General features: G+C 42.0%; 53 protein-coding genes and 1 tRNA gene. 14 read left to right on the top strand and 40 right to left on the bottom strand.

What is annotated here, in order from left to right; translation table 11 throughout:
• From IKN49_07025 to IKN49_07010, 4 genes are all read left to right on the top strand, one after another.
• Positions 1–188, top strand: a 188-nt coding sequence (locus IKN49_07025) for a hypothetical protein (protein MBR3632789.1), incomplete at its 5' end; no start/stop codon positions are given.
• A gap of 362 nt (positions 189–550) precedes the next feature.
• A complete protein-coding gene (locus IKN49_07020) occupies positions 551–745 on the top strand; it encodes a 30S ribosomal protein S21 (GenBank protein ID MBR3632788.1) in 195 nt (64 codons plus the stop codon).
• 113 nt (positions 746–858) lie between these two features.
• The gene (locus IKN49_07015; GenBank protein MBR3632787.1) at positions 859–2619 is read left to right on the top strand and encodes a DNA primase; all 1761 of its coding nucleotides are present in this window, start codon (positions 859–861) and stop codon (positions 2617–2619) included.
• 21 nt (positions 2620–2640) lie between these two features.
• Positions 2641–4356: a sigma-70 family RNA polymerase sigma factor gene (locus IKN49_07010; GenBank protein MBR3632786.1), complete on the top strand. Its 1716-nt coding sequence runs from the start codon at positions 2641–2643 to the stop codon at positions 4354–4356.
• 91 nt (positions 4357–4447) lie between these two features.
• Here IKN49_07010 and IKN49_07005 read toward each other — a convergent pair whose 3' ends face one another.
• The 4 genes from IKN49_07005 to IKN49_06990 all read right to left on the bottom strand — a co-directional run bounded on the left by IKN49_07005 (position 4448) and on the right by IKN49_06990 (position 8867).
• Entirely contained in the window at positions 4448–6046 is a 1599-nt protein-coding gene (locus IKN49_07005; GenBank protein ID MBR3632785.1) for a hypothetical protein, read from the bottom strand.
• Positions 6047–6093: 47 nt separating this feature from the next.
• Positions 6094–6627, bottom strand: a complete 534-nt coding sequence (locus tag IKN49_07000; protein ID MBR3632784.1) for a type II secretion system protein — start codon at positions 6625–6627, stop codon at positions 6094–6096.
• A gap of 67 nt (positions 6628–6694) precedes the next feature.
• Entirely contained in the window at positions 6695–8140 is a 1446-nt protein-coding gene (locus IKN49_06995) for a hypothetical protein (GenBank protein ID MBR3632783.1), read from the bottom strand.
• A gap of 43 nt (positions 8141–8183) precedes the next feature.
• On the bottom strand, positions 8184–8867 hold the full coding sequence (locus IKN49_06990) for a hypothetical protein (GenBank protein MBR3632782.1): 684 nt from the start codon (positions 8865–8867) through the stop codon (positions 8184–8186).
• A gap of 53 nt (positions 8868–8920) precedes the next feature.
• Between IKN49_06990 and recG the strand changes: the two genes are divergently transcribed.
• Positions 8921–11008 carry an ATP-dependent DNA helicase RecG gene (gene recG / locus IKN49_06985; protein ID MBR3632781.1) on the top strand — a complete coding sequence of 696 codons (2088 nt, stop codon included), beginning with the start codon at positions 8921–8923 and terminating at the stop codon, positions 11006–11008.
• A 24-nt stretch (positions 11009–11032) separates the two neighbouring features.
• Here recG and IKN49_06980 read toward each other — a convergent pair whose 3' ends face one another.
• The 7 genes from IKN49_06980 to IKN49_06950 all read right to left on the bottom strand — a co-directional run bounded on the left by IKN49_06980 (position 11033) and on the right by IKN49_06950 (position 16932).
• Positions 11033–11596 (bottom strand): prepilin-type N-terminal cleavage/methylation domain-containing protein, encoded by a 564-nt coding sequence (locus IKN49_06980; protein ID MBR3632780.1) that lies wholly within the window; start codon positions 11594–11596, stop codon positions 11033–11035.
• 232 nt (positions 11597–11828) lie between these two features.
• On the bottom strand, positions 11829–13334 hold the full coding sequence (metG, locus tag IKN49_06975) for a methionine--tRNA ligase (protein MBR3632779.1): 1506 nt from the start codon (positions 13332–13334) through the stop codon (positions 11829–11831).
• Between the two features lie 10 nt (positions 13335–13344).
• The gene (locus tag IKN49_06970) at positions 13345–14343 is read right to left on the bottom strand and encodes a DNA polymerase III subunit (GenBank protein ID MBR3632778.1); all 999 of its coding nucleotides are present in this window, start codon (positions 14341–14343) and stop codon (positions 13345–13347) included.
• Positions 14322–14951, bottom strand: coding sequence for a dTMP kinase (tmk, locus tag IKN49_06965; GenBank protein ID MBR3632777.1), 630 nt, complete (start codon positions 14949–14951; stop codon positions 14322–14324). The genes IKN49_06970 and tmk overlap by 22 nt, the downstream gene beginning before the upstream one ends.
• A complete protein-coding gene (locus IKN49_06960) occupies positions 14951–15553 on the bottom strand; it encodes an HAD hydrolase family protein (protein ID MBR3632776.1) in 603 nt (200 codons plus the stop codon). Before IKN49_06960 ends, tmk begins: the two co-directional genes overlap by 1 nt.
• Before the next feature lie 64 nt (positions 15554–15617).
• On the bottom strand, positions 15618–16157 hold the full coding sequence (locus tag IKN49_06955) for a hypothetical protein (GenBank protein MBR3632775.1): 540 nt from the start codon (positions 16155–16157) through the stop codon (positions 15618–15620).
• Positions 16158–16224: 67 nt separating this feature from the next.
• The gene (locus IKN49_06950; protein ID MBR3632774.1) at positions 16225–16932 is read right to left on the bottom strand and encodes a DUF2778 domain-containing protein; all 708 of its coding nucleotides are present in this window, start codon (positions 16930–16932) and stop codon (positions 16225–16227) included.
• Between the two features lie 293 nt (positions 16933–17225).
• On the opposite strand from IKN49_06950, the gene IKN49_06945 reads away from it, so the two are divergent.
• Positions 17226–19739, top strand: a complete 2514-nt coding sequence (locus tag IKN49_06945) for an ATP-dependent Clp protease ATP-binding subunit (protein MBR3632773.1) — start codon at positions 17226–17228, stop codon at positions 19737–19739.
• A 19-nt stretch (positions 19740–19758) separates the two neighbouring features.
• Positions 19759–20811, top strand: coding sequence for a recombinase RecA (recA, locus tag IKN49_06940; GenBank protein MBR3632772.1), 1053 nt, complete (start codon positions 19759–19761; stop codon positions 20809–20811).
• Positions 20812–20872: 61 nt separating this feature from the next.
• On the opposite strand, the gene IKN49_06935 is transcribed toward recA, so the two are convergent.
• Positions 20873–21097 (bottom strand): hypothetical protein, encoded by a 225-nt coding sequence (locus IKN49_06935; protein ID MBR3632771.1) that lies wholly within the window; start codon positions 21095–21097, stop codon positions 20873–20875.
• Between the two features lie 258 nt (positions 21098–21355).
• Positions 21356–21985, bottom strand: a complete 630-nt coding sequence (locus tag IKN49_06930) for a CYTH domain-containing protein (GenBank protein ID MBR3632770.1) — start codon at positions 21983–21985, stop codon at positions 21356–21358.
• 54 nt (positions 21986–22039) lie between these two features.
• Between IKN49_06930 and IKN49_06925 the strand changes: the two genes are divergently transcribed.
• Together IKN49_06925 and IKN49_06920 are read left to right on the top strand one after the other, a co-directional pair.
• Positions 22040–22594, top strand: coding sequence for a PaaI family thioesterase (locus tag IKN49_06925; protein ID MBR3632769.1), 555 nt, complete (start codon positions 22040–22042; stop codon positions 22592–22594).
• A 53-nt stretch (positions 22595–22647) separates the two neighbouring features.
• Positions 22648–22723, top strand: a tRNA-Val gene (locus IKN49_06920).
• 180 nt (positions 22724–22903) lie between these two features.
• On the opposite strand, the gene IKN49_06915 is transcribed toward IKN49_06920, so the two are convergent.
• From IKN49_06915 to IKN49_06870, 10 genes are all read right to left on the bottom strand, one after another.
• Entirely contained in the window at positions 22904–23554 is a 651-nt protein-coding gene (locus tag IKN49_06915) for a hypothetical protein (GenBank protein ID MBR3632768.1), read from the bottom strand.
• A 229-nt stretch (positions 23555–23783) separates the two neighbouring features.
• Positions 23784–25442 (bottom strand): recombinase family protein, encoded by a 1659-nt coding sequence (locus tag IKN49_06910; protein ID MBR3632767.1) that lies wholly within the window; start codon positions 25440–25442, stop codon positions 23784–23786.
• On the bottom strand, positions 25429–25878 hold the full coding sequence (locus IKN49_06905) for a DUF2924 domain-containing protein (GenBank protein MBR3632766.1): 450 nt from the start codon (positions 25876–25878) through the stop codon (positions 25429–25431). Before IKN49_06905 ends, IKN49_06910 begins: the two co-directional genes overlap by 14 nt.
• Positions 25879–26074: 196 nt before the next feature.
• Complete coding sequence (locus IKN49_06900; protein ID MBR3632765.1) at positions 26075–26383, bottom strand: DUF2924 domain-containing protein; 309 nt, start codon at positions 26381–26383, stop codon at positions 26075–26077.
• An 89-nt stretch (positions 26384–26472) separates the two neighbouring features.
• Complete coding sequence (locus IKN49_06895; protein ID MBR3632764.1) at positions 26473–27348, bottom strand: hypothetical protein; 876 nt, start codon at positions 27346–27348, stop codon at positions 26473–26475.
• Positions 27345–28133, bottom strand: a complete 789-nt coding sequence (locus tag IKN49_06890; GenBank protein MBR3632763.1) for a hypothetical protein — start codon at positions 28131–28133, stop codon at positions 27345–27347. Before IKN49_06890 ends, IKN49_06895 begins: the two co-directional genes overlap by 4 nt.
• 98 nt (positions 28134–28231) lie before the next feature.
• Complete coding sequence (gene terL / locus IKN49_06885) at positions 28232–29716, bottom strand: phage terminase large subunit (GenBank protein ID MBR3632762.1); 1485 nt, start codon at positions 29714–29716, stop codon at positions 28232–28234.
• Entirely contained in the window at positions 29694–30092 is a 399-nt protein-coding gene (locus tag IKN49_06880; protein MBR3632761.1) for a hypothetical protein, read from the bottom strand. The genes terL and IKN49_06880 overlap by 23 nt, the downstream gene beginning before the upstream one ends.
• Positions 30061–31332 carry a ParB N-terminal domain-containing protein gene (locus IKN49_06875; protein ID MBR3632760.1) on the bottom strand — a complete coding sequence of 424 codons (1272 nt, stop codon included), beginning with the start codon at positions 31330–31332 and terminating at the stop codon, positions 30061–30063. The genes IKN49_06880 and IKN49_06875 overlap by 32 nt, the downstream gene beginning before the upstream one ends.
• Positions 31333–31433: 101 nt before the next feature.
• Positions 31434–32291 carry a hypothetical protein gene (locus IKN49_06870; protein ID MBR3632759.1) on the bottom strand — a complete coding sequence of 286 codons (858 nt, stop codon included), beginning with the start codon at positions 32289–32291 and terminating at the stop codon, positions 31434–31436.
• A gap of 370 nt (positions 32292–32661) precedes the next feature.
• Between IKN49_06870 and IKN49_06865 the strand changes: the two genes are divergently transcribed.
• Complete coding sequence (locus IKN49_06865) at positions 32662–33090, top strand: hypothetical protein (GenBank protein ID MBR3632758.1); 429 nt, start codon at positions 32662–32664, stop codon at positions 33088–33090.
• Between the two features lie 15 nt (positions 33091–33105).
• A complete protein-coding gene (locus IKN49_06860; GenBank protein ID MBR3632757.1) occupies positions 33106–33615 on the top strand; it encodes a hypothetical protein in 510 nt (169 codons plus the stop codon).
• A 27-nt stretch (positions 33616–33642) separates the two neighbouring features.
• Here the strand turns inward: IKN49_06860 and IKN49_06855 are convergent, their stop codons facing one another.
• The 3 genes from IKN49_06855 to IKN49_06845 are packed head-to-tail and all read right to left on the bottom strand — an operon-like array spanning position 33643 to position 38737.
• Positions 33643–34569 (bottom strand): WYL domain-containing protein, encoded by a 927-nt coding sequence (locus IKN49_06855; protein ID MBR3632756.1) that lies wholly within the window; start codon positions 34567–34569, stop codon positions 33643–33645.
• Positions 34570–34584: 15 nt separating this feature from the next.
• Positions 34585–37722, bottom strand: a complete 3138-nt coding sequence (locus IKN49_06850; GenBank protein ID MBR3632755.1) for a hypothetical protein — start codon at positions 37720–37722, stop codon at positions 34585–34587.
• Positions 37706–38737, bottom strand: coding sequence for an SIR2 family protein (locus tag IKN49_06845; protein MBR3632754.1), 1032 nt, complete (start codon positions 38735–38737; stop codon positions 37706–37708). Before IKN49_06845 ends, IKN49_06850 begins: the two co-directional genes overlap by 17 nt.
• A 395-nt stretch (positions 38738–39132) precedes the next feature.
• On the opposite strand from IKN49_06845, the gene IKN49_06840 reads away from it, so the two are divergent.
• Together IKN49_06840 and IKN49_06835 are read left to right on the top strand one after the other, a co-directional pair.
• The gene (locus tag IKN49_06840; protein ID MBR3632753.1) at positions 39133–40278 is read left to right on the top strand and encodes a hypothetical protein; all 1146 of its coding nucleotides are present in this window, start codon (positions 39133–39135) and stop codon (positions 40276–40278) included.
• Between the two features lie 48 nt (positions 40279–40326).
• Positions 40327–41508 (top strand): DUF4424 family protein, encoded by a 1182-nt coding sequence (locus tag IKN49_06835; GenBank protein ID MBR3632752.1) that lies wholly within the window; start codon positions 40327–40329, stop codon positions 41506–41508.
• Between the two features lie 407 nt (positions 41509–41915).
• Here IKN49_06835 and IKN49_06830 read toward each other — a convergent pair whose 3' ends face one another.
• From IKN49_06830 to IKN49_06790, 9 genes are all read right to left on the bottom strand, one after another.
• Positions 41916–42485, bottom strand: a complete 570-nt coding sequence (locus IKN49_06830) for a membrane integrity-associated transporter subunit PqiC (protein ID MBR3632751.1) — start codon at positions 42483–42485, stop codon at positions 41916–41918.
• A gap of 1 nt (position 42486) precedes the next feature.
• Entirely contained in the window at positions 42487–43290 is an 804-nt protein-coding gene (locus tag IKN49_06825; protein ID MBR3632750.1) for an MCE family protein, read from the bottom strand.
• Positions 43271–44044 (bottom strand): ATP-binding cassette domain-containing protein, encoded by a 774-nt coding sequence (locus tag IKN49_06820; protein ID MBR3632749.1) that lies wholly within the window; start codon positions 44042–44044, stop codon positions 43271–43273. Before IKN49_06820 ends, IKN49_06825 begins: the two co-directional genes overlap by 20 nt.
• On the bottom strand, positions 44041–45126 hold the full coding sequence (locus IKN49_06815) for an ABC transporter permease (GenBank protein ID MBR3632748.1): 1086 nt from the start codon (positions 45124–45126) through the stop codon (positions 44041–44043). Before IKN49_06815 ends, IKN49_06820 begins: the two co-directional genes overlap by 4 nt.
• 253 nt (positions 45127–45379) lie before the next feature.
• The gene (gene rplI, locus IKN49_06810; GenBank protein MBR3632747.1) at positions 45380–45877 is read right to left on the bottom strand and encodes a 50S ribosomal protein L9; all 498 of its coding nucleotides are present in this window, start codon (positions 45875–45877) and stop codon (positions 45380–45382) included.
• 20 nt (positions 45878–45897) lie between these two features.
• Positions 45898–46212 (bottom strand): 30S ribosomal protein S18, encoded by a 315-nt coding sequence (locus tag IKN49_06805; protein ID MBR3632746.1) that lies wholly within the window; start codon positions 46210–46212, stop codon positions 45898–45900.
• 26 nt (positions 46213–46238) lie between these two features.
• Positions 46239–46697, bottom strand: coding sequence for a single-stranded DNA-binding protein (locus IKN49_06800; protein MBR3632745.1), 459 nt, complete (start codon positions 46695–46697; stop codon positions 46239–46241).
• 9 nt (positions 46698–46706) lie between these two features.
• Entirely contained in the window at positions 46707–47024 is a 318-nt protein-coding gene (gene rpsF / locus IKN49_06795) for a 30S ribosomal protein S6 (protein MBR3632744.1), read from the bottom strand.
• Positions 47025–47191: 167 nt separating this feature from the next.
• Positions 47192–47419, bottom strand: coding sequence for a DUF167 domain-containing protein (locus tag IKN49_06790; GenBank protein MBR3632743.1), 228 nt, complete (start codon positions 47417–47419; stop codon positions 47192–47194).
• Between the two features lie 292 nt (positions 47420–47711).
• Here IKN49_06790 and IKN49_06785 point away from each other — a divergent pair, with 292 nt between their 5' ends.
• Entirely contained in the window at positions 47712–48278 is a 567-nt protein-coding gene (locus tag IKN49_06785) for a prepilin-type N-terminal cleavage/methylation domain-containing protein (protein MBR3632742.1), read from the top strand.
• 65 nt (positions 48279–48343) lie between these two features.
• Here the strand turns inward: IKN49_06785 and IKN49_06780 are convergent, their stop codons facing one another.
• The 5 genes from IKN49_06780 to IKN49_06760 form a co-directional block, all read right to left on the bottom strand.
• On the bottom strand, positions 48344–49891 hold the full coding sequence (locus tag IKN49_06780) for a 2,3-bisphosphoglycerate-independent phosphoglycerate mutase (GenBank protein MBR3632741.1): 1548 nt from the start codon (positions 49889–49891) through the stop codon (positions 48344–48346).
• Between the two features lie 60 nt (positions 49892–49951).
• Complete coding sequence (locus IKN49_06775; protein ID MBR3632740.1) at positions 49952–50569, bottom strand: 3'-5' exonuclease; 618 nt, start codon at positions 50567–50569, stop codon at positions 49952–49954.
• A 3-nt stretch (positions 50570–50572) separates the two neighbouring features.
• Positions 50573–51280 (bottom strand): hypothetical protein, encoded by a 708-nt coding sequence (locus IKN49_06770; protein ID MBR3632739.1) that lies wholly within the window; start codon positions 51278–51280, stop codon positions 50573–50575.
• Positions 51277–52974 carry a HAMP domain-containing histidine kinase gene (locus IKN49_06765; GenBank protein MBR3632738.1) on the bottom strand — a complete coding sequence of 566 codons (1698 nt, stop codon included), beginning with the start codon at positions 52972–52974 and terminating at the stop codon, positions 51277–51279. The genes IKN49_06770 and IKN49_06765 overlap by 4 nt, the downstream gene beginning before the upstream one ends.
• 103 nt (positions 52975–53077) lie before the next feature.
• Positions 53078–53818: hypothetical protein (locus IKN49_06760; protein ID MBR3632737.1), on the bottom strand; the 741-nt coding region annotated here is incomplete at its 5' end.

The raw sequence follows: 53818 nt of genomic DNA, 5'->3' as shown, positions 1-53818 counted from the left end.
TCTTTGACATTTTTATTCTCCTGTTTAATAATCTTAAAACGCCCGTAATGCAACGTTTCACAAGTAAGTGTTTTAAAAACAGCGGCGTTCTAAGAAATCGTAGCAAAAAAAAAAAACGAGTCAAGCCTTTTTTACTAATACTTTTTCTTTCAGAAGAAAAAGTATCCAAAAAGACTCTCGGCCAATAAGCAAAAAAGAATCTGCAAACGGCTGTTTGATAAACTCACTTTGCTCATACATATCAAACAGACTACCCCCTTTGCAGACTCTTTTTTACTACGCTTCAAGGCCGATTTATAACAACAAATAAGGATGAAATCCCCGTTTATAAATTTCGGGGATGATATTATTTAATTGTCATTCCCGAGTGTCTCTGTCGGGAATCTCAGCCGCTTTCGTTTTTTATTTTGTCGTCACTGCGCTGAGTTTTGTGTGAAGTGGTGACTTGCATTTTTTGGAGAAGTGAGCGAAAAAAAGACTTTTTTGTACAAAACTTTATATAATATATGTACCGATTTTTTGCTGGAAACAGAAGGTGGTGAAAAACGAAATGGTTTTTGTGAAAGTCAGAGACGCTGAACATTTGGAAGAAGCGATTAAACGCTTCAAACGCGAATGTGAAAAGAACGGCATTCTCAAGGAAATCAAACGCCGCGAGACCTACATGCCGCCCAGCGTAAAACGTAAAATTAAATCACAAGAAGCGCAACGTCGCGCTCGCCGCACCAAACGTCGGCGTTATTAATACGTAGTTTTTACAGGCAATAGCCCCGCGGGGAACCGTTGGGCTATTGTCTTCTGTCTTTTCGCGCGCAGGCGGGCGGACGCGTACGATGTACCGACTGAAAATTGAATCATATGATGCCTCAAACCAATACGGTAGAACAAATTAAGCAGCGTTTGGATTTGGTGGAATTTATTCGCCAATACGTACCGCATTTGAAAAAAGCAGGCAAAACTTGGAAGGCTTGTTGCCCGTTCCATAAAGAAAAAACCCCCTCTTTCACGGTTGATCCGGAGAAAAATTTATTTTATTGTTTTGGTTGCAGTACCGGCGGAGATATTTTCGACTTTTTGATGAAAATAGAAAACTTGCCCTTCAACGAAGCCTTGGAAAAATTGGCCACCATGGCCGGAGTGGAATACAAACCACAAGGCAGTTTCTCCCCCGCCGAACAACAACGCATTCAAGCACGCAAAACCTTAGAGTTTGCCAAACATTTTTACCATAAAAACTTAATGTCTTTAGGCGGAGAATCTGCCAGAAATTATATCAAGAGCAGAGGTCTGACCAAGGAAACAACTCAGAAATTTGAACTGGGACTGGCCAAAAATGACCCTACCGACTTTTGCAAAGTGGCCTTGGCCAATCACTATTCCGCTCAACAGTTAAAAGAAGTCGGTCTTTGCTCGCTGACCAGCTATGGTCCGCGCGATTATTACCGGGGGCGTTTAATGTTCCCCATCCTCAATCAACGGGGAGAAACTGTGGGATTTGGCGGGCGTATTTTAGGTGACGGAGAACCAAAATATCTCAATTCTCCCGAAACTTTGCTTTTTAGCAAAAGCCATATTTTGTACGGACTGAATTTTGCAGGACCGGCTATCCGTAAAGCAGGACGGGCTGTGTTATTAGAAGGATATATGGACGTAATTGCCTGTCATCAGGCCGGATTTGAATATACCGTTGCTCCGTTGGGCACCAGCTTAACAGCAGACCATGCTCGCTTATTAAAACGCTATACAGACAATGTGGTCGTGCTATTTGATCCGGATGCAGCGGGGATTAAAGCCGCTTTGCGGGGCGCGCTCATCTTAATCGAACAGGGATTATTTGTAAGAATTGCTTCCTTGGCCGACGGACTGGATCCCGATGAATATATCGCCCAATACGGAAAGGAAAAATTTGAACAGGTACTTGATCAAGCGCAAGATTTGATTGCTTTTCACACGCAATTACAATTAGATTTGTATCCGCAACCTTTGCAGGCACAAGCCAAAACATCTATCATCGATGAGCTGACCGAGACCTTACTCAAGCAACCGGACCGCATTGTGCGGCGGGAATGGGTCAAATACGTCGCAGAGCAAGTGAAAGTGGATGAGTCTTTAGTGTTGCAACGTTTGCGTAGCAAAGAAAATGCGGCGGCACGTGTGCAAAAACACTTTCAGAAGGCACAACAACAAACCTCCCGGCCGGCCGCAGAAACGTTTTTGGCCGCGGAAGAAAATTTAGTTAGTTGGCTACTGCGCTATCCGCAGTATGCAAGCGGTTGCGAAACCTTGGCAGAACACTTTGACAGCCGTAGCTTAGGGCAACTGCTCACGGCCCTGTGCCAAGCCGCAACCCAAAACCCAGATCCGACGGGTTTTACCGAACGGGTCTGCGCATTAGCACCGGCACATACGCAACAGGCCCTTCGGCTCTCGCTTACGCAAGTGCCCAAAGATTTTCAGGCGAAACGCGACATTGACGCGTGCAAAAAAACAGTAGAAAAAGAAGCACTTCAGCGACAATTAGCCGCCGTTCGCCAACAAATTAAAACCGCCGGCACCGGACAGGTACCAGCGGAACTGCTACAAAAAATGACGCAGTTGCAAAATAAATTAAAAAATTAGCGGTAATGAGGTAGACTACAAATGGCAAATTCTGGAAATAAAGGTTTTAAAGATTTAGTGGAAACGGGAAAAGAAACCGGCATGGTTTCATTAGACGAAATTAACCGCTCCTTGTCTTCTAATTCTGCCAGTGCAGAAGATGTAGACGGACTAATGGGAACATTGGAGGACATGGGAATTGCGGTAGTGGACGACAAAAAATTTAAGTCCAGCTCCGACATGAAGGACAGCTCTTATTCAGAAGATTGGTCCGCCGCCATGCCGGACATTTCCAATTCCATCCGCATGTATTTGTCTGAAATGGGCCGCGTACCCTTGCTGACCCGCGACGAAGAAATCACCTTAGCCCGCAATATCCGCGAACGGGAACGTGAACTGCGCAAATTAGTGCTGGAATCTCCCATCACGATGCGCGAAATTTGCAACTGGGAAGAGTTGGTCGATCAAGATGAAATGACCACCAAAGAACTCATGCCGCGCGGTAAACGCACGACACGCGAACTCAATAACATGCGTAAAAAACTCAAAGAAGCGGCTCAGTTTATTGGCAAACGCGAACAAGAAATCACTAAAATAATGAAAATCTTGCAAGAAGACAAACTGTCTGAGAAAAGACGCAATTATTATATTGATTCCTTGGAAGCCAAACAAAAAGAAGTAGTCTCCCGTATTATTAAACTAAACTTAAACCAGAATAAGATTAAGCGTCTGACTAACAAAATCAAAAATTTAGCCGACCGCCTCAATGAGGCCCGTACAGACATGGAACGCTTCGATGAATATTTTGGCCCCTATAATACTGTAAAAGCACTGGTCAATGCTTACAAAAACAAGAAAATTACAGAAAAAGAATTCAAAAAGAAAACTAAATTTTCCTTGGAAGAATTAGAACGGGCCGTTAACAATATTCAGGCCGTCCGCGCTCGCCATACTCGTATGGTGGAAGCCTTGCCGATGACGGAGAAAGAATTTTTATCTTTCAATGACCGGATTGTGTTTTTTGAAAACATGATTCTGCAAGACAAATTGAAACTCATTAAAGCCAATTTGCGCTTGGTCGTGTCTATTGCCAAAAAACACGTCAATTCCAATCTGGAACTTTCCGATCTTATTCAGGAAGGCGGTTTGGGTCTTATGAAAGCAGTGGAGAAATTTGAATATAAACGCGGATTTAAGTTTTCCACTTATGCCACTTGGTGGATTCGCCAAAGTATTAACCGCGCCATTGCCGACCAAGCCAATACCATTCGTATTCCGGTACACATGAAAGAATTGGTCTCTAAATTAACCAAAGTGACCAATAAATTCCGTCAGGAATATGGTCGAGAACCGACTTTGGAAGATTATGCCAAAACAATGCGCCTATCTATGGAAAAGGTGAAAAGCGTGCTTAAAATTATGCAAGACCCTATTTCACTTTCCACCCCTATTGGCGAAGATGAGGATTCTAACTTAGAAGACTTTATCGAAGATAAGAACGGCCCGACGCCCACCGTGTCTGCCGCAGATTTCTTGCGCAAACAAGAAGTGGCGGACGTGCTGGCCACTTTATCGGAGAGAGAAGCCAAAATTATCAGCTTGCGTTTTGGTATTGATTCGGGGTATCCCCGCACCTTAGAAGAAGTGGGCAAAATGTTTAATGTGACACGGGAACGTGTGCGGCAAATTGAGGCAAAAGCCATCCGCAAGTTACGTCACCCCAGCCGCACCAAAATGCTCAAAGATTATCAGGAATAATAAAGAAGTACAATAAAAAACCCTCGGCCTAGCTGGGGGTTTTTTATCATCAGCAAACTGATTATTAAACTCTCTTGGTGCTTGAAAGAAGTTATTTCTTTAAAGCAGATTTTGTACGCATAGGAACTCTCCTATACCGTTCTTTATATAACTTGAGCAATTCCTTTTGCACCTCTTTCACATATTGCTCTTGCTGTGCAAGCTTCGCCGCTTTAGCTACGCTTTCAACAGGATTTATGTCTGGATTCACGGGAAAATCCGTTTGTAGTTTTACCCCCTCCAATGGGACCGCCACGGCCCCTTTCTGATCCAATAAAAGCATGAATTCGATGTTGGAAGAAGGATCCGAAGCGTCGGCATTATTTTTTTCTGTATAAGAAATGCTCCCTCGTCCATCGTCTAAATTATATTCAAATTGTATTTGAACATCTTGATCCCGATTTCTGGCATGCAGAGAATAGGTTCTGAAATTATCCCATCTATCCGTATAATGGACACCATCTTGATAAAAAATCTGTTTTTTTGCGGCAAGACTTGTTTTTTCTACCTGCACTACTTTTCCGTCACGGGTTACCAAACGAATTTGCGTCTTAGTATATAAGTCCGGATAAGCATAATAGATTTGTGCGCCCGAAAACCCACGCGCACGAATCGGCCTGCGCAGCGTGTCACGCACAAAAACAGTATCATCAGAAAAGGTCCGATCAGACAATATATTGCGGGGCCTATCATCCCATGGAAATAATGTTTTCTGGGGAGTAGGACTTTGCAAATCTATCACATACCAACCCTGATTATCTGCAGCCTCTTTGAGTTGATAGCGATTTTCGACGGGTTTTCCATAAGCATATATTCCTTTGGATCTAGCACAAAAGCTCTTCCAACCGCGTTGATTGCGGGGAGAATCTATCTTACGTGTTACATCGATTGCATTAATCAATCCGTCTACATCATCGCAAGATAATTTCCGGGAATAATCCGAATTCATTACGCCATCTCCGGGGGAAACAGAATGATATGCGGGATGTGTATTTTGATCTGCTGCCCTCCTGTATTGATCCGACAAGCTCAAGGAATGCCCCACCTCGTGCAAAGCTAGTTCATATGCCTGTGTTTCGCTTGACAACCAAATATGTTCCGGTTGCCCGGGAACTGCTTTTAGATGACAACCGGCCGCCCAACTTTTTTCACAAACTTCTTTGATCCGATTTAACGAAGCAACATGAAACACTATACGGGCGCGGTCCGGGTGGGTAAATTGAACGGAAATAGATTGCTGAAGCATTGGTAGGATATCTTGAAATTCTTTTTCTCGTTTTTTATTGGTAATATATTGCACCGGGGAAAGAAACCATTCTTGATAAACAGACCGTACCACCTCTTCATAATAAGACTGGGGTTGTGGCACGTCTTCCTCCAGCACGACAGCCGCCGAAACGGGCTTTCCGTTTAACACATCTCTCAACAAACTATTTGCATGGGTACTATAATTTTCCGGAGAAGAAGCTAGCGGGCGTTCATCTCCAGATTCTTCCGAGAGATCTTCCGGGGCAACTTTTGTCGGACTGACCGTGCTTTGAACGCTAGAACTTTGGTCAGCCGACTCATCAATGTACCACAACAGCCCCCACTCGCTACCAAAAGCAGCGAGCCCGCTCATGATAAAGCACACCATCAAAAACCATCTCATAGGTTCCTCGAGTGTCTACAAAGATTCTCTACCTTTCTTACTGTGGACTAATTCAGGAAATACTTACTTCCGTCTTTAACCCCACCAATGGCTTTGCAATACTCCGTAGCGGCAGCTGCATTGCTCTCTCCGGTGCAATAAATGCGTCCTTTATAATCACCGCTATCTGCCGTGGCATTCTGGGCGTAGAAATAAATATTGATTTTCTTCCCATTGGGTAAAAGATAGGTATATTGTACTTTTCCGCCGGAAAGTATTTTAAACATTTTTTGTCCTGCTTTACCGACGTCATAATACAACTCCGATCCAGCCGTTACATTGGAGTAAGCATTACCGTCTTTATCGGTAAAGTTGGGGGGCACACCCAAAACCAAGTTATCATATACCGCGGTATATCCCTCAGGATTGGCCATATTATATTCGTCCAAGGCCGTCGCTAATGCACGGCCGATCGGCATACCGGTCATGATACGCGTTTTGGTAACTGACTTTTCATATTGCGGCAACGCAATAGCAGACAGAACACCGATAATCAGTACCACTACTAATAATTCAATTAATGTAAATGCTTTATTGTTCATAATTCCTCCTCACTACTATATAATTTAATACAAAAACATCTAAAAAACAATAGTGATTATCAGAATTTTAGTTTAAATTCTCTTCTTCCGGTAAAAGGCCTAGATACTTAGGCCAATTTTCAGCAAACGTAACAAAACGCGTCACCCAAGCCGATTGTTTTTTTTGAAATTGATCTCTACCTTCTATAGAGTTCGGTTCTGCAGAGCCCTGAAATTGTTTAAATAATACACTATCTTCCATATTTCCTTTTGACACAATATTTTTCGTTTTATTTCTATTCCCTCTATCAAAACGTACTTCTACGGTAAAATAAGGTTTCTTTTCACCGTATTTATATTCTTCGTATTTGGCAAAGCGCATATTGACCCCAAACTCACAAGCGAGTTTTCCTTCCCGATTACCCAAGCCAAACGTTTTAAATAAAAACTTGTGTTCTTCCTCGTACTTCGTCCTTTGCATAGAACGACTTTTCTGGACCGAAAGCACTTCATTCTCTTTAACCACGACTTGCTCCGTATATTCTTTATCCTGCCCATAGACTCTATAAATTTCTTCTCCGGCCTCACTGCGCAAAAGTGCGGCACGCCCCGCCCCGTCTTGTTTCAAGACCGTCGTGTCGTTAGGAATATAAAAAGGATCTACTATTTGACGAGTAGTCGGAAATATCTTTTCCGAAATTTTTTCACTCTTTTCATATTCCTGTATCAATACCCGAAAATCACGTCTATCAAACAAATAACGGTTGGCATGGGAAGATATCCCATTTTTAAATGTTTCTATAGAATCCGGACAAAAACTATTCCAACGGGCCCCATTCGGACGTTGTAACTGCAATGTTCTATCTATCAAATTTACCAGTCCGTCTGCATCTGCGCAGGAAAGTTTATTACTCTCTTTCATTATTTCATCATGAATTTGATAGGAAGAGTACAGCGGACTAGCATTTTGCATACCGATATGATATTGGTCTGCTAATCCTAAAGAATGGCCTATTTCATGAATAAAAGTGATGCGTTGCTTTTCCATTGTTAAGGTTTTCATAAATTCCAGTTGCCCATCGTGATAACACGCGGCAGCGCTTTCTCTGTGCAAACAATGCTCTCTTAAAGAAGCGTCATTTTTCCACACATGTACAGCTACGTCAGCCGGTCCTTGTGCAATTACAGAAATAGGAATTTGCCGATCTACATATTTCAAAATTTGTGGAAATTCAGCTTCGCGTCCTTGCCCTTTAATTTGAGCCGCAACATTGTTAAACCATGCCTGGTAGCTGTCTTTAATTAAAGAAGTAAATACTTCTCTATTGTCTTCTTGTTCGTCTTCAATCGACAGAGAAACTACTAATGTTTTCCCTTCTAAAATAGGGCGCAAGGCAAACCCAGCTCCTACAGCCGATACAGCCGGCTCATGGGGCCATTGGATTTGATTATAGTTATCTAATTCTGCAGATTTAGACCACAACCACCCGCTAGCAAGTAACAATACCCCTAGCAGGCAAATGGTTTTTTTCATAACAATTCCTTTTAGTGTTTCTTATAATATAAAGAGTATTGATTTATTTATCCAGCTTTTTTTGAAATAAATCGCGTAAAGATTCTTCCACTAAAGGCCGCGCCCCCAGTCCTACCGCAATCGCAAAAGCCAACCCTAATGAAGCTAGCACAATAGTAGCTACCTGATTGACCAGTTGGATAGCAATTCCTAAATTCTCTACCGCAGCCAAAGTGAAAAAGAACACGACAAAAACATATACTGCACGAGCTAAAATAACTCCCCCTTTCAAATTATTTGCTTTGGCGGAATTATCAATAATGTTGCTCACTAATTTGCCTAACAGTAAGCCCGCAAATAAAATCAGCAACGATACAAAAGCCGTCGGGATAAACGTTAAGAAACGAGTGAATAAGTCGCGCAAAATGGTTAAATGCAACACATCAGCGGCCAGCACTACCGAGTAAAAAGTCACAGCCCACGCCAGCACAAAGGCAATAATATACGTCGGAGATTTGCCCAGTCCAAAGCGCACACACAATTCATTAATACCTAATTTGGAAGTTTTCTCGTCAAATTTGAATTTCCCCAACCATTTTTTCGTTTGCGAGCCTGCCCAACGGGATATATAAAGCCCTAACACCATAATTAATACAGCCACCAACAAAGCACCCAATACATGACCTGTTTGTTGGGCCAGTCCTACCAAATGTTCACTGACTTGTGTCGAAATAGTTTCCAAATTCATAATTCCTCCTTTTTTTCTATTGTAGCAAAATTTAAATTGCTACAATAGGTAATATGAGCGGTATTCAATATCTCAAAGGCATTGGGCCGGCCAAAGCAAAACTGTTCGAGCGGTTGGAAATTTACTCTACCGCCGACCTTTTGCATTATTATCCGCGCACGTATCAAGACCGACGGGAAAATCCGGCCGCTAACGGATTAAATCCCCTTTCGCTGGTGATATTTAAGGGTAGGGTGTTGCGAGCGCAGACCGTACCCGCCCGCTCGGTGCTGATTTTCAAAGCATTTTTAGCCGATGAAAAAAATAATCAAATTGAATGTACCTGGTTCAAGCGGCGCAGCTTTCGCAATTTCCGTTTCGACCCCTTTGCCCAACTCAAAAAAGATTTCAAAATGAATGCCGAAATTTGGATTATCGGCCGCCGCGAAAACCGAAACAATTTTTTTGACAATAAAGTAACCGTAGATGAATATTACCCGGTCAACGCACCCGATACACCATGGCACGCAGGGCGCATTACGCCGATTTACGGGCTGACGGAAGGACTTACTAATAAACAATTCCGCCAGTTTATGCATGAGGCACTCTCGCAAGCAGAGGCAAAACAAGAGCCGGATATTTTACCCCCTTCTTTGGTGGAAAAACGTCATTTTTTAGATAGTGCTCAAGCCTTAAAAGCCATTCATTTTCCATCTAGTTTAGCCGAACTGGAAAATGCGCGCGCACGGCTGGCGTATGAAGAATTTTTGCTCCTGGCAACGGCGTGGGGCGTCAAACGTACCCAAACCAAAGCCGTGGCTAAACATTATGGCTATGAGATTAAAAAACATTTGCTTACGCCGTTTCGCCAAAATTTGGGTTTTGAGTTCACGGGTAGCCAAAAGAAAGTAATTAATGAAATCTTTGCCGATTTACAATCTCCACTCCCCATGAACCGTTTATTACAAGGGGATGTGGGCTCAGGTAAAACGATTGTTGCCTTGTCTGCCATGCTGCTCGCGGCCGAAAACGGCTATCAAAGTGCGCTCATGGCTCCGACGGAAATTTTAGCTGAACAGCACTATTTAACCTTTCAAAAAATTCTCAAAAAACTCAAAGTGCCGGTGGCCATTTTAACTTCCAGCACCAAAACGGCCGAGCGTAAAAAAATACTGGCAGGCTTAGCAGAGGGCAGTATTTCCATTATTGTAGGAACACACGCGCTACTGCAAGAAGACGTGAAATTTCATTGTTTGAAACTGGCTGTGATTGACGAGCAACACCGCTTCGGCGTAAAACAACGGGCCACCTTGAAAGAAAAGACGGACCATTTAGATTTACTGACCATGACCGCCACCCCTATTCCGCGCACTTTGGCACTGGCGTTTTACGGAGATTTGGCGGTTTCTACGCTGACCGAACTGCCGCCGGGCCGCCGCCCTATTTTCACCCAACTGGCCGACGAATGGCAAGCGCAACAACGTGTAGCCGCCGAAGTGCAAAAAGGGCGCCAAGCCTATATTGTTTATCCGTTGATTGAGGAAAGCGAAAGCATTTCGGCTAAGGCAGTTACCGAGGAATTTGAAAAATTAAAAACCGTTTTCCCGCAGTTTAAGTTGGCCATGCTACACGGACAAATGAGCCGCACGGAAAAGGAAAGCGTGATGGCAGATTTTGCCGCGCATAAAACTGATATTTTAGTAGCCACACCGGTCATTGAGGTAGGCATTGATGTGCCCAATGCTACGATTATGGTCATTCAAAATGCAGAGCGGTTTGGGCTGGCCAGTCTGCACCAGTTGCGCGGACGTGTGGGCCGCGGTCAATATGACAGCCAATGTATTTTGGTAGCACCGCATCAGGGGTCTATTTCGCGTGAGCGACTACGCATTATTTGCGACACGTGCGACGGATTCAAAATCGGGGCGCGCGATATGCAGTTGCGCGGACCGGGCGAAATTTTGGGCACGCGCCAAAGCGGTGATTTTGAGTTTAAGGCCGGTGATATTTTTAAGGATCGGAATATATTAGAGTGGGCCATTGAAGACCGCGACGAATTATTAGCCGACGACCCCCTATTAAAAAAGCCCGAGCATGCGGCTTTCAAAGCGCGCCTACTCGAGCTCTACCAAAAAAACTGGCACTTAATTGATTTGAGTTAACATTGTATGTTGACCCATCAACTACTACATATCATACCATGCTCCGAAAGTATTCGCTTGACGACAGAGGCCACTACAATATTTCCCTGCTTTTTCATCACCTACAGATGCTGTCCTACAATACATTTTATTGGCACTTCCCTTACCTATGTATGCAAAATCTTCCAATAAATAATCGAATCCATTATCATACGACGTAGATAAACCATATTGGGATGTTTTATCACCAAACGTAATAGATACACTGTGTACGTCATCATATTTCAGTAAATATAAACAAAAACCTTCACTTCCAATTTTCCAACCATTACCTGTTTTTCTACCGGCACAACATGGTGATAAAGCACATATACCCGTTACTGGTAAATCAACCCCTAAATCATTTAGGGAAGATGCATATTCTCCATTTTCTAAATAATATGCTTTTTGTGCATTCACTACTGGCATTAACAACACCTGCATTTTGGCTAAATCTGCTTTCATAACTGCCTTTTGATATTGCGGCAAGGCAATGGCCGATAATATACCTATAATTAACACTACTACTAACAATTCAATGAGAGTAAAACCTCTTTTACTGTTTTTCATATCACATTTTCCCTATTAGTCGGCTCCCGTAATGCCCATAAAAAAGCGGCGTATTACGTGAGCGCTTCGAATGACCCAAGTAATAATCGCCGCCGCCTGCCCCTAAAAAGGGGCAGGCAAATGCAAGCGACCATTTGAAGGATTCGAAGCAGTCTAATTTTCATTAGACCATGTACGGGCTCTCCCCGTACTTCCAACAAATAATCTTCAAATTGTAAATGTTATTCTTTTTTTATTTCTCCTCTAAACGCGGGAACAGCGGAGCGTATTTTTCAATTTTGCCCGCCGCCAAGCGCCGTTTCATTTCTGCTGCAACCGTCGGCATAAACGGCTCTATCCATTGCGCGATAAAGCGTAGTCCGCACACTAATTGTAACAAAATTTCTTTTGCGGCGGCCGGATCGGTTTTAGCCAGTTCCCACGGTTTTTTGTCATTGACCAGTTTATTAAGTTCGCCGGCAAAACCGTAAATGCTTTCCAGTACCTTATCAAAAGCCAGTTCATTGTAAAATCCGTCTATGGCTTTGGCCGTTTCCAACGCGTTTTTCTCTACGTCAGAACCCGCGCCCGCCGCCTCTGGCAACTCTCCCACATTTTTTGCCGCCATATTCAGCGTGCGCGACAAAAGATTGCCGATATTATTGGCCAAATCGGAATTGTAGCGGTTTTTGAAACTCTGCATGGAAAAATCGCCGTCTTGGCCAAACGGTACTTCTCTAAATAAGAAGGCGCGCACCGGGTCCACGCCGTATTTTTGTGCCAGTTCCACGGGGTTAACTACATTGCCCAAAGATTTGGACATTTTCTCCCCTTCTACCGTCCACCAACCATGCGCAAACACTTTGGTGGGAAGCGGCAAGCCAAGCGCCATGAGCATAGCCGGCCAAATCACGCTGTGAAAGCGGAAAATTTCTTTACCGACCAAATGTAGATCAGCCGGCCAAAAATCTTCAAATTTCTCCGCACCGATTTTTTTCAAATGCTCGGTGTGCAAGGTTTTATCCTCACACAAAATCGTACCCGCTCCCGTGGCGGAAATATAGTTAATCAGCGCGTCAAACCACACATACACCGTATGGGCCGGATCGGATGGGACGGGCACGCCCCATTTGACCTTAGTGCGCGTAACAGATAAATCACGCAGGCCGCCTTTGACAAAACTTAAAATTTCGTTGGCGCGATATTTGGGGCTTAAAAAGTCCGGATGTTCGGCGTAAAATTTAAGTAGCGGCTGCTCATATTTGGAAAGTTTGAAGAAATAAGTTTCTTCGTGAATTTCCGTCAGCGGGCGTTTATGCACCGGGCACAATCCGCCTTCCAACATTTCGCTTTCATCGTAATACTGCTCGCATGAGAGGCAGTATTTTCCGCTGTAAGAACCTTTATAAATATCGCCTTGTTTGAGCAGTTTTTCAAACACGGCTTGCACCACTTGCTCATGCTTAGCATCGGTGGTGCGGATAAAATCGTCGTAGGAAATATTCAAATCTTTCCACATCTGGCGATACTGGGCGGAAATTTGGTCCGTCCATTCTTTGGGGCTGACCCCTTTGGCCGCGGCCGATTTTTCAATGTTGGCACCGTGTTCATCGGTTCCGGTCAGAAAATGTACGTCTGCACCCTGTTGGCGTTTATAACGCGCCAAAATATCTAAGGCAATCGTCGTATAGGCATGCCCGATATGCGGCACGGAATTGACATAATAGATGGGGGTGGTAATAAAGAATTTTTTGCTCATAAATACTCCATTATTCAAAAATTGATATTTTTCGTTGCGTAATGCACATCAAAGCTGTTTCCAGTACCAGTGCCGGTGATACATTGCGCAATACAGCTGTTTTGTAAGACTCCATTTTTTGTAATAATTGCTGTAAAACGATACGTTGTTGCCCATCGGCGTGTGTCCATTGACGGTGCAAAGCCAATATCAAAATATCCAACACCGCTTGGGCTTCTTGCCTAGCTACCGCTACGGTGCGAGACAAGCCAGCGGCTACCGCGGCCGGCCATGTAGCTCCCTGCTCCGTAGTCTGCAATACTTCCAACGCTTGTGCCGCACGCAAAGCCCGCGTGAGAGAACCGGCTGCATACTGCGCTGCTAAAGACGGATCTGCAATGTCGGGTTGTACTTGCCGCAACAATTGTTCTACCGTTTCCACCGGCAGAGGTGCAAATTGCAAAAGCTGGCAACGGGATAAAATCGTTTTGAGCATGGCCGATTTTTTATCTGTCAGCAAAATCCAAATTGTTTTTTGCGGCGGTTCTTCAATAAATTTCAAGAGAGCATTGGCCGCTTCGGCCTGCATACTTTGGGCTTCATCTACAATAAAAATTTTCCAACCGCCGACCGCACTTTTTTGCTGACTTTTAGCCGTGATATCACGGATCGTGTCCACTTTAATACGCTGTTGCTTGGCCAGCTCTTTCTCCAGTTCTTCTGCGTATGCCTTATCCGAAGGCTCTTTTTTTAGTTCCAGACGCGCCTGATACAGAAAATCTGCCACTACTACATCTGCGTATGTGCCTTGCTCAATGGCTTTACAATGCGCACAGACTCCGCAACTGTCCCCCTGGGCCCGAGCTTGTTCATCCAAACAATTTAATGCTTTTGCCACTTCCAAGGCGGTTTTTTTCTTGCCCACGCCCGAAGGCCCGCAAAACAACATTGCCGGCGGCACATGGCCGCGCACACTCTTTTGCAGATAGGCTATCGCCGCTGATTGATTTAAGATTTCACGGAAGGACATATCTTATATTTTTCTAACAATCCTACCACTTGTTGGTGAATAGATTCCACCTCTCCGTCCGCATCTATTAAATGGGCATGCGGGGTAGAAGCGACCAGGCTCTTATATCCTTGACGCATATGTTGCCTAAATTCTAAATCTTCCCGTTCCAAACGATCCGAAAACAAATACTCCCCACGGGACGAAAAATATTTATCTGACATCAAAAATACCAAGGTTAAATCCGGCTGCAAACCGGTAGTGGCAATTTCATTGACCGTCTGAATGAGTTTCAAATCTATTCCGCGAGCATAGCCTTGATAGGCGCAAGTGGACATCGTATAGCGTTCGCAAATAACGATTTTTCCTTCTTCTAAGGCCGGAATAATTTTTTCTTGCGTATGTTGGGCGCGGCTGGCTTCATATAACAATAGTTCTGCCATCGGACGCACATCTAATTCCGGCTCCAGTACTATCTGTCGGATTTTTTCCGCGGTGAAGGTGCCCCCCGGCTCGCGCGTTAAAACCACGTCAAATCCTTGCGACAACAAATAATTATATAGTAACTTGGCCTGCGTGGATTTACCGCACCGATCCGGCCCTTCTAAAACAATAAATTTTCCTTTCATTATGAAATTCCTTCTTGAGAAGTAATGATTTGCAGGGTTTTTTTCTCACCGGTAGGCCACTGACCTGTATGCACATTTTCTAAAAGTTGCGGCATTTTGCCTTGGGCAGTTAAAATAAAATCTACCGCTTCACGATAAGCTCCGTCCCCGCCGCGGCGCGTAGTCACGTAATGAGCCGCCTGTTGCACCAGAGGAACGGCATTGGGCACGGTCAGCGCCAGCCCTACCTTTTCCAATACGGGCAAATCCGTCAAATCATCTCCCATAAAGGCTACTTCTTCCGGAGAGATATCTTCCCGTTTCAAAATGTCTTCCAATGGCACTGATTTGGTCAAAAACCCTTGATAAAAATAATCCATGCCTAAATTGCGCGCACGGGAGATAGTGGTTTCATGGCGGCGACCCGTAATCACCCCGCTTTTTAGACCGGCGACACGCAACAACATCACGGCAATACCATCTTGAGCATTAAAAGCCTTGATTTCTTCCACTTTTCCTTCAGCAGTTAGGAAGAAATGCAGTTTGCCATCGGTCCAAATGCCGTCTATATCGTTCAAAATTACTTTAATTTTGCGCGCACGCGCCAAGAGTTCTTCATTCATATTTTTATTATACAAAATATAGAAAACCCCGCAGTAAATGCGAGGCGTAAAAGAGATGAAGTTTTTAATAGGCAAAGGAGCTTGGATCGGTAATCAAATCCCATAACAACAATACCGAAAGCACAGAAAGGGGAATTATTACAAACAAGATACCTACCGTCCAGTGAAAATATTTTTCTGCCCGTGGAAGCACCGGATACTTATATAAATGATACAAGCCCCACAGACACCACACCGCCCACGGGATACCTGAGATTGCGCTTTGAATTGTTTCCTCTTGCGGCACTAATTCTCCTGGTCCAGTGCAAATGGGACAAAATATACGAAACAAAGGGGTTATAAACATAAAAGACAGCAACATCTGCCAAAACCAAATCATAAATTTCCGGCCAAAAGTTCCTTTCGTGCTGCCCAAATAGCCTGTCAGGATAACCATATAAATTAATTCTAAGTAACTAAATATAGCATAGGCATAAAAACCGACAGAAGAAAACCAATAAGCAGTATGATGGACAAATTCTAGATAACCATAATGTTCCATCGTTAGATTCCATAGATACAGAAAACATAACACGTAAAAAAACAACCGTTGTTTCTTATTCATACTCTCTCCAAATAGGGTATATTTTAAATTATATTATATACCCTATTTAGATTATATAATAATTTAACTAATAATTATCAATTATATCCTCTCCCGTTAGTTCCGGTGGATATTTTACCGTTAGCGGTACGGCTGTTTGCTCTTTGCCGCGATATTTTCTTAAAAAATCAAAAAAAGATTTTTCATGATTCGTCAAATCAATACAACCGCCGCTACCCGGTTCTTTTCCCCCATGGATAAAAAAATTATCTCTTCCCGTATTTTTTGTCACCTCAGGATCATTTTTAATGGGGGTTCTTTCATTTCCCCAAGAAGTTCTGCCCCCTGGATATCTACCTGTTGGGAATTTTCTTTTCTTTATTGGTATTGTTTCTAAAACACTATTAATCTTTTTTCCCACTCTGCCCAAAACATCCTGCGCCAAAGTGGGTTTTTGTATCTTTTGCGGATTAACGAAGTAATTTCCTTCCGGAATAGGGCCTCTATCGGGCAAACGCTGTCTTAAAGGAGAATAACTAAACGGTTTCTCCGGGTTTAACCCCGATACCGCTGGAAGCTGTTGTATTGTTTTTTCTCCTTGATCATTTACAGCCGTTGTCGTTAACGTTTTGCCATCAAACATAATGGATTCAATATGAGTACCCGTAGCCGCTTGCTTTTTGGGCTGGGACATCCGTTCACGCTCGTCAGAGAAACGATACGGTTGTATAGATTCTTTTTTCCCGTCAATTAGACGAAATACATCCTGTTGAGGATGGTAATTTTGTTTATTCACATTAGTTCTCCTTAATCGAATTTTCCAAAAATAGGGGCGTGCTTACCAAGATGGTGATGGTGAAGCTAAAACTTTCACGAACTCTTATGTGGGATACTTGCTAGCAGTACTAAAATAGGATACTTTGAGGTATATAAATAATAAGAATCATTTTTAATTATATAAAATTAATTAGTTATTTGTCAACTTTCCCTTTTTTTATATATCCGTTTCGAGATTACACACGCGCAACCGGCAACGTATTTTATATAATATGTGTATCTATTTTAGTAGGGGTAAAAAAGAGGTTTTAGATGGCTAAACGATTTACGGAAAATGCGCAAAAAATTATTTTGATTGCGCAAGAGGAAGCCAAACGGCTCAATCACGATTATGTAGGTACCGAACACATTTTGTTAGGACTCACCGCCTTAAACGGCACTGTATCCAATAAAATTTTAACTTCTTTGGGCATCACCTTTCGCCAGGTACGCCTGGAAATTGAAAAGATGGTAGGCATGGGAGATGCGGTCATGTTGCTAGGAGAAATTCCTTTCACGCCACGTGCCAAAAAGGTGTTGGAATATGCGGTGGAAGAATCCCAATCCCTCGGTAGCGAAACGATCGGCACAGAGCACATCGTGTTGGGGCTGGCCCGCGAAGAAGAAGGGATGGCTGTAACCATTTTGCAAAACCTAAATGTTACTCTGACCGCTTTACGCGAAACCACCCTTAACTTTTTGGAAGGGGCTCAGCCGCAAGACCTGCAAGAACCGGTTTCTCCCGAAGAAGAGGAGGAAGAAGAAACGGAAGCCCCCTCTTTTCAACCGGCTAGCCACTCCGCACAAAAAAGCAAAACCCCCACTTTGGATGAATATACCCGTGATTTAACGGCTCTAGCCGCTAAAAACGCATTAGACCCGGTTATTGGGCGGGAAAAGGAAATCGAACGATTGGTGCAAATTTTGGCCCGCCGAACCAAAAATAATCCTGTACTGCTGGGTGAGCCCGGCGTAGGTAAAACCGCCATTGTAGAAGGGCTGGCCCAAAAAATGGCTTCCGGCGATATTTCCGTTTTGGAAGACAAACGTTTATTAGCCTTGGATTTGGCTTCCGTAGTAGCCGGCACGAAATACCGCGGCGAATTTGAACAACGATTGAAAAATATTATTGATGAGGCGGCCCAAGCAGGCAACGTCATTATCTTTATTGATGAACTGCACACCCTCATCGGGGCCGGAGCCGCCGAAGGTTCCATGGATGCTTCCAATATGCTCAAGCCGGCATTAGCCCGCGGAGAAATTCAATGCATCGGGGCCACCACCTTTGACGAATATCGCAAGTATATTGAGTCAGATAGTGCCTTCGAGCGCCGTTTTCAACCTGTCACCGTAGAACCGCCGGATGTGGAAGAAACCGTGCGTATTTTGAAAGGTATACGGGCCGGGTACGAAACCCATCATCACGTAGAATACACCGATGATGCCGTGCAAGCCGCTGCCGCCATAGCCGACCGCTATATTACCGACCGCGCACAACCGGATAAAGCCATCGATTTATTCGATGAGGCCGGGGCCCGCGCACGGCTTAAAAACGCTTCCTTACCGCAATCCATTCGAGATTTGCAACATAAATATCAACAAGCGGTAGAAAACAAAGATCAGGCTTTGCGTGAGAAACAATTTGAGAAAGCGGCCCAGCTAAAAACAACCGAAGAAGATTTGAAAAAGCAATTAGAGCAGGCCAAATTGGATTGGAAAACGGAACAGGCTTCCCAAAAGATACAGGTCACTTACGAAGATATTGCACTAGTGGCCAGCAAGTGGACTGGCATTCCGGTAACACGCCTGACACAAAGTGAAACCGATAAGATTTTACACATGGAAGAACACTTGCACCAGCGCATTATCGGCCAAGAAGAGGCCGTGCGTGCCGTGTCGCAAGCCATCCGCCGCAACCGCACCGGTTTAGGTAATCCGCATCGGCCAATTGGCGGATTTTTATTCTTGGGACCGACCGGAGTAGGAAAAACGGAACTGGCCAAAAGTTTAGCCGCTTTCTTATTCGGCGATGAAGAGGCCATGGTACGCATTGACATGTCCGAATACATGGAAAAATTTGCGGTCTCACGCTTGATTGGGGCCCCTCCGGGCTATGTAGGTTATGAAGAAGGCGGTCAATTGACCGAGGCCGTACGCCGCCGCCCATATAGTGTAGTCGTATTAGACGAACTGGAAAAAGCTCATCCGGACATTTATAATATCCTGCTGCAAGTGTTGGATGAAGGAGCATTGACGGACAATTTAGGTCACCACGTCAGCTTCAAAAACTGTGTGATTATTATGACCTCCAACGTAGGCGCGCGGGATATTACCAATAAAGGTTCTTCCCTAGGGTTTACGGCCACCACAACTGACGAGAAACAACATCAAGTAATGCAAGAACACGTGATGCAAGCTGTCAAAAAAACGTTCAATCCGGAATTTATTAACCGTATTGATGAAATCGTCGTGTTCCATGCATTAACAAAAACGCATACGCGCCAGATTTTGGATTTACTGCTCAGCAAAGTGCAAGCTAAATTATCTGACCGCCAGCTGACCTTAGAATTTACCGATGCCGCGAAGGATTATTTAATCGAAAACGGTTTTGATGAAAAATACGGTGCCCGGCCGCTACTACGTACTGTACAACGTTTATTAGAAGACCCGTTGGCAGAGTATATTTTGAAAAATCCGTCCCCCGCGCAAGGTAAAATTTTGGTAGACTTTAACCAAGATACCCATGCATTGGGGTTCAGTCCCGCTGCACAAACCGTGACAGCCTAACCATTTAATCATCGGAGGAATTATGGACGCAAACAAACAAAAAGCCTTAGATTTAGCCTTGGGCCAAATTGAAAAAGCCTTCGGCAAAGAAGCAATTACCACCTTGGGCTCTGCTAATGTGAAAAAAGTAGATGCTATCCCGACAGGGGCTTTATCTTTGGATTTAGCTTTGGGCGTAGGCGGTATTCCCCGCGGACGTGTCATTGAAATTTATGGGCCGGAAGCCGGCGGTAAAACTACTTTATCCTTGCATTGTGCCGCCAGTGCGCAAAAACACGGCGGTGTGGTAGCATTTATTGATGCCGAACATGCGTTGGACCCGGTGTATGCATCGTCTATCGGCGTCAATGTAGATGAACTGTTAATTTCACAACCCGATAGCGGAGAACAAGCCTTGGAAATTGCAGAAAAATTAGTCCGCTCCGGTGCGATTGATTTAATTATTATAGACTCCGTAGCCGCCCTTGTTCCGCAAGCGGAAATTGAAGGCGAAATGGGAGATTCTCACGTGGGTCTGCAAGCGCGCTTAATGAGCCAAGCGCTGCGCAAACTGACCAGCATTTTGAATAAGACTAAAACGAGTATTATTTTTATTAACCAGCTGCGCCAAAAAATTGGCATTATGTTCGGCAACCCCGAAACCACGCCGGGCGGCTTGGCTTTGAAATTTTACTCCTCGGTACGTATCGATGTGCGCCGCATTGAGAACTTGAAAAAAGGTGACGAAATTATCGGTACCCGGGTGCGCGCTAAGGTAACTAAGAACAAAGTAGCCCCCCCGTACCGCCAAGCCGAATTTACGATGCTACACAACGAAGGTATTTCCCGCGAGGCATGTATCTTGGATAAAGGTGTAGAAAGCGGCATCTTGGAAAAAAGCGGCAGCTGGTTTTTATACGGCGATGAAAAACTGGGCCAAGGCGCTGAAAATGCCCGCCAGTACTTAAAAGATAATCCGCAACTCGCGGCCGAAATTGAAGACAAGCTCTATGTCAAATATCTCGGCCACCATTATGACGGCAGCGCCGCCGGCGAAGAAGAAAAAGCCGAAAAGAAAACTGCTAAGAAATAAGAGTCTTATCTTAAATAAAAAACCCCGCTCGGTTGAGCGGGGTTTTTGTGTCTGTACTAAATTATTTCTTTTTGGCTACTTTTTTGGCCGGTTTTTTGGCTACTTTTTTAGCCGGTTTTTTAGCAGCTACTTTTTTTACTACTTTTTTGGTGGCTTTTTTAGCACAAGCTTTTTTGCAAGCTTTTTTTGCTACTTTTTTAGCCGGTTTTTTAGCAGCTACTTTTTTTACTACTTTTTTAGCCGGTTTTTTAGCGGCTACTTTTTTTACGGTTTTCTTAACAGCCATTTTTGTCTCCTAGGATAATAAGTTTAACCTCATAAAAATAATACAACAAAAATTTTGAAAAATCAACTATTTTTTCGTCTAAAATATTTTTTTGCTCTTTTCATTCTCTCTCTACAAGCGCATTAAAAAGACTTTATTTTCTATTTTTACCGTCGAGAAACACAATTAAATCTCTTTTACCACCTTGCTGAAAATTTGGTAAATATATTTTTATAAATATCTTTGACAAAATTGCACAAAAATAAATTTTTTCAAAAGTTAGTTTATCCTAAGTTTTTCTTTTATCCACTTTTCAGCGCCCGCTACTTTGGATATTTTGGCAACGGGTAGTGCGACATCGTGAGTAATTTTTTGCACTAATTGTAAAAAATCTTTTGCGGCTCCTTTCTTAAGTTCCAGCTCAATTTCCCGCCGCAACCACTGATGCCCGTTTGCTTTCGTAAGATACTGATCTAATGCCAGCTCGCAAGTACATTTTTTATAAGACAGCTGATAAGCCCGTCGGTAGTTTTCAATGGTAAAAATCCGCTGTAGTAAAGCCAGTTCCACTCCTTCCCACCGATTTTTTTCTTTTAATTGTTTGAGCGCACTATGCCACGTGGCGGCCTTTTTTAAGGGGATTGTAATTTCTTTTCGAGTCGCCATTCCCTTTTGCAAAGCCGTTTTTGTTTTTAAGGTTACCTCAAACCGATTATAGGTCCGGCGCAAACGTAAAGCAATTTTTTGAGAAGATAATTTCCGTTGCGCAGTATCTAAATAAGTATCCACAATATGTAGTTCCTTTGGGCCGATACAATGCACCGGCAACAATTTGAGCATACTTAAAAAAGCATCAAAATCTGCCGCACGATTACACGTCCATTTAAATTCTTGTTCTACATGATTCATATTATTAGTGTAGCAAATACACGCAAAAGGTATAATAAAGAAAAGGAGAATTTTATGAAAAAATTACGCCAACCCACCTCTCTGCATTGCTTTGGTTGCGGGCGGAATAATCCCTTCGGCCTCAAATTGGAATGGTTTAACGATTATGACAAAAAACAGGTGGAAACCTCTTTTACTTTAGATGATAATTATTGCTCTTATCCGGGAACGGTGCATGGTGGCATTGTAGCCACGATTTTAGATGAAACATCCGGCCGCGCCATTTTGCTTAACAATGATTTTGCACACTTGATGGTTACTCTTAAAATGGAAGTAGTGTACAAACACAATACTCCCACAAATGTCCCCTTAAAAGCGGTTGGACGACTGCTGCGTTATACTCCGAAACGCGCGCAAGTGGAAGGCGAGATTCAACTTCCTGACGGAACGGTAACAGCCAAATGTACCAGTTTGCTGTATGAGCTTCCCGAAGCGGTGCGCAATAAATGGGGCCCTGAAGAAGAAGAGTGGACTCGCACAACTCCTTCAAAAGAAGAAGTGGCTCAGTGTTGTCACGCAGATGATACCATGCAAATAACCGGTAATCATGTGACGGAAAACGAGAAATAAGATTGAGTTTATCGACTATATTTGATACAATAAGAAGGTAGTCAAACAATTTGGGATCGGTAGCTTAGTTGGTAGAGCGTCCGCCTTACACGCGGAAGGTCACAGGTTCAAGTCCTGTCCGGTCCACCATTTATTAAGGCACTCCTAGTAGAGTGCCTTTTTTGTTGGGTAGTTTTCCCCGCTCTCGTCGGTGTTTTGAGCTCATTTTTATCTATCCGGGTCATAGAGTGGTTTTAGATGCACGTAAAAAAGGCCCAATTCGGGCCTTTTTCTCTAACTGCCAATTTTGCAGGATCCAATTCGGGAAGATTACTTTCTATTATCAACAAATAATAATATAGTCAATGCTACTGCTTTCAATAATCCAACCACAAAACATAGGGCAATAACCGCACGGGCAGGCAACAAAGCACACGCGAAAAGTAAGTACAAGACGCCCCAAACAGTTGAATAAAATATGAAATTTAGAGCATCTGCTGTATTATTCTTCTCAGCCATTGAGTGAACAATACCCGTACTCACCAAATAAGAAGCAAGCATCGCACAGATAATCACAAACATATTGCTATTTTCTGTGTGTGCCACGGCAGTTTGAAATATCCCCATACTAAACATCCACATAATAAATTCAAAAAACAAAGCACTCAATAACCAAAAGATAAAAGATAATGCACGAAAAAATCCCCCCTTGTCAAACAACGCTACCGCAGGTGCGAAGAAGATAAGTCTAATACACAAAACAAGCCCAAGACAGAATTTTCCTATTAGTAAAAATACTAACAATTGTAAAGCCAAACGCCACTGTCCAACAAATAACAAAATAATTCCTCCAAATATCCCCAGAACACTTAATATATCTGCAAACACCTTCACACTCATTAGTGATTTTCTCACAAAATCAGGATGTGCAAGATAAAATTTTTCTGCAATAAGGGCTAAACGAGGATTATTATTCTTCATTGTTAATGTTCCTTTTGTCTTACAAGAGAATTTACTAGCATTTATTATACTACTTTACTCATTAGGATGTATGCTATTAGACATATCGACATAAAATCCCAGCCTACCCAATACTTTTTTAAGTATGGCCCGTTTCTAAAAACCACGTGGCACCAAATTATGTTAAAGGGCACACATTTGATTTTTCATTTAGTTTGGGCCTTACAAGGAATTACAGATTCGAATATCTTCAAGTAATATATCTTTTACTTTCGAACCTATGACCTTTCTCCCCATTCCATCCCTTTTCCTGCCTCTCAAAATCCACCTGCCCCTCGGCTAGATTCATAAGCTCGCGCAAGGTTAAACTCGCAGGATTCTTGTATTCCAAGATATCCCCCACTATACGCGGTGATAAATAACATAAATTGACGTACCGTGTAATCGTGCGTTTGGTCATGTGCATTTCTTTTTCTAACTCCCGGATAATAATCCCCTGTTCTATCCTCTTTTTAAGTTGCCAACCTCGTGCCAAGGCGCGCACTAAACTTTCATTGAGTTGCCGTATAGTTAAGATGTTACGGGCATTCCCATTCCGTAGTCGTACAGACGATATATTATCCACCATAAAACTATCCCGCAGGTAAATTGTATCTTCTATGCGCTCTATTTTGAGGGGTTTGGCATCCACCTGACCTGACATTTTGGAACAATTCCCCAAATCTGTCTTTATCTGCTTTTCATCCAAAAACACTGTTAAATAATGTTTCTTACCTACCGTTTGGCAGGTAGCTTTGGTAATCCATGCGCTCAATTGAGCATCAGTAATGGCACTCATATCCGCTAATGGCTCTATCTCGTCAAAATCCGCCGTTTTGAGCATATTTAGTACAAATCTGTCCAACTGCTCTACGGATAGATAATGCCCGCCCACTCCGTTGTAGTAATACAGGAACTTTTTGCCTTGCTTTTTTGACGAAGTGAACCGAAAATTCTGCCCCTTGTCGTCATATAATTTGCCTGCCAAAACTGTTTTATGGCATTTATAGTGCAGAAATGCGTTCGGGTCGTTAATTCTTCGGCGTATAAGCGTTTGAACTTGATCCCATAAATCCGGTGGTACAATCCCCGGATGCTTGCCTTCATACACTTTGTTTTTGGCATAGTGTGCGATTTTGCCGATATAAAGCGGGTTTGTCAAAATGCGCTGCACATTACTTTTATAAAATTGCCCGCCGCCATGTTCGCGTTTGCTGCGCCGTGCCACCCATTTCTTCGTACAAATACCCTGTGCGTTAAGATAATCGGCCACCGCAAACATATTCTCAGTTTCTATATATTTTTGAAAAATCAGCCGCACTAATTGCGCCTCACCCTCGTTTACGATAAGCTGCCGCTCATTGGCATCATACCCAATCGGTGGAGTGCCTCCCATCCATAGTCCTTTGGCTTTGCTGGCCGCGATTTTATCGCGCACGCGCTCGGCAGATACTTCCCGCTCAAACTGGGCAAAGGACAGGAGCATATTAAGCGTTAATTTGCCCATAGAGTTGCTCGTGTCGAACGACTGCGTGATAGACACGAAGTTACATTCGTGCTTGGCAAATTCCTGCATCATTTTATGGAAGTCAAAGATAGAGCGCGACAGGCGGTCCACTTTATAGACGACAACCACCTGTATATTACGGGCACGGATTTCTTCCAAAAGCGCTTGCAAACCGGGACGCTCCATCGTGCCGCCGCTAATCCCGCCGTCTTCAAAGGTCTTATAATACTTCCACCCGTTAAAAGCTTGTGAGAGGATATAGGCCTTGCACGCTTCTTCTTGGTTTTGGAGCGAGTTAAACTCCATTTCGAGCCCACGCTCCGTCGATTTGCGGGTATATATAGCACAATTAATTTTGGGCATATTTTTTCCCTGTTAATCCGAAAAATTTAGGGCCGCTGACGTGGGCCCGCACGATTTTCTCCGCCAGCGCTGTTAAATTGGGATATATTTTTCCTTCCCATTCATAAGCGTTTTCCCCTTTTACGGTCACTTGATACATCCGACCTTTATAGGTTTTAGTCAGTATCGTGCCAACAGCGAGTGCATAACGCTTTTTATGCGCATGCTCAATATACTTGTCGGGATTGCTCGCATACCGGTCAAGCCGCGTGATGTATTTTCCTTGCAATTTACAACGCCCTAATTCACATTGAATGGCATACCACAAAGGGCGCAACTTGGCCTTAACACCTCTCAAAGGGCTGGCATAAAAAGCGTTCCAATAAAACCGCAGCTCTTTGGGGGATAGTCCTTTTAGTTCTTCATAACTTTTGGGCAAATAGCACTTTCTTCTCATGATAAAATATCTTTAATCTGACGGATTTTTTCCACCGAACGGCTTTGATTACAATAGGCCTTGGCTAAAGTTTCAAAGAATTTAGCAACTAACAAAACGATATCTCTTTCACGAAAATTTCGGGGAGGCCGCCCTAGGGGATTGCCCGAACGGCCCTTTACAAATCGCCCCGATACTGGTGGCAGATGACGCGGTGTCATTTAGTAAGCCCAAAGAATACATAACCGCTGATGTGACGTTTTACAATCGTCATCGCCACGCGCGAAATACTTTTGAATACATTACCTTCGTATTCAAAGCCATTCTCTAATACTTTTACTTCTATGGTTTTACCGCGGTAGGTTTTAGTGATGATGCTTCCCGGCGCTGGTAGACGGTTATCTCGTGCCCGGACAGGTATGTTTTCAACCGTGGTTTCTGTTTGCACAATGGGACTAACCACCCGCAAAACAGCAGGTTTTGCAGGCGTATTTTTTGCTACTGATTTTTTGGTATTTTTCTTCATAACTTATCTCCTTAAGTAAGCGATTTTTACTTCGTACTACATTCACGCTTACTATCGGGCGATAAGTCAAGTCAATTTATCAAAATTATTTAATTGATTGTATCTCTGAAATCTACCGCATCAAATTTATATAGGAAATTGGCATAAGAGCGTGGCAAACGTGAATTGTATAACATACGCAACGATACCAATTCCATAGGTGAAAAATCTTGCTCAATAATTTTCATTTCCCCTGTATCACTCGTCGCATCCACAATCGTATTCGACCCTGGAACACATAAACTTAATAGCCCCACAAAATCACACATGCTGCTCAATAAACCAAATAAGCGTAAATTGGTATAAACATCCGGATAGTGACACATCTCTTCGTCAAGTTTCGTGCTAATTAAGATAATTTTTTGCTTTTGCAAGGCAATATGTTTTAAATTGCGCAAAAACTCCTCACCCTTTCCTCCTCTTTCAAATAGAAATCCATCTATCAATAGGATTTGGCCTTTGGATAATTCAAAATCGCTCCATCGTGCTAAGTTTAACTCCAAGTCACTAAGCCAAAGTGGCAAATTTTTCACGTATTGACTTGCCTGTTTGACACGTGCTTTTTCTTCAGTAACCGCCCCCCACCGCAAAGTAGAATAAGACATCTTTAACTCGGCTGATAACAAATAAGGTAACCATCGGTCCACCGGATTTGCACATGAATAAACTTGTACAGGAATTTGTTGTTTCCAACACAACGAGTGTAAAATAAACGCTAAAAATGTCGTGTTAATCTGTTCTTGGCTTCCGATTAGCAAAAATACATCTCCGCGCCGCAGACCGCCAATTTGCCAATCAAAGCCTTTTAATCCCGTACAAAAACCCGTTGAAGCTAATTTGGCCTGCTCTGCGGAAGGATTCTTCGTCTGATATTCCATATCCGATAAGAATTTATCTACTAAATGTCTGGTTTCGTACGTAATCATAGCGTCCCCTTATCCTTAAAATTCATTTCCCCCATCGTATAGGTAAATTCAGCAGTGCTACAAGGCAAAAGACGGTTTTTCACGTTTTGTAGTGTAACAACTGTAGGACCTAACTTATCTCTAGCCGTCAACGAACTAATGCAATCAAAGTAAGGATCTACTTCTCCCAACCAACGGAGTTTACCAATCACGTTTTGAGGTGTATAATGTTTGATAGATATGACCGAACTGACAATTACCACACTCTTAAAAACTCGCGCATATTCCGTTAAAAAACTAATCTTATTTTGTAATCGTGATTGGACCAAATTTAAGTCCTCAACAATAAATACTTGTTTACCTGCCGTATCCCAAAGATGATGAATTTCATCATCTAAGAATGTGTCCGTATTCGTTTCCCAAATATCTAACGGACGATTTTGAAATTCTCCAGCCGTCTCTTGTACCTCATTTTGATTGTTTTTAGCAGATAAAAGAACCGGGGATTTCCCTATTGCGCGGCTTAACAACAAAGCCATAATATCTCCAGCCAGTTGCCTACAACAAATCCAACGAGTAGTTAATTGCTGCGTCCAACACAAATCATGGACCAATGTAGCAAAAAAAGCCCGATTAAGTACCGCATCCGGTCCCACAAACAAATAGCAACATCCCGGTTGCAAACCGCCTGTTTGTCTATTTAACCCCTGTAACGAAGTTTCATACCCGGAGTGTCCAGTTTCCTGTTTCCAAGACATACGTTGTAGAAATTCTTGCAATAGTTGCTGATTGTTATAAGTTTCCATAAATCCTCCCAACTCATTACGCCTTACTTGCGGCAAATAAGTCCAGTTTATGATACAAAAGGAAACCGACAACCCTTTGTCGGTCCTTTTATAGCACCTTACACATATTCAAGCCACGAAAGATCTTTGCGTTCTTGTTGCTCATAAGTAAGCAGTTGGGAAAGGGCATCACATTGGTCATCGTGCCGACCGTTTGGAAATTGTAGTAGCTCCCGCTCAAAATCCGGCCACCACGTGGGATTATTATCCGGGAACAGACATTTCCCCGTTTCTAATAAATAAGATACTGTTTTCAACCGCGTAGCTTTATCTTGCGTAGGTTTAATAGGCTTGACGTTGCTTCCAAAAGAGTTCGCAAGTGTCTGCGCCAAACCTATGCCACTATTCATATCCTCGATTAAAATATCCGGAATATAAGGATTTAAAGAACGGTATTTCTGCTGGCACTCCCGGGCCATATATGTGGCCGTTTCTACCAAATCCGGAAATTCCAATTTTGCCCGGAAAACATCTATAATCCATATGGTCTTACGATAATCATGGGCATATGTGATACAAACAGAATAATCATTGTCTTCTTCTGCTTTACTGGCCGTATCCCAACTTTGGCACAAGGACAATTTTAATTTTCCCGTTCGTACTTGTTTGTGCAATTCATCCACCTTGTAAGTATGTAACCACTCCCGCCGGATGATATTTCCACCAAGCAACTCCGGCGTCTGCTGATATTGACTTGCAAACGTATAACTTCCTGCGGTAGATTTAATACGCTGTAAATCTTCTACGCTCTCCCGGGTATGGTGTAACGCTTCTCCAATCGGCCGTTCAATAATATGCTGCTCTCCATACGGAGTGCCAATAGACCACGTTTCATCTTTTATGGCAATAGCAGGCATTTTGATTAAGCGAAATGAAGAATCTGTTTCCAACAAATGCCCCGTCAAATCGTTTATGTGTGTACGCTGCATAATAGCCAGTATCTTCCCATTTTTCTTATCATCTAAACGGGAAAGTAATGTATTACCATACCAATCATTAACTTTATTGCGTACGACATCAGAATAAGCATCCGCAGGTTTAATCGGGTCATCAATAATTATCCAATTTCCCCCGCGCCCCGTAATCGTACCGCCTACGGATGTAGAAAACCGCCCGCCTCCGGCAGTCGTCTCTAAATCCATCACTCCGCGGCGCAACAAACGCGTAAACGGAAAAAGCTCCTGATACCATTCCCTTTCCATTATCTTACGTTGGTCGGAAGCCATTTTGGCGGCAAGTTCATCACTATAACTAACGCACAAAATCCGCTCTTTGGGATTATGCCCAAGTAAAAAAGCCGGCAACGCCACCGAACAAATGATGGATTTCATGTAGCGCGGCGGTACATTGATAATCAGACGTGTTTCGTTTCCACAACGTATATTTTCAATGGACTGGCATATTACATCCACATGCCAGTTGTCCTGATATACAGAACTACCCGACACTTCATTAAATACTTTAATGCAAAATGACTTAAAATCACTTCTTAATACGGCTCTTAAAAGTTGCCGTTCATTCTTATTTGACAATTCGTTTGGCATATTCTTTTAAAATCTCCTGGTCATTGGCCGATAATGCTTCTACTTTTCGCATTACCTCAGCTTCCGCCTGTTCCATTCTTAAAATATAAGGGAAAAGAACTGTAATGGCCCGCATATCCCCCTGTAAGGACTTATTGATAAGAGCCATTACCATAGCCGTGAATTTGGGTATTATATGCTTTTCTCCCCCCATCGTGACTTCTATTCCTTGGTTAAGACTTTGCCGTAATAACACATTCAAGGTTTTATGCCCTTTAGAACGCCCCTTGGGATTACCTGACTGTCCCGGTTTGAAACGCGAATGTAGGGGTGGTCTGCAATATCCTACAGCATAGTTAAATGGCTTATTTTGAATTTGTTTTCTGCGTATTTTCATCTGTTTCTCCTCTCTGTAAAAGTTTTATTTCCTTATTTCCCAGTTGTTCATACCGGTATAAAATCACATCGCAATAATGCGGGTCAATTTCCATTAATCGGGCACGACGCCCCGTACGCTCTGCGGCCAGTAATGTACTGCCGCTCCCGCCGAACGGGTCCAGCACAATCTCCTTGCGGCGGCTCGCATCCAATAAAATATCTGCCAGCAACCCAACGGGCTTTACCGTGGGATGTAAGTGGATATTGGCGCGGTTGGCTTTACCGTTTAGATAGATGCCGGGATAGTCCCACACATTCGTGCGATAGCGCCCGTGTACCCCCAGTTCAATGTTATTGGTATGTGGACTTGTTCCATTTTTGAACACGAAAACAAGTTCATGCTGGCTGCGGTATAAACTACCCATTCCGCCACTTAATTTATTCCACACGCAGATATTTTTTAGTTCGCTATATACCCGCCCGGCTTGTAACATCTCTCCTATATGCCGCCAATCCATAAACGCATAGTGCAAACTTCCGGGCACACTGTATTGGACCAACAGCATAAACACCCCATATAGGAACTCTGTAAATTCGCTTTGGCTCATTTCGCCTGAGGCCATAGCGAACTCACGGTATTTTTTGCTACTGCGAACGTGACCCGAAATTTTGACGTTGTACGGTGCGTCCGTTACAATCAGGTTAGCCTTTTCCTTTCCAAGCAACTGTGCGTATGATTGTGCTTTAGTAGCATCCCCGCAAAACAGTTTATGAGGGCCCAGTTGCCACAAATCACCGGGTTGAACGCGGAGCGGAATATCAGCTGACAGGAAATCGGTCTTCTCCGAAGCGGGTGCGGTATCCGGCTGCAGAAGATTATCTATCTCCGGCGTTTCAAACCCTGTCAGGGTCAAATCAAAATCACAATCCAAATGATTGATTTCTTCCAGCTCCACCTGAAGCAAGTCTTCGTCCCAGCCGGACAGTTCCGCAAGACGGTTATCAGCCAAAATATAGGCTCTCTTTTGGGCGGGCGTCAGGTGTGTAATCCGTACGCAAGGAACTTCGGCAAGTTTGGCTAATTTTGCTGCCTCTACGCGCCCATGCCCGGCCAGTATATTATTTTTCCCGTCTATAAGAACGGGATTTGTAAAACCAAATATCTCAATACTTTGGGCAATTTGGCGAATCTGTTTTTTGCTGTGTGTGCGCGCATTTTGGGGATGTGGTTTTAGTTTGTTGATTTTTATGGTTTCCATACAAAACTCCGTGCCTGTAATATAGTGATAGGCACAGAGTAAAGTATAGTAAGATCAAGTTAAGTTTTACCGTGACACAAAATGAGATTTTTTTGTCACATTCATTTTTTACGACGACAAATCAACTGTTTAAGTTGCTTTTTTGTTCGATTGAGTTCCTGCCGCATAGCATCCTCTTCTTTATCAACCGCCGCTTTCCCTTGTTTAATATTTTCATCATTCAAGTAATCTAAAATTTGAGAAGATGTTTTCCCTTTCATTTTCATTGCCAAATTTTGCAATTTCTCTTTGGCAATTTGGACGTCAGATATATACGGATGTTTCTTAAAATAGAAGTTAATTTCGCCCCAGTGTTCATCAATTAATTGATGGACACTCTTTTTTGTAACAGCTAAAGAATTGATAAAAATAGCAACAGGAGGCCGATATGGCTCTATCGTACCGGTAGTATAGGTATGAATGAACGGAATTTGAATAGCAAGGTCGTCATAACGATAATACACAATATCTACAAATCCTGCGAAGAAAATGGTTTCCAAATAAATCGAAAGAGGATTGGCAATAATATTGTCCTTAACAAACTTCTTTAAGAATTTTTTTGCTTGCTCATATTTACCGTTGCGCATTTCCGGGATAGTATCAAACTTGTATATGGGCCCTGGCTCTGCCCGGCAAATTAGTTTCTCATATTTTTTAAACGGAATTCCCTCCGCAGGTAAACCGAATGTCTTCCGAAATTTCACAACAGAATCCACTAATACTTCACAATACCCTAACGCTTGAAAAAGTATTCCCATTTCTAACGGTATCAATTTCTTCTCTCTTTTGGGGAAATCTTCCCAGGAATATACAATCGAACGTTCCAAACGCACGGAGTCTAAATCATGCTCGGGCTTTTTCGGGTACACAAAGCAGGTTACCAAAAAGCCTATTTTCAACGGTTTTTTAAGATTACTCATAAAATTACCTATATCTTTTCTATATAAAAATTAGACCCGGCTGGCAACACTCCCCCTCATTTGTTGTAAAAAGTTATAATATAAACAGTCGTAATATAATTTGATTTTGGACTTGTTTTTGGCGTTATGTGTCTGGCATAACCCCGCCGGTATCCGGCGAGCTGAGAAACGAAAACGAAGTCGTCTTTTGCACACCCTTTATGGGGTGGGCAGGCGGCGTATCGTTTTGGGTCGGTTCTCAGCTACCTAAAAAGATTGCCGCCTTTTTTATTGTAATATTAAAAAGCGACAAACGTTTGTCGGAATGGTTTTTTACAATTTACTTGATGTTTACGGCCAAAGTAAGGTTAGATGCACACAAGGAGGAAGTATGTTTTTCTTCTCAAACTCAGAAAAATCGGAAATTGAACGACAGTATCGCAACGCCACTGGGAATTTGCCTTATCAACTTCCCAGCGACCTGAAAAATAAGATTACCCGCGCGGCTGAAGAATTAAAAAACCTGCAGTTGCGCCGTTACGAACACAAGAGTCAGATTTTGCGCCAACAAGGACAAGAAGAAAAGCAGGAAAATGATAATTTCAAGCAACAGAAACGTCAGCTAGAACAACGTTGGCAACGTGAAATAGATGAATTATCCCGTCACTACAAGCGCACGATTGAGGAACTCTCCCGTAAATACAACCGGGAAATTGAATCTCTGCAACGGGCCGATGAGTATAACGAAAAACGGCTCCAACGACAAATTGCCGACTATCAATTAGAGATCCAAGAATGGCAAAGGAACAAAAATAAATAAAAAGGAGTGTATATTATGACTAAACAAGAAAAAGACAAGGCTTTTATTCGTTCTGCGGGAGAACACTATGTGTTAGCACGCATCGCCAAAGAACTAGCCATTCCGGCTGGACTTGCTCCCGAAAACACCAAGGACATAGATATTCTAGCAATTTATCCGAATTGTGATTCTCCTATTCGTATTCAAGTAAAAACTCGCACTGAGGGAAAATCTGCTGATAATGGCTGGATGATGAGTCAAAAACATGAGGAAATCTGCGATAAAGATTTATTCTATGTTTTTGTAACTTTGCCTGAAAAATGGACCGATGAATGTCAGCCAAAAACATACATCATGCCTGCCAAAAAAGTAGCAGAAATTCTAAAAAAGACTCATCAAGATTGGCTCAAAACACCGGGACAAAAAGGGCAAGCGCACCAAGATACAACAATGCGAAGAATTAAACCAACTTATAATGAATCTCCGGATATCCCTTCGAATTGGTTGGATCAGTACAAGGACAAATGGGAGTTACTTAAAAAATAGTCAAAAAGCGGAGTTTTACTCCGCTTTTTATTTCATCCGTTTATCGGCTTGACGCAGAATTTGCCGGATGAGTTGTTTAAAATCAGCCGGACTAATTAGCGTAATATGTTCAAGCCAACTTAGCACCGTAGGGATAATTTCACGGTAGTTGCTCACACGTGTTTCAACTACGATATCTCCGTTTTTTTGCGTTTTGCGGATTTTCTGCATAGGGAAATAATCTTTCTGCTTAAAATACGCCGCAAATTGGGCCGGCACGATGAACGACACAGTTTTATCCCGTTTCTCACCGAACCAAATGTTGTGGCTTTCAGCCAGCATTTTTTGGATATTCTTGGCTACTTTAAACGGTTTATCGGTATTGATAGCATCCAAAATACGATCAAGCCGGAATTTTCGCACCTGCTTATAGGCATTGATACCCAAAAGATACCAAAAACCGTCATAATTCATAATTTTAAGCGGTTTTAACTCGTAAGTTAGTTTACGCGTGATATCGGCCGCCAGCGACATACGCACTTCCGTGTGCTCCAAAATCCCTTTTTCCAGCACGCGCGTGATTTTTGTCTCTTGGTATTGGCGTCCCTTCGGCATTTTGATATAAAATGGAGATTCGTCCGGTACGCGTAACACTTTTTGACGCAACCGCTCAAACGGCTCCTGAAACCGCTTTCCGAACGGCGCAATTAATTCTTGCATCATAAGTAGCAAAGAGGCTTCTTTATCGGTTAAATCTATTTTCTTAAGCGAAAACCCCTCAATAAACTTATACACTCCCGGCGCTGCTTTATAGATAGGAAATCCCCCAAGCTCAATATCCCGCAAATCTCGCTGGATAGTACGTTCCGTGACTTCCAATTCTCGTGCCTCTTTTTGCACGCGCACACCCGTTCCATCCAATCGATTGAGCAAGTACAATAACCGATTTAATTTTTTAATATTTTTTGAGCGCATAACTATAACCTTACTTTAAAACCAAGTCAAATATTGATTCCATTTTTTATCTACATAAACATTTTTGATTAAATCTATTTGAAACTTTATTTCGGAATCGCTAATATACCGTTTCAATAAATTTATAATCTCTTGATGTTGTTCGGAAATTGTAAAATAATCCATTCTTTGAATGATTTTATGATATAGTTTTGCTAGATTTAGGATTTCGTTTTTCTGATTATCATTTTTTTCTACTAAATACATTAAATTACTAAATAGGGAAGATGTTCCCCAAAACGCCGGATCTTCACAATCTATAAGCTGAGAAATCCTTCCTTCCGTTTGATTGTTCAAGGAAGACAAAGATGGTATCAGTTCTAACATATCTGCAAATAGCTTCTTCTGTTCTGTAGGACTTTCCGCCAACGAGATATTATGCATATCATCTATTTTTCTCCATAAGAAGTCCCATAATTTTTTAGCTTTTGGAAGAACCCTTTTTTCTTGTTCGATATCTTCTTCTGTCGGAGTATAACCATACGATTTGGCTCTATTTAAAGAAAAAGAAATATCTCTTATACATCCAGATAAGAGCTGAAATGCCGATTTTTCCCAACACAAACAAATTAAAGATTTATCGTTTAATTCATCTTTACCAGATATGAAAAATTGAACAAAAAGGTTTATAAGTCTCTCATTTCCCTTGCCATTGTATGTTTCTATAGCTCTGGCATAATGTGCAAACATCCATTCATAATAATCCAAATATTGATTATTGCTTTTAATAAATCCCTCAAAAAACATTTCCCAGTATTTATATGTTTCTTCGTTTCTGGATAAGTTCAATATAGAATCAATTGTGTTTTTGGTCCATTCCTTTAAATTTTGATAAAAATAAATAAAATAGAAACCTAGAAAAACATGTGCTTCTACTACTCTTCGTTCTATCATCATATCATAAACATTTTGTAATGTTACTAAATTATGAACATCCTCAGAAAGTAGCAGCCTAATTAATTTTTCTAATACTTTTCCAACTTCTGTATTTATAGCTAAAGTCAAATAATCTAAGGGATATTTTTTCCCTCCTTGTAAGTAATACATAGCTTCACTATCAAAAGAGTAATTTTCTAAGAGTAATTCTAAATATTTTAATAACAATCTTTTAATTTCTGATATATCAAAATAGTCTCTATCCTCTTGAATAGATATCGCATCAGCCCATGCGCCCACAATAGATTCCGCAACTTTCCCCTCAGGTTCATCATTTATAATATCTTCTGTACTTTCATTTACTGGCACAACTTGTTTAATTTGAAATAAACGATCCACATAGCTTTCTACAAAGAAATTCACTTTTTTCCATTTAATATTTTTTCTATCCTTCGTCGCACGTAAACCATACAAAATATTCCGCACATAAATGGGTGCCAGTTCCGTTAATTCGGTTATTGACTCAGTTATAATTGCTGGATAATTTTCTGCCAGACGTCGCATCTGCTCTACATTCCCTTCAGTATGGGCCATCTCATGCATAGAAGCAATTACTCGATTTGGCTCGCGTTTAGTAAATTCAACAATTTTAGTAACATACTCTTTTGGAGCATTTTCTAGTAGTGAGAGAATTTCCATGTCCCCTAACAAAGAATTGTAATGAAGTGGCCGGATTTCTGTCCCATCTCGAAAATTAAAAAACTCTTTCATATGAGTTTGTTGCCTCAATTCTTCATATTTATGTTTAAAAGGTTCCACGTTGTTTAATGGGGCATACCATTCTTGTTGCCAAAATTTTTTTGCTCTGCTTAGAGTGGTTCCATCCGCCCTATTTTCATCCCATATTCTTTCTGAATAGGGACCATTTTCGATTATTTCTTCTATTTTCTTCTTTTCTATAGGCGTAAACTTCTCAACATTATTTTCCAATAAGCTATACATCTCTGCTTCAAAATACAAAGAGAATAACAGATACTTCTCGTGTTCAAGCAAAGCTAATAATTCATTTCGTGTCTGTTCAAATTCTTTGGCATAACAGTATAAGAAAATTCGTTTAAAAATAAAATACTTATTTTGAGAAGTAATAATTTGGTATGTATTCAAAAATTTATCTACTCCTTGTTTTGTTAATTTGATTAATAAAATTTCTTTTAACAAATAAATTAAAACCGCTTGACGAGCTTTATAATATCCTTTAGGCTTAGCGTACAAAGATGGGTAAGATATGTAAGTTAAATCACTCCATATATACGTATACCAATACAAAATTTTATTCACAAGGAATCTATCTTTAGTTCCATTATAATTTTCTAACTCCTTTTCTATAATAGGTTTAATTTTTGCATATTTGTCTTTGAATTCAAAATATTGTAATGTAAAGTCAATACTTGTATCTGTAAGAGTTACTCGTAAGGAGCTATCCTCTTGGATTTGAATTTTTAGTCCATCTTTCAAAACCACTTCAGGACGCTGATCCAATGTTTGTGTTAAATTATTAGCTAATTTGATTAAAAAAGCTTCAGAACAAATATCTGCCAATTTTTCTATAATTTCCTGATCTAATAGAAACTCCTCTATAAAATAACTTCGATTATCTGATGCTCCGTGTTCATTTGGCAATAATTCCAACATAAGTTCTATATATTTTTCTATAAGCTCAATATCCTTACCATTAAATAACATTTCTCTAATGATAGGGAGAGCATTACGCACTACTGCCGAAGATTTTTCATTTTTTAGATTTATAATAATAAAATCAATAAGCCGATTATCTAAAGAAGATATATGTTGAGTTTGAATTATATGTAGCAGTAGTTGTACAACATCGAGGTCCTTTTTATTTTCTTTATCATAACCTTTAATTATGTCCTCAAGAGCTTGTTGGATATTACATACATATTCTTGGCGTACTGAATCTGACACATCAGATTCTTGACGTAATCTATTAGAAATTCTCTCCAAATATATAGCCGGTAACCAAAAAACAGAATGATCTTTCCACTGGGTAGCTTGAGGATCAAATCCATTTTGAAAAATATTCAAATTTTTATCATTTCTTCCATTTAGAAAAGGCAAAAAGCGAGGATTTGAGGATTCAATTAGAAAATCCTCTAAAGCAGTCGATTCTGCACATATCAACTTTAAAATCTCATTTTCTTCCTTATCTAAAGGTTCCATTACCCAATCTCCGGATATTTTCCAAATTTTTTGCCTTTTGTTCAGCATTTTGTAAGTTTTTCAATCTTTCCATTCTAGCAGTCCTAATATTTAAAGACCATTCTCTCAAAACGTCTTCTAATTGCGCATAGCCTTTTTGAGATGTGCTGTAGAAAACTGGAGTAATATTTAGGATACTGTAATAATTCCTATATTGATCGGATATGTCATATTCATAATCTGATACCCCCAATAGTATATAATGGCTGTGACTATTATCAGGGCGCCTAATATGCTGAATAATCTCAAATTCCTTGAGGCCAAAACCTATAAATAGAAAAACATGATTGGCAAACACATTACTTAAAAAAGTTTTTCCTAACCCATCATCATCCTTGTAATGTTCTAAATAATCTTCGAGTGTCAAAATAATGTCATTGCGCACGGCATCTTTCTCAACAACCCCAAGTTTAGACGCTTTGCCATGCAAATATACTATACTATCTCGGGCTTTTTCCATTTTATCATTCAGTCCCAAACGATTTAATGTTTTCTGTAAATTTATTTTATATGGTTGCAAAAACTCTATTCCTTGCAAATCTTCGATTTCACTTGTAGGAGTACTCATCTCTAAATAATCATCATAGTTTGTGGTAATATATCCTGCATGAAAATCCCTTATGTATCTATAAATACGCAATATCTTTTTCTCTTCTTCAGAATCTTGTTTAATAAACTGAGTTAATCTCGCATAAAGCTCATTCTTCAACTCATCTTTTCCCAGTTTCCCAGCACAAATAGTGAGAAGCGTTAAAGGATCTGACTCATCCTTTAATTTATTGTATGCATCATAAGACAGATTCCCTTTTTCGAACCAATTTTCCAAGTACCTTAAAGCAAGTTCACGCCAAGATGGAACTCCCGCTAATCGAGAAATGCCATTTCCCACGAAAACTATTACATTATCATTTAGAAATTGAGATAATAACTCACTAGGAATTGCAGGAATCAAGTCAAATTTATTCTCTACTGCCATAAATGTAATTATAATACTCCAATTATTTATTGTTCGAAAATAATTTATCTTTTCTATATATCTACTATCATTATAATATATTCCCTGCATATTCCCTGTTACTCTGCATAAGGAATTTGGAAGATTTCATCATCAATTTATTCAAAGGAGTATAATAATTAAAATGACTCAAAAATCAAAAGGATAAATCTGTGGGCTATTTTTCTCCTTACCTTTCTTTGTATTTGAAAAAAACTTGACAAAGATAGCTATTTTATAGTATAATATTAAATATAGTAGTTGTATCCTGGCCGTAAATCCACAAAAAACATCGTCGTGCCAACTATCTGCGCCGCCCGGCGCGGGTGTTTTTGTTACAAAAATCTGCAATTAAATCTAATCTGAAAGGAGGCTCTATGCCTAAACGAAGTATGCGCTTTATCTTGCGCCGCCCCAGCCAAGATGAAGAAGATGAAATAATCCGAAACCAAAACCCATTCCAAGAAGAAAAACCTTATACTACCTGGGAATTGCGTATCCCGAAAGATAAAAGGGAATGGGACAATAGCACCTCAGATTTGCTTGAGAGATATCCCGACAAAGAAGAGGAAGATCAACTACATCCTTTGCGCAAGCAATATTTAGAAAACCGACTCAAAGACATTGATTATCAAGAGCGCCAGCAAGCCACTCAAGATGATTTCACCACGCGCATGTATGGCAAAAAAGATTACGCCGAGGAAAGACATAATATTTTGCAAGAATTAAACGGGAAATCTGCCAAACAATTCGCCAACGAACAACAAGAGCAGCTACCGTCTGAATCAAAACCAACATTTACCCCCGCTGCTCCCGATGAGCCGTCCGATTTTGACAGACGAAAAGAACTATGGGAAAATCAAAAAAGATGGGATGAATTTCAAAAATCTCAACATGAAGGGCAAAGTGTGCCTGATTCCAAAACCCCGAATGCTTTTGAACGATTAGGTGTTCCTGATCCTAAAAATCCTCCAGAGAGCATTTCGGAAGCAGATAAAAACAGACGAGATTTTTATAGATTTCCACAACCGAAAGGGCAATCTACAGAGGCATGGGACAAAGCAAATGAATATTTGCGCAATACTCCGCGTGAAGACAAACAACAGAATATCATTGGTTCAGAAATCCGTTGCAATACAACTCTTGGACGCGAGTTATCCAAACTGGATATCAATGTACAAAAAGGAGTAAACATGAACACGATGATAGATAGTATGGATAAATCCGGCGATTGGGCTAATTTGCCTACAGATAAAAAGGGCAATCCCGATCATAAAGAAGCAACTAAATTAGCTAAGGAAGGATATATTGTAGTTGCTACAGAAAAAGGGAAGGAACATGGACACGCCGCAATATTAACGGGCAAAGAAGTAGAATCAGGCACATGGAAAAGCAAAGTACCTGAGGTATATGGCAGTGTCAATGGAAAACCAGCTAAATCTGAAGGAATTAGCATTCATTGGCAGGCAAAGGATAAAAATAATATAGAATACAAAGTGTATAGATACAAAAGACCTATATAAATATCTGTCAGGCAGCCGGATTTTTTCCGGCTGCCTATGGAGGAAAACATGCTAAAAAATTTTCTGTGTGCCTGCACTTTTATAATTACTAGTTTATCTATTTACGCCAATGACACATCTGGAACAATACTTCCCACCGGCGGGGTCGTGTTTGAAAAACAGGACGGGATAAAAATGAAAGTAGAAGCACTTTATATCCGTCCGTATCAAATAGAAGTGAATTATCTTTTTGAAAATACTACAGGTAAAGATATTACCACGCAAATGTTTTTTCCACTACCGGAAATGCCTGCCGTCGAAGAATATTTAGGAGATGAGTCTCACGATTACAAATTTAAATTATGGGTTAATGGCAAACAAAAACAGTATCAAACACATTGGACCGTTACACAAAACGATAAAGACATTACCAAAGAGGTATCTATATTATTTTACCGTCCCGAAGAAGTTATTACGGATCAACAATTAGCCAAACGCATCCAAACCTTACAGGAAGAAACCCGTCAAAAATTACAGGATAAAAAAATTATTGAGTGGGGTTGGACATTGGATAGAGATAAAGGCGAAATACAAAATTGGAAAATACCGGACGATACAAATTGGAAAAAACAAATTTCCTATTCGTGGCAGCAAACTTTCCCCGCTCATAAAACAATATCTGTACGACATACCTATACTCCTACTGCCATTTATAATAATGTGGGCTTTCCATTTTCCGAATGTATTAACAGGGAGAGTGAGCTGTATAAATCATTTGCCTATATACCGGAAAATGAAAACACGTACTCCACAGATCATCTGCAGGCTCGTAATTACTTAGAATATATTCTTACAACCGCTAATAATTGGCAAGGGCCGATTGAAAGTTTTAATTTAATCGTGCAAAGTCCGTTCAAATCGGTCGGCTGTTTTGACGGAGAGGCATTTTACGGTGAGGAATATTATGCCGTTAATCGGCAAGACTATACCCCAGAGTGGGATTTATCTGCGGAATTTCTGGTAAATGGAGTATTATCCTTTAACCGTACACAAAAAAATATTCCTGTACTTTACCGTATAGATGGGCCGGCCAATTTGCGCGATAAACCAAACGGAAAAGTTATCGCACAACTGGCAGACAAGACTTATGTATGGGTTTGGCCCGACAATAAAAAGGGCAAGTGGTATCCCGTGCGTCAAAATGATTTATCCGGCTATACCTACAAGCAAAATCTGATAAAAGTGTTTTAATTCCCTGTTCTTTCCCTGTTATCTCTGGTAGGGAATTGGGAGTGTTTTTGGCAGATATTTCTCTGAAGAGGGCGAGGATTGCCATACCCCCCTAAAATCCAACGGGCAAACTTTTCAAATGCCTGTTTTTTGCCTGTTAATTGCCTGTTAAACAGGGAATTGCGCGTCACCCATACGACGTGTTCTAAGAACCCGCACCCCATCAAAAATTGCTGCCCCACCATTTGAAAACCCACCCTTGCTGGTGGGTTTTTGCATGTCCGGGTGGAAGCAGGAAAACTACTTTGCTTGCATTAGGACGAGAAAGGCGCCAAAGCGTATTTAGATGCCCATAAAAAAGGCCCTTCTCGGGCCTTTTTCTTTAACTATCCATTCAAAACAAAATTTTCCGCAATCTATATTAAAAACTACTTCGCGAGCAAACTTTCAGCAATTTCCTGACTCAACTGCATTAGCAGCTGGCTATAACCTTGCGCTAACTCATCGTAAGTTTTACCGATAGAGACGGAATTGCTGAATTTTTGATAAGTCTTTATTTTTCCGGCTTTATCTTGAACCGTGTACCAAGCTATGATTTCTGCTTTTTGGCCCAGCACGCCGTTCATTTCAACAATTTCTACTGTAATAGTCCAGTCGGCTGCGCCCCTTTTGAACCGGGTCTCCTTGACTTGTGCCGCCGGGAGAAGAACACTTAAATCTTCTGTTAATGCATGTGTTGCCAAAGTTGCAGGGGCTTCCACCCAACGATTATATTCCGATATATTAACCTGTGCAGAATCTTTATGTTGAGTTACTATCTGCGCCCGATCTACATATTTTGGCAATTGAACACGGTTGACCACTACAAAAGCGTTATAATCAATAGAAACAGCTGGGGCAGGAGTAGATGTCAGGGTGTAGAACTTGGAATTTTTGCTCGTCCCAAACATACAGGCACCCAGCAATAAACAAGGAATAATGATTTTTATAATTTTCATATTATTCTCCTTTTTTTCCTTTAATCAGAGATTCGGGATGTTGTTCTAAATAATCTGTCAAATTTCGAGTAGATTTAGCCGCATCCGATACATCATGTAATGTTTCATTTAGATTAGAAAGGGTTTCCTCGGTATTTTCAGATATCCGAGATAATGTTTGATCTAAATTTTTAGAACTGTTCGTCAAAGCGGGCAATAAAACAGGCAATTCTTTGCCTAATGTTTCCGCTACCGTGTTAATTTTTTCAAGTGTTTCCTGAATTTTAATTCTATTGAGCCCACGTACCAGCTCTTCCTTCTGGGATAAAACTGTCGGAATTTGCGGGATATTCTCCTTTTTAGGGCTATCAAACATCGTAGCTTCCGTATCTGGTAACATGACCAAATCAATCCGCAGTTGCCCCGTTAAATAACTTTGGGAAGCCAACCGCGCTCGAAGCCCCTGTTTAATCATCAGACCCAAAAAATCAAGCTCCTTGTCTTTTTTCCACAATTTTTCCCAAAGAGATCCTTCACTGATCACATCCGTTTCTTTGAAGCGGGCATAAACCGCCACATGAAAGTTCAAATCATCTTTATTAGTCACTAATACTACACGCGTGACTTTACCGACTTCCACTCCCTGAAATATAACAGGAGAGCCTTCGGTCAAACCCTGTAAAGATTCGCTAAAATACATCACCGCTAAATCTTTTGTATCTGTGTGTATTTTGTGCAAAACCGTTTGTCCGATTAATCCTAAAAATAAAGCAAAACCGATTACTAAAAAAAGTCCGATTGCTTTTTTATTTGGTTCTCTTTTCATAATTTTCTCCTCTTGTCAAAAACTCATAAACCTGCTGATTAGGCGGATTTTTTAAAAGTTCATTTGGATTTCCTTTTGCTGAAATCGTCCGAATCGTTTTGTCTAAGAAAATACTATTTTTACCAATCGCAAAAATAGAAGCAAGTTCGTGCGTCACAACAATGATAGTGGTACCTAATGTTTTATTAATTTCCAATATCAAATCATCTAAATTTTTAGAGCTAATCGGGTCCAATCCCGCAGACGGTTCGTCGAAATAAACAATTTCAGGATTCAACGCTAATGCACGGGCCAGCCCAGCACGTTTGCGCATACCGCCGCTGATTTCGGACGGGTAGTAATCCTCGTACCCGCCTAACCCTACTAAAGCCAGCTTAAACGCTACAATTTGGCTAATTTTATCCGGTGTATAATTGGTATATTGTTGCAAGGGAAGCGCCACATTTTCAGCTAGTGTCATGGAACTAAACAATGCACCGCTTTGATATAAAATACCGCTATGCTTGCAAATATCCAATTTTTCTTTAGGCGTGGCATTTGTAAAATCAGTGTTACGTATCCAAATTTGGCCGGTTTGAGCGGGAATAAGGCCTGTGAGAGTACGCAGTAGAGTACTTTTGCCACATCCGGAGCCACCCATAATGATAAAAATATCTCCTTTGGGAATGGCAAACGATAAATCCTTCATGATTACCTTATTCTCATAACCAATGCTCAAATGTTCCGCGCGGATTATCGGATCTTGTTTCATCATATGCCCAATCCTTGAAAGATTACGGTAAGCACGCCTGTCATCACAATCATCCATACAATAGAATATACCACTGCATGGGTAGTGGCCGCCCCTACACTATCTGCATTGCGTCCACAGTTTACCCCAAAATAACATCCACATAAAGCGATTATATAGCCGAAAACAATTCCGTGGAAAACACCTACCAGAAAATGTTTTATGTAAAAGGAGTTAATCGTATATTTCAGATATTCACTAAACGGAATGCCCAGAAATGCCACACATACAAAGCATCCGCCTAACATGCCCATGAAATCAGCCAGCAAAACCAAAATAGGCATGGAAAGAAGGAGGGCATTAATACGCGGCAATACTAAAAAGTCCTTACAAGAAATCCCCATGGTTTGTAAGGCATCCAATTCCTCATTTACCTGCATAGTTCCGATGGTAGCAGCATAGGAGGCTCCGGTGCGACCTGCCATGATAATACCCGTCATCACCGCACCCATAATACGCGTCATTCCAATCGTGACCAAACTGGCCACATAAATTTGCGCACCAAAAGTTTTGAGTTGTATGGAACCTACAAAGGCCAAAATAAGCCCCACCATAAAACTAATTAGCGACACAATTAAAATAGATTTAGGTCCGCAATCGGATAGAATCAACCAAAAGTCTTTGCTGCGGTAAACGGCGTTTCCTGTCAGCTGTCTTATCCAAGAGTTTAAGCATTCATGGATAAAAGACAAGCCTTTGCAAATGCAAGCAAAAAAGTTAATGCCCCATTGACCTACACGCTCTAAGAAGGGCTCTTTTGCAGGGGCGGCATCCTCTTGCTTAGTGGGAACTTGAAACGCCAAGCGAAGGAGCTGTTCCATCCCTTCCGGCAAGTGTGAATAAGTAATGTTCTCTCTAGGAACCGAGCGTAGTACGTTAAAAAGTTTAACTACAAAATCCGTTGTCCAAGATGTAATATCTTTTCCAATGAGCTGTATTTTTCTATTACTCACTCCAGCAACCGGAATGTTAATGGATTGGGTGTCGTCTAAGACACCTTTTAAAATACAGACGATGGAATTGCCTTCTGTTTCAATCTCAATCATACTATAAGAGTATCAAATTTTATAATTCAAAATCAAATCATACTAACGAAAACAAAGCGTTTCAAAAACTAAATACTCAACCTCCCTACTCCGCCATTTATGAAAGCATTTTGTAGGAGTTTCACAGGCTGGTTAGTAAGGAGTACTTTACCTACAAAAATCCCGCACAAGCATAACTCGTGCGGGATAAATCAGAGAACCTCTCGGCCCTACCGGTGTCACGACCTGACACCTTGCGTGAATTAATTAACTATTATTTGGCTTGAGCCGTTTCAGCTTTAGCATCGGGGATTTTCGTTTCCACTTCAGTTAAAGCTTCAATTTTCACTTTAATTTTGGCAGTAACGGTCGGTTTCAAATAGATACCCACTTCCGTTTCGCCCAAAGCCTTTACCGGCATATTCAGCTCAATGCTGTCTTTGGCAATTTTATGCCCTAAAGCAATCAAGGCTTTGTAAATATCGGCTTTGTTAACGGAACCGAATACTACACCGTCGCTGTTGACAGTTTTAGTAAAAGGCAACACGACGCCTTCCAATTTTTCAGCAATGGCACGGGCTTCTTTGAGTTCGGCTTCGATTTTTTTGGCACGGCGTTCTGCGCCTAATTGCCAATTTTTAATAGTGCCTTCGGTGGCTACTTCGGCCATACCTTGCGGCAACAAGAAATTACGAGCGTAACCGGTTTTTACTTCTACAATATCACCGGCCATGCCTAAATTTTTTACGTTTTCTCTTAAAATAACTTTCATTTCAAATTCTCCCTAAACACTTATTTCTTCGGCAACGAATACGGCAAGATAGCCAAATTGCGGTCACGTTTAATAGCTTTGGTAATTTGGCGTTGATGCTTGGCACAGGTGCCGGTAATGCGGCGGGAGAGAATTTTCCCGCTGTCCATGGTGAAAGATTTGACGAATTGGAAATTTTTGTAATCAATGTTGTCAATTTTTTCCGCGCAAACTTTGCATACTTTGCGGCGGCTTTCAAAGCGTTTTTTAGCAAACGGACGGGCCGGTCTTTCCGGTCTGGCAGCCGCGGCCGGAGCAGCGGCGGTAGTTTCTGTAGTTTTAATTTCTTCGGACATTTTTACTTCCCTCTTATTTGTTAAATTTAAAATGGCACATCATCTTCCATGACGGGTTGATCCACATCTACGGAAGGTACATCGTCTTTGGCAGCCGGTTGAGCGGCATAGTCAGACGCACCGCCGGCAAAGTTGCTTTCCAAAATTTGCAACCGACGGCAGGTAATTTGCAAAGAACGGCGTGTTTGACCGGTGGCTTTATCGGTATATTCGCTGGTTGTCAAGCGGCCTTCTACGTACACCGGAGTCCCCTTTTTCAAGCGGTCCTTGGCACGTTCGGCAGCTTGGCCCCATACTACCACGGGCACATACACGGTATCATCTTTCCATTCATTGCTGGCTTGGTCTAAATAACGGCGGTTAACAGCCACGTCAAAGCGGCACACAGCCTGCCCTTTTTGGGTAAAGGCTACATTGGGGTCCCGCGTTAAGCGGCCCGCCACTAAGACTTGGTTCTGTTCCGGTAATTTAATTTGGCCTGCCATACACACGCCTTATTTGGCCACCGCGGCCGGTTTGGCTTTGACTTCAGTAGCCAACATGACCATGGAGCGCAACACTTGTTCGTTGAGTTTCATGGTGTCTTCCCATACCTTTACAAATTCCGGCTGGGCTTTAAATTTCAAATAGAGGTAGAAGCCATCCCGCACGTGATTTACTTCGTGGGTAAATTTTCTTCTGCCCAATTTTTCTTCACTGGTGACTTCGCCACCATGTTTGGCGACCAATTCTTTAGCATTGGTCACGAAAGTCGCTACTTCCGTGTCGGAAAGTTGCGGTTTTACAATAGTTACTGTTTCGTAGGTTCTCATAGTTTTATACTTTTTTCTTCTCTGATTTTTCAGACAAAAAACCTCACAAGGCCTTACTGCGCCTCGCGTGGGTTTTATTGAATCTCTTTTGGGCACTAACTCACCTGCGGCCCGGGCGATTCTTTCCTTGTAGATATTATAACAAATTTTGGGGGTTACGATGCAACTTATTTGCGCAGTAGGAAAATTTTGGCGGGCGAAGTGGCGCCCTTGATAAGAGACAGCTTATTTTCCGGCAGGCCCAAATGCGCCGCTAACGCGCTGCGCACCGCGGCATTGGCTTGTCCGCGCTCGGCAGGGGCTTTGACCCAGATTTCGAAAGTATCGGCAGATTTTTGGACTAATTTTTCCTTCTTTTCATCCGCGTGTACTTTTACTTTAAGATAGGTTTCCATACAGGTATTATATAAAAAGTAAGATACAAAATTTGTTATACTAGGAATGTAGTTAAAATTTGAATCTGTTTTTGGAACCGTTGCAGAAACGGAGTACCCGCAAGGGGGCTTATCACGCCAAGAACAGCCTGTTTGAGGTACAAAATAGCGGGCCTTCGAAACCCGCTGTTTTGTGCCGAATGTTTATTATTTGAAAAAATAATAAACTACGGCTGTTTTATTTGTGGACTGTGATAAGCACGCAAACAATGCAGCCGTTTTTGTTGGGTTTCGTAACAGAAAGGAGAAAATTATGAAACACAACAAACAGGCCTTCACGCTAATAGAATTATTAGTAGTCGTTCTTATCATTGGCCTTTTATCAGCCATTGCCCTACCACAGTATGAGAAAGCAATATGGAAAAGCAAAGCCGCTAATCTGCAACTTCTCACAAGAAGAATTGGGGAAGAACATCAGATATATTATGACGACAACGCAACTTGTGCTACTTCTTTTGCTGCAATTGATACCAGTTTAGATGGAGCTCTACCAACAGAACTCAATAATTCCACCATCGTATTTTGGGATGGGTATGGCAGAATAAATGGTAGAGGAAATGACAACTTTAGCGTGGGAATATACTGTGACCAGTATAGAGGTTACTGGATACTAGGTCGTTTCTCAAAAGGTCCTTATGCAGGTTCTGGATTTGCATTTCTCAATGATCCCGTGTATACAGGAATAGACAAGAAATACAGTAAACAACTTCTTTGCTTAGCACACAATGATAGTGACGGGATTAACAAAGGCTTCTGCAAAATGTTTTCTAACACAGAACCAATTAAGAGTTCTGCTTACGATAAATTTTATGAGATGTAAAATTTGTTAAAATTTTAATCCCCGTTTCGCAATATACGAAACGGGGATTTTTATACTTATAATTTCTATTTCTCAATCAGACTCTTGGCAGTCATATCAACGGGTTTTTCAAGCCCCATGACGTCTAATACCGTTACCGCGATATCACCCAAATTGCCGGTGGCGGCCATTTTGGCATGCGCCTCATCCGGGTTAATATACACAAAATCTACCAAATTGGTAGTGTGCGCGGTTTTGGGCATATTGATTTTTTCGTCCCACATTTCTTCGGCGTTTCCATGGTCGGCAGTAATCATCACCGCATATCCTTTAGACAAGGCTTTTTCCGTCACTTGTCCGACGCACTCGTCCACCACTCCAATGGCTTTGACCACAGAATTAAAATTGCCGGTGTGCCCCACCATATCGCCATTGGCAAAATTGATAACGATAAAATCATACTTTTCGCTATCAATTTGTTTGACGGCTTCTTCGGCTACGCGGTAGGCTTCCATTTCCGGATGCTCGGCAAAAGTAGCCGGATCAAAACGTCCTTTGATTTCAATGCGGTCCTCGCCGGGATACGGCTGAATTTGTTTCCCGTTAAAGAACGAAGTAACGTGTTTGAATTTTTGCGTTTCGGCTAGGCGCAATTGTTTCAGTCCGGCATCAGAAATCACTTGTCCGAGCAAATGGTCCATACCGCCGCCATCTGTCATGGAAGGCAGCGCATTGTACGGGAAGGAATCATAGTATTTTGTCAGCCCGCAATATACGCACGGCACGCGGTTAATATGTCCGGCATAAGCCTCATCAATAAAGGCTTTCGTCAGTTGAATAGCGCGGTCTTGGCGGAAATTAAAGAAAATCACGCTGTCGCCTTCGGTCATTCCTTTATAATCGCCCAATACGGTCGGCGGGATATATTCATCCACCATGGGGCCGCCGTCCGGGGTTTTCAAGGTTTCATAATCGGTTTTCACCGCTTCTTCAGCGGTGGCGGCGTGTGCGCCTTGGGCGTGTACAATTAAATTGTAGGCTTGGTCTGTCAGGGCCCAGTTTTCACTGCGGTCCATGGCATAGTAACGCCCTTGAATGGTGGCTATTTTACCTACGCCGCATTCTTTAAGCACGTCTTCGGTTTGGCGAATAAATCCAACGGAAGATTTCGGCGGTGTATCGCGGCCGTCTGAAAAGAAATGTACCCAAATTTGTTTCACGCCTTTTTGCGCGGCATATTTAACAATCGCAAACAAATGGTCTTGGTGCGCGTGAACACCTTCATCTTGTACCAGTCCCATTAAATGCAAGGCCTTGTTATTTTTCAAGCAATTATCAATCGCGGCAGCGAACGGAGCGGACTTAAATAAAGAGCCGTCTTCAATAGTATCTTTTAAGCGTTTGAGTTCTTGTACCACAATGCGCCCTGCGCCCATATTCAAATGTCCTACTTCCGAAGATCCCATATACCCTGCCGGCAATCCCACTTGCTCACCGGAGGCCTCAATTTCCGTATGCGGCCACTGAGCTAAATACTTATCCATATTGGGAGTATTGGCATGGCTGACAGCATTATACTTGCCTGCTTTGGCATTTCCCCATCCGTCGCGAATAATCAAAACTACTTTCTTCATAAATATCTCCTTTTTACCGTTGTGCGGTATCCAAATTTCCTTTTATATATTATAGAAAAGTTACTTCTTTGACGAAAAGACCGTGGAACCAAGCACCACCGCTTCATGGCGCTTAAACTGGTACTGAGCCAGTTCCTCCCAAGTTCTCACGCCCTCTTTCATAAAATCTTGCAAAAAACAATACAAAATCTTTTCCGTCATGCGCACATCGGCCATGGCACGGTGTGCTCCGTCGGCAGAAATACCCAAGGTTTGGGCAATAACCCCCAGTTTATTGCGCTCAAATTTCCCGTTTTTGCGCGCTAATTTCAAGGTATCCAGTACCGGATATTCCGGAAAGCGCAGTCCACAATTTTGCATTTCCTGCCGCAAAAAACCTAAATCAAAATCTGCATTATGTGCCACCAAAACGCAACCCTCTAACAGCCCCAGTAGTTGCGGAACGATATCTGCAAAAACAGGAGCACCTGCCACCATTTCATTAGTAATACCGTGAATAGCAATCACGTCCGGATGCATAGGCATTTGCGGATTAAGCAAGGTAGAAAATTCTTCCAATTTCTGACCGTTTTGGCTGACCGATACGGCAATCTCGCAAATTTTACCGCCGGCCGCGGCACATAAACCGGTGGTTTCGGTATCCAAACAAGCAAATTTGATATTTTCTATCGGGGTCATATCTCACCAATACCAGCTACAGCGTACTAAAAACCCAACTGCCACCGTACCCAATATACTGAAATAAAACGCAAAATTAGACAAATCCATTAAACGGTTTTTACGCGCCACCCAACAGGCCCATCCCCAAATAAGCATCCACACCAGCCACCGCCACCCCGGCAACAGCGCCATCAAAAAGAAAATCATCCGCATCAACATGGTAACAAAACTTTCGTCTATCGTAGGGAATTCGCGCCCATATAAATCCTGTTCCATGCGGTAAATAAAGATGCTAAATACTTTAGTCACTATGAGCAGTGCCACACAAGATACCGTCAGCGGTTCTGACATCCAGTTACCGGTGTAATAGAGCGTAAGCGAAGGAGAGCACGCCAAAACAGCGGCCCACATCGCCACTTCATGCATGACAAATGTACCCGTGTATCCTTTTGTTTGCTGAGCACGGCGCACCAACAAGCGGTTGATGATTACATATACGCCGGTTAATATAGCTACTGCGCTCCAGCCGGGCAAAAGCCAATTTTCCGCCAAACGCCAATCCATTTCCAAATACGGAGCACACAACAGCGCAGCCATTGCCCCAAATATAAGCCCCTGCAATAAATAGGCACAAATGGGATTTTTCCCCCGCCACGTAAAGAAACGACGGTTATAAAACAATACCGTACATAAATAATAAGCTAATAATAATCGCCAAAAAACAATCATTTTCCCTCCTGCGGCAACCGTAGCATAAAGGTACTTCCTTGGTTCAATACCGATTGAACAGTCAAATCTCCCCCATGGGCCTGAGCCAGCTGGCGGCTGATAAATAATCCCAGTCCATACCCTTCTGTGCGGGCATTTACTTGGTGATATTTATCAAAAATTGTTTGACATTGTTCTTCCGTCATTCCAATCCCGCTGTCTTGCAACGAAATATAGACATTGTTGTCCTCTTGCCAAGCTTTTATTTTGATAAAACCGTGCTCGGTAAATTTAATGGCATTAGACAATAAATTGCTAATAATGCGCCGTAATAATTTGAGGTCTGCATAGACCGTAAGGGCGGCGGGCACCTCGCAACTTACTTCCAAGTTCTTGTTTTGGGCCGAGGGTAACTGCGCGTGCAGAACACTTTGCAATAAAGGTTCCACTTCTATCGTTTGCCGCTTAGGCAAAGCAACTCCGGCCTCCACCCGCGAAACAGCCAGCACATCTTCGAGCAAAGAAGATAAGTTTTGCGCCGCCTCCATCATGCGAGACAGATATTCCCGCTGTTCCTGTTCACTAACCTGACCGCTGGAAAGCAAATAAATATACCCTTGCAACCCCACTAGCGGTGCGCGTAAATCATGCGCCACGGCACGGAACACTTGTTCCTTCATTTCGCTAACCTGATTTTTAAGTTGCAAGGCCTGATAATCTTTCAAATCAGCTGTCATCTTATTAAAAGATGCTATCAACTCTTGAAATTCCCCCCACCCCACGTCTTCTCGCACCCGGTGGTCCAAATCTCCGCGGCTAACGGCTTGCGCTCCTTGAATAAGTTGTGCGATAGGTTCTCCCAAACTGCGCGAAAATGCCAATGCCCCAAAGTAAGACAACATAGCAATTGTCAACACAAATAAAATCAGCACCAAGTAGGAAAAATATAAACTGCGAAAGGCCTCTGACCTAGGTTGCAACACAACGGTGTATATACCCAAACGCGGCTCGGACGAAACCGCCCCCACAAATTTGCCTTCTTTTCCTTTGAGCTTAAAAATTAACGGAGTTTTAGCCTGAAATTGTTGTTGCAACTGCAAAGGTGCTATTTCCGGATTATCCTGATAAGGTGCTGTCAATAATTTTCCTTCCTTGGTAGCCAAATAAATTTGTCCGGTCGGGCCAATACGCATTTGGGCTAATCGGTCTAATAAATCCGGCAGGGTTTGCCTTCCGTACAGCCAATATCCCTTTGACAACGGATACACAAATTCCAAAGAAGGAATATTGCCATCCACGTCAGTTAAACGGGCTTGCAAACGAAAATCTTGGTCGTGGGCCGGGGCTAAATCCGTTGAAGATTGAGGCTTTGTGTTTTCACCGCGGACTAGACCCGTCAGTTCAGTCCCTTCCGGCGTAAATACTGCCAAAAACAACCATTGCGGGTCTTTTTCCATAGCCTGGGCAAGTAATTGTGTGACCGCAGTTTGTTGCGGTAAGGCCACCGCCAAGTCAGGTATAAAATCTAAATGTCCGTCCAACTCTGTTACATAATGAGGCAATTCGGAAGAAACAATTTCCGCCAAATTATAGTGGTTTTCCAAGATGGTAGTCTTCTGCCGGCTCTGGTAATATCCCAATAGTAAAACCATGGGAATAAGCGGCATTAAAACAACCGTAATAAATAGTTTGAATAGTTTGGAAAAAATAGACATACGCTATTTTTATTATAGCAAAACCGTCTAGGAACGTATATCTTTTTTGCAAAACACCCCCGGGAGTACCCGGGGGTGTAAAATGATTTGACTCTCTTTTATACTAACAGTTTGGATAACACGGCGGATATCCATACTCAAATTGCGTCCATGGTGTTGATGAAGTAGCAGAGCGTTGGCATGTGTAGGTATACACTTCCCAACAGGTTTCACTACTTATACCGCCCTGAGATGGCTTCCCTACAGCATCTTTACATGCTGCTGACTGTGAATTGTGAACGGTGGGATACTCACGAAATAGTTGCTTATTTAAATCACTTTCACTTCTGCAAGAAGAATGCGACTGAGCCACCTGCTCATCTGCCGCCGCTTTCCAATAATAACGAGGGCCACTGGTCTGCTTCCATTCAAAAGCAGCGAATTCACAAGTAATATTGCGCACGCAATTATTACACGTCGGATCCCCAGTTACGACCCCCATTCTATAAAAGAAGTTTCCATTTCCATCATGATATTTCGCATAACAAAGATCCCCTGCTCTGGGCTCCCGGCCATTGTAGGTATCTACACAGGTACCACAATTACACGTACAGTCACTACCTAACCCCCCCACAGACCAACCTTCCTTGTATCCACAATCTTCTTGAGTTTTGTCACAAACACATTGACAAGTACTCGTATCTAAATGTCGTACACCCGATTCACAGGACTTTGTGTAGCACTTTGAAGAAGATTTATTCCAATATTGACAAACCGGAGCCGCCGTATTACAGCATTTTTCTTGATTTGGATTGTCTGAACAACTGTTGCCGCCGGTTCCCTCTCCGCACACTAAATACACCCC

Source organism: Elusimicrobiaceae bacterium (assembly GCA_017528825.1).
Classification (GTDB): Bacteria; Elusimicrobiota; Elusimicrobia; order Elusimicrobiales; family Elusimicrobiaceae; genus Avelusimicrobium.
This window is presented reverse-complemented; position numbering and strand designations above follow the sequence as displayed.

Bases quoted from the DNA above. Each gene is read 5' to 3' on its own strand.
- IKN49_07020 (MBR3632788.1), top strand. From the start codon at position 551: ATGGTTTTTGTGAAAGTCAGAGACGCTGAACATTTGGAAGAAGCGATT.
- IKN49_07015 (MBR3632787.1), top strand. From the start codon at position 859: ATGATGCCTCAAACCAATACGGTAGAACAAATTAAGCAGCGTTTGGAT.
- IKN49_07010 (MBR3632786.1), top strand. From the start codon at position 2,641: ATGGCAAATTCTGGAAATAAAGGTTTTAAAGATTTAGTGGAAACGGGA.
- IKN49_07005 (MBR3632785.1), bottom strand. From the start codon at position 6,046: ATGAGATGGTTTTTGATGGTGTGCTTTATCATGAGCGGGCTCGCTGCT.
- IKN49_07000 (MBR3632784.1), bottom strand. From the start codon at position 6,627: ATGAACAATAAAGCATTTACATTAATTGAATTATTAGTAGTGGTACTG.
- IKN49_06995 (MBR3632783.1), bottom strand. From the start codon at position 8,140: ATGAAAAAAACCATTTGCCTGCTAGGGGTATTGTTACTTGCTAGCGGG.
- IKN49_06990 (MBR3632782.1), bottom strand. From the start codon at position 8,867: ATGAATTTGGAAACTATTTCGACACAAGTCAGTGAACATTTGGTAGGA.
- recG (MBR3632781.1), top strand. From the start codon at position 8,921: ATGAGCGGTATTCAATATCTCAAAGGCATTGGGCCGGCCAAAGCAAAA.
- IKN49_06980 (MBR3632780.1), bottom strand. From the start codon at position 11,596: ATGAAAAACAGTAAAAGAGGTTTTACTCTCATTGAATTGTTAGTAGTA.
- metG (MBR3632779.1), bottom strand. From the start codon at position 13,334: ATGAGCAAAAAATTCTTTATTACCACCCCCATCTATTATGTCAATTCC.
- IKN49_06970 (MBR3632778.1), bottom strand. From the start codon at position 14,343: ATGTCCTTCCGTGAAATCTTAAATCAATCAGCGGCGATAGCCTATCTG.
- tmk (MBR3632777.1), bottom strand. From the start codon at position 14,951: ATGAAAGGAAAATTTATTGTTTTAGAAGGGCCGGATCGGTGCGGTAAA.
- IKN49_06960 (MBR3632776.1), bottom strand. From the start codon at position 15,553: ATGAATGAAGAACTCTTGGCGCGTGCGCGCAAAATTAAAGTAATTTTG.
- IKN49_06955 (MBR3632775.1), bottom strand. From the start codon at position 16,157: ATGAATAAGAAACAACGGTTGTTTTTTTACGTGTTATGTTTTCTGTAT.
- IKN49_06945 (MBR3632773.1), top strand. From the start codon at position 17,226: ATGGCTAAACGATTTACGGAAAATGCGCAAAAAATTATTTTGATTGCG.
- IKN49_06935 (MBR3632771.1), bottom strand. From the start codon at position 21,097: ATGGCTGTTAAGAAAACCGTAAAAAAAGTAGCCGCTAAAAAACCGGCT.
- IKN49_06930 (MBR3632770.1), bottom strand. From the start codon at position 21,985: ATGAATCATGTAGAACAAGAATTTAAATGGACGTGTAATCGTGCGGCA.
- IKN49_06925 (MBR3632769.1), top strand. From the start codon at position 22,040: ATGAAAAAATTACGCCAACCCACCTCTCTGCATTGCTTTGGTTGCGGG.
- IKN49_06915 (MBR3632768.1), bottom strand. From the start codon at position 23,554: ATGAAGAATAATAATCCTCGTTTAGCCCTTATTGCAGAAAAATTTTAT.
- IKN49_06910 (MBR3632767.1), bottom strand. From the start codon at position 25,442: ATGCCCAAAATTAATTGTGCTATATATACCCGCAAATCGACGGAGCGT.
- IKN49_06905 (MBR3632766.1), bottom strand. From the start codon at position 25,878: ATGAGAAGAAAGTGCTATTTGCCCAAAAGTTATGAAGAACTAAAAGGA.
- IKN49_06900 (MBR3632765.1), bottom strand. From the start codon at position 26,383: ATGAAGAAAAATACCAAAAAATCAGTAGCAAAAAATACGCCTGCAAAA.
- IKN49_06895 (MBR3632764.1), bottom strand. From the start codon at position 27,348: ATGATTACGTACGAAACCAGACATTTAGTAGATAAATTCTTATCGGAT.
- IKN49_06890 (MBR3632763.1), bottom strand. From the start codon at position 28,133: ATGGAAACTTATAACAATCAGCAACTATTGCAAGAATTTCTACAACGT.
- terL (MBR3632762.1), bottom strand. From the start codon at position 29,716: ATGCCAAACGAATTGTCAAATAAGAATGAACGGCAACTTTTAAGAGCC.
- IKN49_06880 (MBR3632761.1), bottom strand. From the start codon at position 30,092: ATGAAAATACGCAGAAAACAAATTCAAAATAAGCCATTTAACTATGCT.
- IKN49_06875 (MBR3632760.1), bottom strand. From the start codon at position 31,332: ATGGAAACCATAAAAATCAACAAACTAAAACCACATCCCCAAAATGCG.
- IKN49_06870 (MBR3632759.1), bottom strand. From the start codon at position 32,291: ATGAGTAATCTTAAAAAACCGTTGAAAATAGGCTTTTTGGTAACCTGC.
- IKN49_06865 (MBR3632758.1), top strand. From the start codon at position 32,662: ATGTTTTTCTTCTCAAACTCAGAAAAATCGGAAATTGAACGACAGTAT.
- IKN49_06860 (MBR3632757.1), top strand. From the start codon at position 33,106: ATGACTAAACAAGAAAAAGACAAGGCTTTTATTCGTTCTGCGGGAGAA.
- IKN49_06855 (MBR3632756.1), bottom strand. From the start codon at position 34,569: ATGCGCTCAAAAAATATTAAAAAATTAAATCGGTTATTGTACTTGCTC.
- IKN49_06850 (MBR3632755.1), bottom strand. From the start codon at position 37,722: ATGGAACCTTTAGATAAGGAAGAAAATGAGATTTTAAAGTTGATATGT.
- IKN49_06845 (MBR3632754.1), bottom strand. From the start codon at position 38,737: ATGGCAGTAGAGAATAAATTTGACTTGATTCCTGCAATTCCTAGTGAG.
- IKN49_06840 (MBR3632753.1), top strand. From the start codon at position 39,133: ATGCCTAAACGAAGTATGCGCTTTATCTTGCGCCGCCCCAGCCAAGAT.
- IKN49_06835 (MBR3632752.1), top strand. From the start codon at position 40,327: ATGCTAAAAAATTTTCTGTGTGCCTGCACTTTTATAATTACTAGTTTA.
- IKN49_06830 (MBR3632751.1), bottom strand. From the start codon at position 42,485: ATGAAAATTATAAAAATCATTATTCCTTGTTTATTGCTGGGTGCCTGT.
- IKN49_06825 (MBR3632750.1), bottom strand. From the start codon at position 43,290: ATGAAAAGAGAACCAAATAAAAAAGCAATCGGACTTTTTTTAGTAATC.
- IKN49_06820 (MBR3632749.1), bottom strand. From the start codon at position 44,044: ATGATGAAACAAGATCCGATAATCCGCGCGGAACATTTGAGCATTGGT.
- IKN49_06815 (MBR3632748.1), bottom strand. From the start codon at position 45,126: ATGATTGAGATTGAAACAGAAGGCAATTCCATCGTCTGTATTTTAAAA.
- rplI (MBR3632747.1), bottom strand. From the start codon at position 45,877: ATGAAAGTTATTTTAAGAGAAAACGTAAAAAATTTAGGCATGGCCGGT.
- IKN49_06805 (MBR3632746.1), bottom strand. From the start codon at position 46,212: ATGTCCGAAGAAATTAAAACTACAGAAACTACCGCCGCTGCTCCGGCC.
- IKN49_06800 (MBR3632745.1), bottom strand. From the start codon at position 46,697: ATGGCAGGCCAAATTAAATTACCGGAACAGAACCAAGTCTTAGTGGCG.
- rpsF (MBR3632744.1), bottom strand. From the start codon at position 47,024: ATGAGAACCTACGAAACAGTAACTATTGTAAAACCGCAACTTTCCGAC.
- IKN49_06790 (MBR3632743.1), bottom strand. From the start codon at position 47,419: ATGGAAACCTATCTTAAAGTAAAAGTACACGCGGATGAAAAGAAGGAA.
- IKN49_06785 (MBR3632742.1), top strand. From the start codon at position 47,712: ATGAAACACAACAAACAGGCCTTCACGCTAATAGAATTATTAGTAGTC.
- IKN49_06780 (MBR3632741.1), bottom strand. From the start codon at position 49,891: ATGAAGAAAGTAGTTTTGATTATTCGCGACGGATGGGGAAATGCCAAA.
- IKN49_06775 (MBR3632740.1), bottom strand. From the start codon at position 50,569: ATGACCCCGATAGAAAATATCAAATTTGCTTGTTTGGATACCGAAACC.
- IKN49_06770 (MBR3632739.1), bottom strand. From the start codon at position 51,280: ATGATTGTTTTTTGGCGATTATTATTAGCTTATTATTTATGTACGGTA.
- IKN49_06765 (MBR3632738.1), bottom strand. From the start codon at position 52,974: ATGTCTATTTTTTCCAAACTATTCAAACTATTTATTACGGTTGTTTTA.